Raw genomic sequence first — 51,381 nt, forward strand, 5'->3', positions numbered from 1 at the left:
ACAACATGACTATGAGTTGTATCTAGCGCTCAATGACATTGATCACACGAAGACAAAAGCAGCTTCACCACAAACGAATGGGATCTGTGAACGCTTCCATAAAACAATACTGCAGGAGTTTTATCAAATTACATTTAGGAAAAAGCTTTATAGCACGCTAGAAGAGTTGCAGACGGATCTAGACGACTGGCTGAAATTCTATAATACTGAACGGACTCATCAAGGAAAAATCTGCTGTGGTCGTACACCATTTGAAACTTTACTTGATGGAAAACAAATTTGGGCTGAGAAAAATTTAGCTCAAATTTAACCTGACAGGCACAATAAAAAATGGGTAACTGTCAGATCAGGTTTGAGCTAGTACAATTTATAGCCAGATTTAATTTAATAACTTAACTATACTACAGTATAACTAAATAAATTACGCTCTTATATATGTGTTGGCAATATAATAAAATTTATGAGAACTGTTTTGATCCTGCCTGCCTATGGTCTAACTTATAGAAACAAAGAATAAATATTTAGTAATATTAAATACAGTAGTATGAGAGATGTACTCTACCTTAATGTCAGCTCATCTATGCTCACTTATAATTTAAAAAATTACTTTAAGCTTAATTTAAGGAAATTAATTTTAATTTTAACTATTTTAGCGGTTTCCGCCTTATTTGTTATTTCTCTCCTTATAAGCTATAGCATTCTCAAGCAGGAATTAATAGAAAACTCACTTTCAATTAATTATGAATATGCTTCTAAAATTGCTTTAAACACAGATGGTCAATTTCAGACAGCTTTGGATGAGCTCAAATATAGTGCTGAAGTTATAGGAAAGTCTTTTAACAACGAAACTGTAAGAGCATCAGAAGTTGATCGTCTTAGGAGACAATCACATCACTTCAATACTGTAGTTATATGTAACTCTAAAGGAATTATTGTTGAATATACTCCTGATTATCTAAACCTAAGCAAACAGCAGGTTCAAATGTCACTAGGAACACAAGAATCTCTGAAAAATAAGCAATCCTATGTTTCTCCTCCATATTATTCAGTTAAAAATAATTTAATTGTTTTTATCTCCCAGCCTATCTTTGACCATAACCATGTCTACAAAGGCTATGTAGGCGCAGCAATTTATCTGAAAGAAAAAAATATCATCAATGAGCTACTGACCATTCAATACAGTTATAGAAATAGTTATATGTATGTATTAGACCAGAATAATAAAATTATATTTCACCCTGATATGAAAAGAATAGGTCAAACTATAACCGGGAATACAGGGTTGAGTTATATGAATAAAAAGAAGAACGGTAAAATTCAATTAGTAAACAGTATGGGAGTAAAGAATCTGGTCGGTTTCGCGCATATTCCCACCACTAATTGGATTGTAGTCTCACAACAGCCTACAGATGAATTACTTGAACGCGCGAAATCAATTATTTCTAGAGTGTCTGCAGGAATTTTTCTTTTTTATCTCCTAATTTTTTATCTAGTATGGAAGGCCTCTACCTTTATAGCCTCTCCTCTTCATGACCTCGCCAAAATTGCCAGCTCTTTAAACCAGCCAGAAACTGAAGTGAAAATTAAGGCGATCAAACCATGGTACTACGAAGTGCAAAAATTCAAATTTTCCCTACTTTCCAGTGTAGAGAAGTTTAGTCATAAAATTGATGAAATGAATTTTCATATTAACTCTGACCCACTTACTGGCCTTTTTAATCGCAGAGGACTAGAAATCTTTATTGAGGAAATGACTCGTACCCAGACTCACTTTGCAGTTTTACTGATAGATATTGATTATTTTAAAAAGATTAATGATTCTTATGGTCATGCTCAAGGTGACAGAATTTTAAAGCAAGTGGCTCAACATATTTTAAATAACTTTAGGAAAAATGATTTATGCTGTCGTTATGGTGGTGAAGAATTTGTTGTGCTTATGCCTCAAGCTGATATAGAAAACGCATATAAAAGTGCTGAACGTTTAAGAAAGAAAATGGAAAATACCTTAACCGATGGTATCGGCCCGATAACAATTTCTATCGGTATCGCATTCTGGCCAGAAACTTCGAGAGAAGTAGCAAAAGTTTTTGAAATAGCTGATGCAAAACTTTATCAGGCTAAAATTGCAGGCCGCAATCAGGTTCATTATTAGAAATAGTACTTAGGCTATTTTTTATAAAAGGCTTTTTTAAGTCCAAGGTCTCATAATCAAATAAGATTTTTCTATGTACAGTTTTACTGCCCTATAAAACTTGAAAATAAAAAAGTATTTTTATTTTATAGACCTTGTTAATATTAAAATTTATAAAATACTAATCTTAAAAATATATATTTATTAATCTTTTATATAAATAGAACCTACATAAAAGATTAATTTTTTATAAATTTAGATTGTTTTTGTTTTTAGCGTATTAAATCATTAATTCCAAGCATTTCAGGTAATTGTTCGATAAATTGATTAAAACTTTTATCAGATGAATTCATACACCCCATATAATGGTCTAACTTTGTTTCTACTCCACTTTTATCCGTCCATACAAAACTAACCGTTTGATGATCAGTAGCTTTATTTACACAATTATAATTATTTTCTACTTTTCCTGGTGCGGGCTTATATCTGCTTAATTGACTAGAAAGCTTTTTATAGATTCCAGGGGAAACAATGATATCTTGCTCTCCGACGACTTTTGTAAACCGCTCTCCGTTAAAATGTACAGCTCCACTAGGCTGAATTGTTACAGAATATACCGGACAAGCACCAAAACAACGTGACGTAGAATAACTAATTGTTTCTTCTACAATCCTATTCTGATCTGGATAAGACACAGAAGCGCACCCTGTTAAGCAGAAAAATACAGTAGACAAAAGAAAGAATTTATTCATCATTTTATTTTTTAAAATAAAAAAATATTATTATATACAATATTCATATTTTATTCTGTATTTTTTTTATTATCTAATATAGAAAAGGAATAAATATTTTTAGATTAATAGTTTTTATTTAAAGTTTAATAATGCTTCATTATATATTTTTTTGAAATCTGTTTACCAAAAAAGTAGTCTTCATAGACAAATATTTAATTTTATGCTTTTTAGTATTTAGAATTTTTGTATATCTTTTATTAATTTTTATATTATTGAGAAGATAAAAGCATGAGATATATAAATGTTATTATAGCATTACTTTTATTAAGTTATATATGGAGTAGATCCTATGCTGTTCAAATCTCTCCAAATCAAATAGTAGCTACCCAGATGACATCTAAACAGGTTATAAATATGAATGAAGAGGAACAGGTACTCAAATTCATAGATCCTGATAATATAGTAGTCACTCTCAAAACCACAAATAATTTCGAAAATGCGGAACTTACTGATCAGAGAGGCATTGTTTATTATCTTAAGCGGGTTAAAACAAAAAATGGTATACGACTGGAAAATGGAAACACATCGATTCATTTTAACAGTGGCAGTGGAATCTTGAAAATTGGTCAAGGTCGCCCTATTAAGGTTATAGAAGTTAAATCTTGAGATATAAAGGCTGGTTATATGGGTATTTCATATTCGAAAAACTTTGAGGAAGCAGGCCAGGCTGTTTTACGTTATCTTCATGACCGCTTCGGTTTTAATCTATGGATGATTACACGGGTTGAAGGCGATGACTGGATCGTGCTGCAGAGTGAAGATCATGGCTATAATGTTCAACCTGGACAAGTTTTTCGCTGGGCAGATTCTTTCTGTTCACATATGGTCACAGGTAATGCACCAAGAATTGCACCACGTTCTGATGATATACCCTTATATCTAAACGCTCCTATCAGGAAACAGGTAGAGATTCAGGCTTATATTGGACAGCCCTTAGTAAGTGAAGATGGTCATTTATTTGGTACACTCTGTGCGATTGACCCTCACCCGCAAGCGCCTGAACTGGTTCAAGAAGCAAAACTGATCGAAGTCTTTGGAGAGCTTTTAAGCCGGATTCTACAGGCTGAACTGCGTGAAATTGAACAGGTCAGACAACGTGAGCGTCTTGAAGTAGAAGCAATGATTGATGGTTTGACTGGTTTATATAACCGGCGGGCTTGGGATAAATTAATAAATGCAGAAGAAGAACGTTGCAAGCAATTAGGTCACCCTGCTGCTGTGGTTATGATAGACCTCAACAATCTTAAAACTGTTAATGATCATCTGGGTCATGAGGCTGGTGATGAGTTAATTCGCAAGACAGCTGTCGTATTGCGTGATAATGTACGTAATAATGATATTCTAGCCCGCTTAGGAGGTGACGAGTTCACCATACTAAGTATTGAAAATGATCATTCAGGTGCTGAATCGTTGGTTAATCGCATTACACAGGCCTTTGAAAAGGCAAAGATTAGTGCTTCAATCGGGCTGGCTATGCGTCATCCGACTTTTGGTCTATCAGCTGCTATCAGAGAAGCAGATCAACAGATGTATACACATAAGCGGCTCAGCAAGTCCTGATTTTATTAATCCGGTAAAGTTACAAGCAGATTTTTTATCCTTCAAAATCGCACCAGCTTTTCAAGTCTACCGCTAGCTAATAATTTTTTCATATCTGTTTTTCCTGTTGAATTCACAATTTACGCCATTATCTTTTCTCTTATATGGCGTAAAATTAAGTGTAGTACGGCTAAAAAACTCATATTTTGAATATTATTATATGGCGGAATATGGCTAAATTAATGATTGATCAATCTCTATCTCTCCTATAAATTGAATTAAACTTATATTAGTTAATATATTGTATTCAGAGGAAAAAATAATGTTGAAGTGGTTCGAAAAGCGTGTCGATGCCTATCCCACTGAAGGTCTTTACGAATCATTACCAAGAAGGTTTTTTCCATTTATCTGGCAAGCCACTAAAGGCTTGCGTCCTTATATTTTTTTATTAGTCCTTGTAACTGCGGGCGCCGCAAGCTTTGAGGCTTTACTCTATTCGAAAATAGGACAACTGGTTGACTGGCTAGGTACAAGCCAACCTGATACTTTTTATGTAAATCATGAAACCAATCTGCTGATTCTGGCCAGCTTTCTGTTTGCCAACATCCTCTTTGCCAGTATGCAGTCTATTGTTAAGCATCAGATTTTATATAGCAATTTTCCAATGCGTCTGCGCTGGCGTTTTCACAATTTTCTTTTACAGCAAAGTCTCGATTTTTTTCATAATGATTTTGCCGGGCGCTTATCTGCCAAGGTCATGCAAACAGCGTTAGCAGTACGAGAATTCTGGGTTATTTTAGGCGACATGATGGCCTACGTAGTGGTCTATTTCACTACGATCAGTATTGTGTTTATAGGTATTTCACCTGTTCTAATGATACCCCTACTCGTCTGGTTAGTTCTGTTCATGATCGCAGCTTACTACTTTATTCCACGCCTGGGTAAAGTGTCAAAACAGCAAGCTGATGCCCGTGCTGTCATGACTGGACGTGTTACAGATGCCTATACCAATATTCAGACTGTCAAGCTATTTGCACACGCCGGCCGTGAAAGTCGTTATGCCAAAGAGTCCATGATGGAATTTATGGTGACAGTATATCGGCAAATGCGTCTTGGAGCTAAATTTGAAATCAGTGTAAATATGCTGAGTGCTGTACTTTTTCTAGGTGTATTGGGAACAGCCATTCATCTATGGGTAGAAGGTAAAGCCGGTCTTGGAGTGGTTGCCGCAACCACAGCCATGATTATGAAGCTTAACAGTATGGCATTCTTTATCATGTGGCAAATTTCTGCCCTTTTTGAGAATATCGGAACAATTCAGGATGGAATGGGAACTTTAAGCAGACCGGTAGAAATACAGGATAAAAAAGATGCCAAGCCATTAAAAGTAACTGCGGGTGAAATTCGTTTTGATAATGTATCTTTCGCTTATAATGAAAAAAATGTAATTGATCAGTTGAATCTTACCATTCGGCCAGGTGAAAAAATCGGGATTGTTGGCCGTTCTGGCGCAGGTAAGTCAACCCTTATTCAATTGTTGCTGCGGTTTTATACCATTCAAAATGGCCGTATTTTAATAGATGGCCAAGATATCCAGAATGTAACTCAGGACAGCCTGCGCGCTAATATTGCTTTGGTTACTCAGGATACTTCTCTGCTACACCGTAGCGTATCAGAAAATATTAAATATGGCCGGCCAGATGCAACTGATGAGGAAATGTATGAAGCTGTACGTAAAGCTCAGGCAGAAACCTTTATTCCTCAGTTAACTGATCTGGGGGGGCGTCGGGGCTATGATGCGCAGGTGGGTGAACGTGGTGTCAAGCTCTCAGGTGGACAGCGTCAACGTATTGCAATTGCCCGCGTATTCTTAAAAGATGCACCTATTCTGATTTTAGATGAAGCTACCAGTGCACTGGATTCTGAAGTCGAAGCTGCCATTCAGTCAAGTCTAGACGCTCTTATGACTGGAAAAACAGTCATTGCAATTGCTCACAGGCTTTCGACCATCGCCCAGATGGACCGTTTAATTGTACTGGATCAGGGCCGGATCGCTGAACAGGGTACTCATGAGCAACTGATTCAGCAAAATGGTATTTATGCTCAACTATGGCAACGTCAAACTGGTGGCTTTTTAGTTGAACAGCAAATACCAAAGAAAGTTGAGGACACAGAATAATGCTTTATCTGGAAGATTTGCACATTGGTGATCGTTTTGTCAGCCGTGAATATGAAATGACTGCTGAAGAAATCAAAAAATTTGCCACTCAATATGATCCACAGGTTTTTCATCTGGATGAAGAGCAAGCAAGCCGGCATCCTGTTTTTCAAGGTCTGGCCGCAAGTGGCTGGCACACCTCTGCAATTACCATGCATTTATGGACAGAGTGCTTTCCGGTAGCAGGCGGTTTAATTGGTACCGAAACCAGTTTACGTTGGCCCAAGCCTACCAGACCGGGAGATCTCATTCATGTTGAAGTCGAAATTACAGCAATCATTCCATCCAGAACTAAAAATGATCGGGGTATTGTTACTTATGTCACTCAGGCTTATAACCAATTTCAGGATCTCCTATTAATCTCTACTACAAAAATAGTAGTATTTAAAAAAGCAGCAATTGAAAATTAAGCAACTGATTTGTCCAACAATTCTTCTAGTTTAAAGTTTAATTTCATGCCAAGATGTAAACAGCACGTTGGAAAGCATGAGAGCAATGGATAGCGCATGGAGATAATTTCATCCCGGCAAGATGTGGGTATTCCAGGGGTATATGGCCTGTTATTGCTAGATGTGGTGTCACGCTGGGGCTATAGCGCAGAGACTTTATTTGCCCCCTTTCATTTTAGTAGTGAACAGCTCGCACACCCGGATTACCGTATTCCAACTCCTCTTGCCAACGAACTGATAAAACATGCCTTAAAAATTACAGGCGAGCAATCTTTAGGCTACCATCTTGGTACCCAAATGCGAATTTCAATTCATGGCTTTATTGGCTATGCAATCATGACAGCCAGCAATATATCTGAAGCCCTGGTTCTTGCTGCACGTTTTATTCAACTTCGTATGCCCTTTCTACAGCTTTATTTTTCTACTTTTGGTGATAAGGCAACCCTGCAATTACAGTGTGACATACAACTTGAACCTTTAAGGACCGAAATTATTCTTGCCCTGACTATTGGTATTATCAGTATGGCCAAGGCTATTACTGGCATTAATAACCTTGAAGGAGAAATTGATTTTGATTTTGCCAAACCTGAAGGATTTGACCGCTATTTAGCCAAAATGCCTTCACATCATTTCCGTTTTAATCAGCCACACATACTTTCCAGCTTTGATAAAAAGTTTCTGGGTTTACAGATGGTTAATGCTGACCCGATTGCCAGTCAAATCGCAATTAACCAGTGTGAAGCTGAACTTTCTGCTTTGGGTGAACGCCGACGTCTGGCCATGCGGGTGCGTGATATCCTCACTCATTCAGAACAGCACTATCTTAGTATAGAAAGCGTGGCCGATCGGTTGCATATGTCAGACCGTACCTTAAAACGCCAGCTGGCTGCTGAGGGCACCTCTTTTTCTAGTCTGGTTGATGAAGTGCGCTACCGGCATGCTACATCACTTCTCTCACGGACTGACTATACCCTTGAACAGATTGCCGACGAGCTGGGCTATTCTGACGTTGCCAATTTTAGCCGTGCCTTTAAGCGCTGGAGCGGCCGCAGTCCTAGTAATTGGCGTAAAGATCCGTATTTATAGACTTTAGTTTTTAAACAAAAACCTGTATAACACAAAGCAAAAATGCTTTAAAACTTTTTGAGGAATCGGCATGAATCATCCTTCGGAACTGAAGTATGCAAGTACACATGAATGGGTAAAAATTGTAGGTGATCTTGTGGTTACTGGTATTTCCGACCACGCTCAAGATGCTTTAGGTGACCTGGTCTATGTAGAAATGCCAGAGGTTGGCAGTCAGATTACAGCAGGTGCACAGGCTGGTGTGGTCGAATCCGTAAAAACTGCTTCTGATATTCATGCACCAGTTTCAGGCACAGTTGTAGAAATCAATTCTGCACTTGAAGATGATCCAGACTTTATCAATGAAGATCCGTATGGTAAGGGATGGATCTATAAAATTCGTCCAGATAATATGCAAGATGTAGACACATTACTTTCTAATACAGCTTATGAAGCTGGACTTTAAAAATTAATTTCATCAGCTTCTTTTACATAACTTGAGATTCACTCATACACTGTAGAAGAAGCTGTTTTTGTATTTATATATCATATGTAGCTTAATCGCTATTTCTCATAATCTTGCTTTAGTTCATCGTCTCTATACAATTTACATACTTTCACTTATAATTTACAGGTTATATGACTTTATGACGTATTTACTTTTTATTTATCTCCCTCTTTTCCTATTATAAAAAATATCAATTTCTCTACGTCTCAAGTCATGCTCTCCCGGTTATTATAGGTTTATCATGGCATCCATAGACTCCTCTCAGTTATGGAATAAGTTCTTTATTTTTTGCTTATTCAATAACATGTTTTTGTTCATATTTTATTTCGCACAAACTGCAGTACTACCCGTTTATATTATAAGTGACCTGAATGGTACTGTAGCTCAGGCTGGTTTAGCCATGACTCTATTTATGGTCTCTTCTATTGTAGTGCGACCATTTAGTGGCTTAATCATTGAAAAATTTGGCAAGAAAAAGACCTTTTTAGTTTCTGAGCTGATTTTTTGTCTTTTTTCATTCGCTTATCTTCTGGCAGACAATCTTAGTGTTCTGCTGGTTATCCGTTTTCTGCATGGTATCTGGTTTAGTATTCTTACTACGGTTTGTGTACCGATTGCCAATGACTTCATTCCAGAAAAACGTAAAGGCGAAGGCATGGGCTATTTTATTATGTCAATAAACTTGGGGCTGGTGCTGGGTCCACTTTTAGGGCTTAGCTTGATTCAACCATTAGGCTACACTACCGTCGCGCTGATTTTAGCAACCATTATTTGTCTAGGCTTTGCTTTCTGCCTGCTTATCCCCATTCGCGAAATTAAAAAATCACCTGAAGTTACTGAGAAAAAGAAAATCAGCTTACAGGATTTTGTTGAAAAACGTGCTTTACCCGCTTCCCTGATGGTTATGCTCCTGGCATTTGGTTACTCTAGTATTATGTCTTATATTTCAACTTTTGCTGAAACTAAAGGCTTACTCAGCTCTGCTGGATTGTTTTTTGTAGTATTTGCTGTGGCTATGATGAGTATTCGTCCATTTACTGGCCGACTGTATGATATTAAAGGCCCAAATATCATTATTTATCCATCTATCATTCTTTTTATTATCGGTTTGATACTTCTTAGCCAGATTGAAACTTTAACCGGTCTAATGATCAGTGCAATATTTATCGGTATGGGTTTCGGCTCACTTCAGCCCTGTTTACAAACTTTGGCAATCCAGCGTTCGCCTAGATATCGTATTGGCCATACGACTTCAACCTTCTTTACTTTATATGATACAGGGATAGCATTAGGGGCTGTATTACTAGGCTATGTAGTTGCATTGTACGGCTATACGGTGATGTACCTGCTTTGTGCTTTTATTATCGCTTTAAGCTTGATATTTTATAAGATTGTTGTAGACAGACAGAACCCCCTACAACCCTAAATTTACAGATATAGCCCGTATTCTTTAAGTATACGGGCCCCTGCTCTTATTTATATTTTATACTACACATTCATAGCGCATCTGCTCTGCAACAGAAAGCAACAAGGCAGATGTCTTATCCCATCCCAAGCAACCGTCTGTGACTGACTGACCATATATCATATTACAGGAGATTGCTTGGTTTCCATCTACAAGATGGCTTTCCAGCATTACTCCCCGTACATCAGTTTCACTACGCTCAGCAATAATTTGCTGGAGTACTGAGGTCTGTAATAAAGGATTTTTAGAACTGTTGCCATGACTGCAATCAATAACTAAAGGTGGAAGCACAGCTTTGTGACAGGCACGTATCCGTTCAATTGATGCAAGGTCATAATTAGGGCCTGAATTTGCACCACGTAATATCAAATGTGGTAACTTGTTACCCAGACTGTTTAACATACAAGGTAAGCCATTTTGGCTCATACCCATGAACTGATGGGAGTTTCTGGCTGACTGTATGGCATCTAGTGCGATTTGAATTGAACCATCGGTACCATTTTTAAAACCAATGCTGTACGGCATATGGCTGGATATTTCTCGATGAATTTGTGATTCGCTGGTTCGTGCGCCAATGGCTCCCCAAGCCAATAGGTCATCAAAATATGCCGTAGCCATCGGATTTAAAATTTCGCTCGCAATAGGTAAACCCATACTGATGAGTTGCAGATATAAAGCTCTGGATTGCTCTAAGCCTGACTGCAAGTCTGAAGAACCATTTAAATGTGGATCATATAAAAACCCTTTCCAGCCGACCGTAGTACGAGGTTTCTCAATATAAGCGCGCATGACCAGAAAAATCTGGTCTGAAATTTTAGTTTGGAGCTGTTTTAATTTTTGGGCATATTCGAGTGCAGCAACCGGATCATGAATAGAACAAGGTCCTGTAATTACCATAAGACGAGAGTCTTCGCCTGAAAGAATATTTTGTATAGTTGTACGATGCTCAGCAACTTGCCGGGCTAATGCAGGAGATAAAGAATATTGTGCTTTTAATTGATGAGGCAGGCTTAAAGTTTTTTCTGTTGTAGCCGATTGGTTTAAAGCAGTATTGAGAGCATTCATTGGTTATTCCTCTGGACTGTTTATTTCAGTCCGATGATTTATTTGAGCGTAAGAGATCTAAGCGATTGCATGTGCGGGCCAAAATAAAACCAATAAAAATTGCCAAAATAAGTAAAGTTAAATGTATACATGAGGGAAGCTCCATAATTATCAATCTATAAGACATAAAAAAACCTGATCAGGTTTGCCGATCAGGTTTTAATTTTGATGGGCAACCTTTATTTGCCCGAACGCATTCAGGCAATCATTTAAACTGCCAGAAATAATAATATGCGTTCATAAGTTCAGGTTGCTTTAACATCTTGTACCAATGTTTGAGAAAATATCTATTTTCTAAAATACGCGTACATTGTTTCTTTGACAAGAACTTAAACTAAAAAAATTATTTATTATTAAATAAACTTCTATTTATGATTAAGATTTAATGAATAAAACCTAGATAAAACAATTGATAAACTCTATAAGGAAGAATTTTTAGCCTGTTTTGCCTCAACATGAACTTATATAATTATTGCCCAAATTACAGACTACATAATTTAATTATGTATTGCATAACTTTTTGTTTTGAGTATCATTGAAACAAATGGGATGTAGTCTGTAATTTATCTAGGGCATGGAAATAAGCAATAGAATTAATTATGGGACATTCTGAAAATTTCACTAAAAATTTTAACTCTGTAACAGGCTCGGATGCTTAAGAGTAGAAAAACATATTTGAGTATTTCTATATTTCCAATCCGGATTCATGTTCAGAATTAAAAATAATTTCAGGTAGAAGGCAAAAGCTGAACAGGCTTTTGAACACAACAAGAGGAAGTTGTATGAACGTTTTAGAAAATCCTTTAGAACTCTGCGGATTTGCTTTCATTGAATTCGTATCGAAGGATGGTGAACTAGATCAGGTGTTTCAAACGATTGGTTTTACTAAAGTAGCCCGCCACAAGTCTAAGAATGTTTATTTATGGCGCCAAGGCAATATCAATATTATTTTAAACTATCAGCCAGAATCATACGCATCTTATTTCTTTAATGAGCATGGCCCTTCTGCCTGTGCTATGGGTTTTAAAACTAAAGATGCTGCAAAGGCTTATAAAAAGGCGCTTGAGCTGGGCGCTGAACCAATGCTAAACAAGGTAGGTCCAATGGAACTGAATATCCCGGCGATTAAAGGGATTGGTGGTATGCCAATTTTCCTGATTGATCGGGATATTTACCAGAGTGACTTTGAGTTCCTAGAAGGTGTAGATGCAAATCCGGTTGGAACTGGTCTAAATGAAATTGATCATTTGACCCATAATGTTTATAAAGGCCGTATGGAATACTGGGCTAATTTCTATGAAAAGATTTTCAACTTCCAGGAAATCCGCTATTTCGATATTAAAGGCGAATACACTGGCTTAACATCAAAAGCCCTGACTGCTCCAGATGGCATGATTCGTATTCCATTAAATGAAGACAGTGATAAAGGAAATGGCCAGATTGCCGAATTCCTGGCTGACTTTAATGGTGAAGGTATCCAGCATATTGCATTCATCACAGATGATCTGGTTTCGACTTGGGATAAGCTACATGACTTAGGAGCCAAGTTCATGACGGCGCCACCAGAAACCTATTATGAAATGCTGCCTGAGCGTTTACCAAATCATGGTGAACCAACAGAAGAGCTGAAAAAACGTGGCATTTTACTAGATGGTAATACTAAAGACGGCGAAAAACGTCTTCTACTTCAGATCTTTTCTGAGAATATGATCGGACCAGTCTTCTTTGAATTTATTCAGCGTAAAGATGACGACGGTTTTGGTGAAGGCAACTTCAAAGCCCTGTTTGAATCAATTGAACGCGATCAGATTAAACGTGGTGTACTCAGTGTAACTGATTAATTTATAATCCCTATGTTTAGAGAATGCAGGAGTTTTTCCCTGCATTTTTTGATATTTTTATAAAATCAAGAAGGCGCTCTAATAGCGCCTTCTTGTCTTTAACCAGTTAGTTATCTTTCACGGATGTACTGGTTAATTGATTCGGCCATCTGCTTTAAAAATATAATTTTTTCATGGTTCGCTTGAATGGGCAGCATATCTTCACTATCAATTACCACAATACAAAACTCGATAGCATTGTAAGTATTAAAAATAGGTAAACCAACTGCATTAATCCCGGTCAGAAGATCACCTTGTGCCACCGACATTTTTTGTGCCTGTATCTGATTCTTTAATATTAAGAACTCTTCCCAATTTTTAGGGGAAAGTGTTTTATTTGATGAGGTATGTTTTTTCCACTCTTCTTCCATAAGTGGCCGCACCAGATGTTCAGGCAAGTAAGACGCATAGATCCGGCCCGCAGCAGAGTTGACTAATGGCATGATTGAGCCTACACGCGTCACGATCGATACCGGATGCAACGATTCAATTGACTGGACAACCAGAGGGCCCCGCGGCGACCATTTACTAATCTGAATACTTGAACCGATTTTGCCCTGCATTTCATAAATCTGGCTTTGAACCAGTTGCAAGGTGTCCGTATGCTGGATACAACGTAAACCTAGACGCCATGCTTGTTCACCAAGGCCATACTGGCCATCTTCAAGCTGTCTGGCATAATTCATGCGTATCAGACTGGCCAGATAACGGTGGACTTTAGCAGGATGCATGCCGAGTTTGTGTGAAAGGTCTTTCAGCATGATGGGGTTATTATGTTCTACCAGTGAATTGAATACGTGTAGCCCTATTTCTAGAGACTGAACACCACCAGAGACCTTTTCTTCACTCATGTTTTAACCCTTTTCATCCTTTTTAAATATCCGTCTTCGCTCGTCTATTCCGGTTTTTCATGCTGAGACTTTAGCAAGTTTCAGCCTGCCTGATCATAGAGAGTTCATTATTTTTTAGCAATCACCAAGCCCGACAAAGCTGGAAAAAACTGAAAAATATAGTTTTCTTCTTTAAAGCTGAATGTTTTAGCTCATTACAGACTTGGCCAAAAGAAAAAATTTAGCGTTGAGTAACTTTTCTCATGCCATATAAAGATACAGGCTCAACGGCAATTAGAATAAAATTTATGAATAATTTTTATTTATTAAAACAATAACTTATTTTTATATAATGGCTAACCCAACAATATAACTAGACTTTTCAGTCAAAAATTTAAAAAATCGGCTATGTTCTCAAGGTTTAAATTATGTTATACGTAATTAAGTATAAAATTATTACGAATGCGAAAAACACAAGGAAGAAAGGATCATATGGATAATCCTCAACAAGGTGATTTAAACGCAGGTTTAAAGAATCGTCATATTCAGCTGATTGCTCTTGGAGGAGCAATCGGTACCGGTATATTTCTGGGAATTTCTCAAACAATTAAAATGGCCGGCCCCTCAGTTATTCTGGGCTATGCAATAGCAGGACTGATTGCTTTCCTGATGATGCGCCAGTTAGGTGAAATGATTGTAGAAGAACCGGTAAGCGGTTCATTTAGTCATTTTGCTTACAAGTACTGGGGAAAATTCGCAGGATTTATGTCTGGGTGGAATTACTGGGTACTGAACGTACTGGTGTGTATGGCAGAACTCAGTGCAATTGGTCTTTATATCCACTACTGGTGGCCTGAAATTCCAACCTGGATGACCGCCTTAGGCTTTTTTATTCTGATCAACGGCATTAACCTGCTTCATGTCAAATTTTTTGGTGAAATGGAATTCTGGCTCGCTATTATCAAGGTGGTGGCGATCATTTGTATGATCGGCTTCGGTAGCTATCTGCTCACTACCGGTAGCGCAGGACCACAATCGACCATCAGCAATCTTTGGGCACTAGGTGGGTTTTTTCCGAACGGCATCAGTGGTCTGGTTATGGCCATGGCTGTAATCATGTTTGCTTTTGGTGGTATTGAACTTGTCGGTATTGCTGCAGCAGAAACGCACGAACCCGGGAAAACCTTGCCTAAAGCTATTAACCAGATTGTCTACCGTATCCTAATTTTTTATATCGGTACTCTCGTAGTAATTTTATCGCTATTTCCATGGAACAAAATGGCCGAAGGCGGCAGTCCGTTTGTGCTGATTTTTGATTCTCTTAACAGTCAGGGAGTTGCGACTGTACTGAATTTTGTAGTACTGACAGCAGCAGTTTCTGTTTATAACAGTACCAGTTACTGTACCAGTCGCATGCTGCTCGGTCTGGCCAAACAGGGTAATGCACCTGAGTTTTTGAGTAAAATTAACAAAAATGGTATTCCGGTGCCGGCCGTACTGATTTCTGCTTTTGTTACCCTGCTCTGTGTGCTGCTCAATTACATGTTTCCAGAGAAAGCGTTTAGTCTGCTGATGATGCTGGTTGTTGCTGCGATCGTTATTAACTGGATGGTCATTTTTATCACTCACTTAAAATTCCGCAAACAGATGATACGTGAAAACAAAACCACGCAATTTCCAAGTTTGGCTTATCCATTCACAAACTATCTCTGTATAGTCTTTATGATTGGTATTTTAGGCATTATGATAATGACGCCAGATATGCGTATTGCAGTTATGATGATCCCAGGATGGCTGTTGTGCCTGCTGATCGCCTATCAGATTAAAAAGCGCAAGGCACTTCAACGTCATAATATGGTTCTGGAAACTGACACCTGAGCCAGTAAATCCCCTCCAGAACATGGATGATGGACTGGAGCAGTTTTTAACAGAGTACAGTTAGAAGGCTGTACGACTTAAGGAAGTAATTGAATGTTTGAGCATGTAAATCCTTATCCGGGTGATCCGATTCTGTCTCTAATGGAAGAGTTCAATACGGATGCCCGTACAGACAAGGTAAACCTGAGTATTGGACTTTATTATAATGAAGACAGTATTGTGCCACAGCTCGAAGCCATTAAAACAGCGTACAAGCATATTGCCAAGCTGAACGATACGACCAAACTGTACCTGCCAATGGAAGGCTTCAAACCTTACCGTGAAGCCATTCAAAACTTGCTGTTTACTGAAAACAGTCCGGCTCGAGCTCAGGGACGTGTTGCTACAATTCAAACATTAGGCGGATCAGGTGCTCTTAAAGTAGGTGCAGATTTCCTTAAGAAATACTTTCCTGAGTCTGAAATCTGGGTAAGTAATCCAACTTGGGATAATCATGTAGCCATCTTCAATGGTGCAGGTATCAATACACATTACTATCCATATTTTGATGCTGAAACCCGTGGTGTGGACTTTGCGGGTATGCTAGATACCTTAAAGCAACTGCCAGAACAAAGTATCGTATTATTGCATCCATGCTGTCATAACCCGACTGGCGCCGATCTTGTTCCTGCACAGTGGGATCAGGTGATTGAAGTATTAAAAACAGGAAACCTGATTCCGTTTTTGGACATCGCCTATCAGGGCTTTGGCCACGGCATGCAAGAAGATGCTTATCTGATTCGTGCACTGGATCAGGCAGGAATGAACTTTATTGTCAGCAATTCATTTTCCAAGATTTTCTCGCTATATGGTGAACGCGTTGGCGGACTTTCCTTTGTCTGTGACGACCAAGAAACAGCTCAGCGCGTTCTGGGCCAGCTCAAGGCTACTGTTCGCCGTATTTACTCTAGCCCTCCTACAACTGGTGCATTACTGGTTGAAAATGTGCTCAATGATGAAGAACTGCACTCCCTTTGGCTGACTGAAGTTGAAGGTATGCGTACCCGTATCCAGAAAATGCGTCAGATTCTAAAAGATGAATTAAGTCGTGCATTACCAGATCAAGACTTTAGCTACCTGGTAAACCAGAACGGTATGTTTAGTTATACCGGGTTGACTGCTGAACAAGTCGATCTGCTTAAGGAAAAATACGGTATTTATCTGGTTCGAAGCGGACGTATGTGTGTTGCAGGCCTGAACCAGAAAAATATTTATTATGTGGCTGAAGCAATGGCTGCTGTTTTGAAAAAGAGCTTAGTCACTGTTTAATTTCAAATAAATAAAAAACCGGGAAAGTTCCCGGTTTTTTATTTTTTAGATTATAAAGTTTAGGTTTGCCTAGAACTAAAAATGAATCACTGTACGGATAGATTTACCCTCATGCAGTAAATCAAAAGCTTCATTAATTTTACTCAAAGGTAAATTATGCGTGATGAATGGATCAATTTTAATTTCACCACGCATTGCCTGCTGTACCATACCTGGTAGCTGGGTACGGCCCTTGACGCCACCAAAAGCCGAACCACGCCATACCCGGCCTGTTACCAGCTGGAATGGACGGGTGCGTATTTCCTGACCGGCGCCGGCAACACCAATAATAACTGACTCGCCCCAGCCTTTATGGCAGCATTCCAGTGCAGCACGCATGATGTCTACGTTACCAATACATTCAAAGCTATAGTCAACCCCTCCATCAGTCATCTCAACAATGACTTCTTGGATAGGCTTGCTATAGTCTTTCGGATTGACAACATCAGTCGCGCCCATTTCCTGAGCCAATGCAAACTTGTCCGGATTAATATCAATTGCAATAATACGGCCAGCTTTGGCTTGCACTGCACCCTGAATAGCTGCCAGACCAATTGCACCTAAACCGAAAATCGCGACAGTCGCACCTTCTTCAACTTTTGCCGTATTATGCACTGCACCGATTCCTGTCGTTACACCACATCCGAGCAGGCACATTTTTTCAAGTGGGGCTTCCGGATCAATTTTAGCGAGAGAGATTTCTGCTACTACAGTGTATTCACTGAATGTAGACGTACCCATATAATGATAAATAGGCTCACCATTATAAGAAAAGCGGGTGGTACCATCCGGCATTAAGCCTTTACCTTGAGTTGCACGAACTGCCTGGCACAGGTTAGTTTTGCCTGAAGTACAGAATTTGCACTTGCCACATTCTGCAGTATAGAGCGGAATAACATGATCACCTGGCTTCACCGAAGTAACCCCTTCTCCGACCTCAACTACAATACCACCACCTTCATGCCCTAGAACCGCTGGAAAAACGCCTTCCGGATCTTCACCTGATAAAGTAAAAGCATCAGTATGGCATACACCAGTGTGTGTAATTTTAACCAGTACTTCACCAGCTTTTGGCGGAGCAACATCTATTTCAACAATTTCCAGGGGCTGACCTGGCCCAAATGCGACTGCTGCACGTGATTTCATTACATTTTCATCCTGTAATCTGTAAGGCTGACTGAAAAATTAATACCTAACAGTAACTCTAATACGCTAAAACATTCAAGTATTTACTCAGGCATGATGTTATCTTAAATGTGAAAGAGATACGTGACACATAATTAAAATGCAATTAGATAATCATCTGAAAGGTATAATTATTGGTATGACATTGACGGGTTTAACTGGCTGTGAGCTCCCTCCCAATATCTCGGAATATACGGAGCATAAACATACGCCTTCTCGCCCCTGGATTAATGATGATGCTAAAGACGAAAAAATCCGACAGGGACTCACTGCCTATTTGGCCATGGAAGATGCATTTAGTAGTATAGCATCACGTATCCACCTGATTCGTAATGCAAAAAATACTTTAGAATTACAGTATTATATCTGGAATAATGATTTTATTGGGCACCTGATGTTTGCTGAACTCCTAAGAGCAGCTGATCGTGGTGTAAAAATAAAGCTTTTAATTGATGATCAGAATGGTACACAGCTCGACCCGACCTTAAAAGTACTCAGTCTGCATCCAAATTTTGAAATTAAAATATTTAATCCTTACAAATACCGGCATTTGCGGGTATTGGACTATTTTTTTCGCATGAAATATGTCAATCAGCGTATGCATAATAAACTTATTATTGCTGATGGAGTCATGGCCGTAACAGGTGGACGGAATATTAGCCGCGAATACTTTGATGCGAGTCAGGAATTCCAGTTTACCGACATGGACATTCTGTTTTCTGGTAAAGCTGTTGAGCAGGCTAACCAAGTATTTGCAGAATTTTGGCTGCATGAATTGAGCTACTCATCACAACAGCTGCTCGGTTTCGGTACGGTTGACCAGTTAATTGCATTACGTAAAGAATATGACCTGATTGAAAATTCTCGCAACCCGACGGAAGAACGGATTTCTCAGGCTCAGGAACTGATTAACCAATATTTGCAGGAACGCCCGATCAACTGGGCCAAAGCATATTTTGTAGCAGACTCTCCCAAGAAAATTAAAGGACTAGCAACTGGCAATGAACTGATTTATAACCAGATGATTTCTATATTGGGTGAGCCTAAAAACCATCTTGAACTGGTTTCAGCTTATTTTGTACCTACAGAAATCGGCCAGAAGTACCTTTCTAATATTTCTAAAAATGGAATTAATGTCAGAATTCTAACCAATTCTCTGCCAGCCAATGATGTTGCTTTGGTCCATGCCTTTTACGGAAAGTACCGTAAAAGTCTGCTTGAACATGGTGTACAGCTTTATGAATTTAAGCCTTATCAGGAGCGAAAGCGTCGTACTTGGTATGAAGTCGCCACCGGTAACGTAATACCCTCCAAAGGCAAGAACAGTTCCAGTTTGCATGCTAAATTTTTTGATGTAGACGGCAAGGTTTTTATTGGCTCATTCAATTTTGATCCACGTTCAGTTAATCTGAATACAGAAGTAGGCTTGGTGATTGAATCTGAAGCTTTACAAAAACAGATTACATTAAATCTCGATAAGCACCTTCCCCAGATTGCTTATAAGCTCAAATTAGATCAAAAAGGTAACATTGTCTGGTTAGAACAGAAAAAGGACGGCAAAGTGATAGAACATCAGAATGAACCCGGGACTAGCCGTTTTCAGCGTTTTATGATGGATACTGTTTCGAGACTGCCTATTGAATGGATGATGTAAGTCTGATTTTCAAAATTTGCATTTATATACTGTAAAAGTTGTACCTGACGTCCTGATCTTTTAAGATGGCCACTTTTACAGTTCACATCTCCCCGTAATGCAATTTTTTAATTTAAGCCGGCAATTTAATTTAAACGATATTTTGACGCCCAAAAAAACTCTGGATGACTTAGGTGGACAGGAATGGTTCCTGAGCAAGATCCGTGTGGAATATGACTGCCTGGCTTCCGATAGTAATATTCTTGAAGGTCAGGCTCTTTTAAAATCCAGTGAAAATATTCAGATTAAGCTAGAGTGGGTAATTGTCGATACAGGTTATGAGCTGCAAATACTTTTTAAAGGTATTGAAGACTATCGCAACGAGCACGTTATAGTGACAGTTAAAGGTGCCCAGCTTGTAGAACTTTCTGGAGAACCATTAACCAGTCAGGCTTTGGCATTATGGATTGAGGGGACTTTACTGATAAAGCTCCCTCATATTCGCCGTGAAATTAAAAGCCGGTTAAATCTATGGGGCTATATAGAATATCAGGATTAACCTGATTAATATAAAAGGATAGCTGCATGGGCTATCCTTTTGGATTTTAAAAATATTACTTTAGCCTAAATTATTTAGCTTACCTGGTCTAATGTTTGTGAAGCACTTCCGGACAATACTTCACTCACCAGATTTTCAAATGAGAAAATTTCTTCCAGTTGTTTTTCGGTCAGCAGTTTTTTCTCTAAAACTACGTCCTGAATTGTACGATTCTCAGCAATACACTGCTTACCGATTTCATCACAGGCACCATGACCAAGAATCGGTTCAAGCAAGGTAATTATTCCAACACTGCGCATTACTGCTTCATAGCAGGTCTTTTCATTGGCGTGAATGCCCTGTATACATTTTTCATCGAGTGTTTTTATGCCTTGGGTGAGTAGCCCGATTGATTCATTTAAGGCTTGCGCAATGACAGGCTCCATAACATTAAGCTGTAACTGGCCTGCCTCAGCAGCAAAGGTAATGGTTAAATCATTACCTATAACCTTAAAAGCAATCTGGTTAACCACCTCAGGAATCACAGGATTTACTTTAGCCGGCATAATAGATGAACCTGCCTGCATTTCAGGTAAACTGATTTCAGCTAGCCCGGTACGTGGTCCCGAACTTAATAAACGCAGGTCATTACAAATTTTTGATAGTTTGCAGGCCAGACGTTTTAAACTGCTTGACAGAATAATAAATACACCACAGTCACTGGTTGCTTCTACATAGTCTTCTGCTCCCGAAAGCGGCAGACCAGTAATTTCCTTTAAGCATTCTACCACTTTAGCCGCATAACCCTGTGGCGTATTTACACCGGTACCAATCGCTGTTGCACCCAGGTTAATTTCCAATAATAGCTGGCGCATCTTTTGAATTAAACGTACATCTTCTTTGAGCAGAGTAGCAAAAGCACGAAATTCCTGTCCTAAGGTCATAGGTACTGCATCTTGCAGTTGGGTACGCCCCATCTTTAAGACAAAACGAAATTCAGTTGCCTTATATTCAAGTGAAGTAATTAATTTTTCGACCTGCATAAACAGTTGGTCTAAAGCATAGTAAGTCGCAACTCTTAAGGCGGTCGGATAGACATCATTCGTTGACTGTGATTTATTCACATGGTCATTGGGATGAATAATATAGTATGAGCCCTTGTCATGACCGGTCATTTCTAGCGCCAGATTGGCAATTACCTCATTGGTATTCATATTAATAGAAGTACCAGCGCCGCCTTGATAGACATCTAGCGGGAAATGTTTTTCCCAATTCTCTGGAGTATCAATTAGTTTTTGACATGCTGCCTGAATGGCCTGACTCTGCTGTTCGGTAAGTTTTCCAAAAAACTGGTTAGCTTGTGCTGAAGCTTTTTTTACCTGAGCCAAAGCGCGGATGAAATGGTGCTGTTCACCTATTTTCTGCTGAGAGATCTGAAAGTTTTCTAAGGCTCTTAAAGTATGAATGCCATAGTAACTTGAAGAAAGCACCTCTTTGGTGCCTAATAAGTCCTTTTCGGTGCGAAACCTGTTGTTTTGTCCAATATTCATTCTGTTAACTCTTAAATTGTGCACAATTATAGTGCAATAGAAGTATAATAGGACTTGTTATAATTTTCACTACTTACAATATGAAACATTTGGAAAGTTTTTACTAATTTTTATCAAGTTCTGCAACTAACGTAATTTTATGTAAATTTTGGCAGAAATTTGAATTTTCTATTTGAAGCGCTGTATAAAAGTTAAATTTTTTCACTATTTTACATTAATGCAAAATTGTAGTTATAAGTTTAAAAATTAATCTTTATAAATCACTATAATAAATTTATTGTAACTAAAGTTACACAAAGTAACATTTTGCATGTAAAATTGTATTACAAATGTAACAGTACAAAAAATCACTTTTGTGCTTGAATCACAGCCTTTCCAGGTGAATCAGATATAATGCGCTATTTGCTGGAATGCACATATACAGCATAAGGACAGGCAGGCATGGAACAGTTTAACCCTACCCTCATCACATTTATATTTTATATCATCGCTATGGTAGGTATAGGTTTGTATGCCTATAAAGCCACAAGCGATTTTTCAGATTATATTCTCGGTGGTCGAAGCCTCGGCAGCTTCGTCACCGCTCTTTCAGCCGGTGCTTCAGATATGAGTGGCTGGCTACTCATGGGCCTTCCAGGTGCAATCTACCTGTCTGGACTTTCTGAAGCATGGATTGCCATCGGCCTAATTATTGGTGCTTGGCTAAACTGGCTACTGGTTGCAGGCCGTCTGCGGGTACATACCGAAGTCCAGCATAACGCTTTAACTCTTCCAGATTATTTCACTAGCCGTTTTGCAGACCACAAGAAAATCCTGCGGATTACATCAGCAATGATTATTTTGATTTTCTTCGCAATCTACTGTGCTTCAGGTATGGTTGCAGGGGCACGTCTATTTGAAAGTATTTTCGGAATGTCTTACCAGACTGCTCTATGGATCAGTGCTATTGCAACTATCAGTTATGTATGTATTGGCGGATTTCTGGCTATTAGCTGGACTGATACATTCCAGGCTGGCCTGATGATTTTTGCTTTACTACTAACACCCGTAATTACATTTTTAAGTATTGGCGACACTACTCAAGTTATGACACTGCTGGAAACTGCTCGACCTGCTGCATTCGACATGTTCTCCAATTTGAGTATAGTGGCTATTTTATCTCTCATGGCTTGGGGTCTGGGTTATTTTGGCCAGCCGCATATCCTTGTACGTTTTATGGCAGCAGATTCAGTCAAGTCAATTCCGGCTGCACGTCGTATCGGCATGACCTGGATGATTCTATGTTTAGGCGGTGCAGTTGGAGCAGGTTTTTTTGGTATTCCCTACTTTGCACAGCACCCTGAACTTGCAGGTGCAGTGACTCAGAATCCAGAAACTGTATTTATGGAATTAACCAAGATCCTTTTTAATCCTTGGATAGCAGGTATTATTCTTGCTGCGATTTTAGCAGCTGTGATGAGTACATTAAGCTGCCAGTTATTGGTATGTTCAAGTACTTTGACTGAAGACTTTTATAAGACTTTCCTACGCAAAAATGCTTCCCAGAAGGAACTGGTTTGGGTAGGCCGCCTTATGGTTCTGGCAATTGCAGTGTTGGCGATTATTCTTGCAGGTAATCCAGAGAGCAAGGTTTTAGGTTTAGTTTCTTATGCATGGGCAGGTTTTGGTGCTGCATTTGGTCCACTCATTATTCTGTCCCTGTTCTGGAAGCGCATGACCCTAAATGGTGCTTTAGCCGGAATGATCACAGGTGCAGTGGTAGTAATTTTATGGAAAAACCTGTTTGCTGAAACTGGTATCTATGAAATTATTCCTGGTTTCATTTTGGCATGGGCAGTGATCATGCTGGTCAGCCTGATGGGTAAAGTGCCAGGTCGCGAGGTGACTGATCGTTTTGAAGAAGCTGACCGTCTGTATCATGAGCAGAAATAAACCGGATATCCATATCTAAAACAAAGGGGCTTTTAAGCCCCTTTATTTTTAACTGCTGTTTTACTTTTAAGCTTTAATCGGGTTGTGGTTTTGAGCTCTTCCATCACTGGATAACTGCGTGTTTCCTTTACGCCTGGCAGTTGCCAGAGCACCTGTCCTGCCATTTTACGAAATTCTTCCATATTGGCACTGCGCACCTTAAGCAGAAAGTCGAATCCTCCACTCATTAAATGGCATTCAGAAATTTCCGGATAGTCCAGAATTGCCTCTTCAAACTCTTCAAGAGCATTTGGGGTTGTCTTGTCCAGCATTACCTCGACAAAAACAACAAAGCCGGCATCCAGTTTGTTTGGGTTAAGTTTAGCTTCATAACCAAGTATATATCCTTCCTTGGTAAGCTTTTGTACCCGTGAAATTACAGCTGTGGGAGAGAGGTTAACTAACTCAGCCAGTTTACTGTTGGCAATACGTCCATCACACTGTAATAGTTCAAGTATTTTGAAATCTGTACGATCCAGCATAATTTCCTGTCTTCCATGAATAATTCACTAAATTATGAACTATTTTTAGTGAGTTATTCGCTATTTATTTTGTAATTATAAAATTATCTAAAGTGACTGATCATCACAGTTTTTAATATTGTCATCGGATACTGACATGAATGTAATGGATACATACAGCGCTCGGGAAAATGCCCAGCCACACTTCGGCTACATCACTGCTTTCAAGGAAAAAAGCAATTTTGAAGAACAGATTAATACTGCCTGGCGCCGTGCGGAGCCTGAAGCGGTAGAAGAGCTATTACAGGCAGCTGAGCTTTCTGCAGAGCTGGACCAGAAAATTCATGAACTGGCTTTTAATCTGGCACACAGTTTACGTGACCGTAAATCAGGTTCGGGCAAGGCTGGAATTGTACAGGGACTTTTACAGGAGTTTTCTTTATCTTCGCAGGAAGGTATTGCACTGATGTGTCTGGCTGAAGCTCTTCTTCGTATTCCAGATACAGCTACCCGGGATCTGCTCATCCGTGACAAGATTAATCAGGGCAACTGGAAAGAACATTTGGGCCAAAGCAACCTGATGTTTGTAAATGCGGCAGCTTGGGGGCTAATGCTGACCGGTAAACTGATGGAAACACCAACCCGTACCAGCCTGTCAAGCATCCTGACAGGTATTCTGGCACGTAGCGGGCGTGGCATTATTCGTAAAGCTGTTGATGTTGCCATGCGTATGATGGGCGAGCAGTTTGTAACGGGTGAAACCATTGGTGAAGCACTGAACAATGCAAAATCACTTGAAGATAAAGGTTTCCGCTATTCTTATGACATGCTGGGCGAGGCTGCCCTCACAGCTGAAGATGCTGAACGCTATTATGATGATTACAGCCAGGCCATTCATGCAATCGGTCAGGCTTCTAAAGACAAAGATGTATATGATGGCCCGGGTATCTCAATCAAGCTTTCTGCCCTGCATCCGCGTTATCAACGTGCTCAGGTTACCCGAGTACATGAAGAGCTTTATCCTAAGATTCTCAAATTAGCCGAGCTGGCCAAAGGATATAATATTGGCCTGAATATTGATGCTGAAGAAACTGAACGTCTGGAACTGTCTCTGGAACTATTAGAACGTCTATGTTTCGAGCCATCTCTGGCCCAGTGGAAAGGTATTGGCTTTGTTATTCAGGCTTACCAGAAACGCTGCTTCAATCTGGTCGATTATCTGGTTGATCTGGCAAAACGTTCTGAAAAACGTTTGATGATCCGTCTGGTTAAAGGTGCTTACTGGGATAGTGAGATTAAAAAATCCCAGATTGAAGGTATGTCGGACTATCCGGTATTTACTCAAAAAGTCCATACTGACCTGTCTTATATTGCATGTGCTAAGAAACTTCTCGCCGCGCCTGAACAGATTTATCCGCAGTTTGCCACACACAATGCGCAAACACTGGCAACGATTTACCAACTGGCTAAACCGGAACAATATTATCCGGGTCAGTATGAATTCCAATGTCTGCATGGTATGGGTGAGCCGTTATATGAACAGGTAGTAGGTTCACGTCAGGATAAAAAACTGGGCATTCCATGTCGTATTTATGCGCCTGTCGGCAGCCATGAAACTCTTTTGGCCTATCTGGTACGTCGCCTGCTCGAAAATGGCGCCAACACTTCATTTGTAAACCGTATTGCTGACAAGAATCTGAGCATCGAAAGCCTGATCCGCAATCCTGTTCAGGAAATTAGAGAGACTGCAGCCTTTACCGGAAAACTGGGACAGAAACATCCTTCTATTCCTTTCCCTCAAGATTTGTATGGCAATCTGCGTCACAATTCTAAAGGTCTGGATCTGGCAAATGACCAGGTATTGAAAGCTCTAAATGATGCAGCAACCCGTTTTCATGATCAAACCTGGTCTAGCCAGCCTATGCTGGGACAGGAAATTGATTCCAGCCTGGAACGTAGTCTGGTCACGGTATTAAATCCATCTTCTCATCAGGATATTGTGGGTTATGTACATGAAGCAGAAGCTCAAGATGTAGAACTGGCACTGACTCTGGCACAAAAAGCTGAATCAGACTGGGCAAATACCACACCGGTCCAGCGAGCAGGTATGCTGAAAAAAGCAGCCGACCTGATGGAAAAACGTATTCAGGAGTTACTGGTTCTTCTTTCTCGTGAAAGCGGTAAAACCTATGCAAATGGCCTTGCTGAAGTTCGTGAAGCGGTAGATTTCCTGCGTTATTATGCTACTCAAATGGAATCAATTGCGGCTCAGAGTGTAGTCACACCGCTGGGTACCGTTTTATGTATCAGTCCATGGAACTTCCCGCTGGCAATTTTCAGTGGGCAAATCGCTGCGGCACTGGTGGCCGGTAATTGTGTAGTTGCAAAACCGGCAGAACAAACTCCTCTCATTGCTGCTCTTGCTGTTGAACTGCTATGGGAGGCTGGTGTTCCTCATAGTGTGCTACAGCTTATGCCAGGCCGTGGTGAAATTGTAGGGGCATTACTTAGCCAGGATGCACGTATCCAGGGCATCATGTTTACCGGCTCAACTGAAGTTGCCAAGATTCTGCAAAAAACTGTATCAGGTCGTGTAACCCGTCATGGTCAGCCAGTGGTATTCATTGCTGAAACAGGCGGTCAGAATGCGATGATTGTGGACTCCTCTGCCCTAACTGAACAAGTGGTGCTCGATGTCTTGAGCTCAGCCTTTGATAGTGCCGGCCAACGCTGTTCCGCACTACGTATTTTATGTGTGCAGGAAGATAATGCAAAACCGCTTTTACATATGCTAAAAGGTGGCATGCAGCAGTTACGGGTTGGCAATCCGGTTTATCTGAATACAGATATCGGACCGGTAATTGATCAGGAAGCAAAAACCAATATAGAAAATCACATCCAGAAAATGCAGAAACAAGGTTACCCGGTATACCAGTTTGCGCATAATCCGGAGCAAAACCAGTTCAAAGATGGGACTTTTATTCTTCCAACACTTATTGAGTTACCAAACCTTAATGAACTCAAACGTGAAGTCTTTGGACCGGTATTGCATGTAATTACCTACAAACAGGGCCAGCTTGCACAGTTACTTGATGCCATTCATGCTAAAGGCTATGGCTTGACTATGGGTTTACATACACGCATTGATGAAACAGTTCAAACGGTTATTCAACATGCAGAAGTAGGCAACCTTTACATTAACCGTAATATTGTAGGTGCCGTGGTAGGTGTACAGCCTTTTGGCGGAGAAGGTTTATCTGGTACAGGGCCAAAAGCGGGCGGTCCGCTCTATTTATACCGCTTGATGCAAGATTGTCAGCCTAAAAAACTGGAACAGCCGTTTGCAGTACAGACGGTGAACCATACAAGTGCTAATCCGTTATATGTCGATTTTCTGGCTTGGGTAAAACAGAATCTGCCACAATATACTTTGGGCCAAGAGCAAAGCTTCTTTGCAGGGAAAGTATTTGAATTGCAGGGACCAACCGGGGAATCAAATCAGTATGCTGTGTTACCACGTAAAAGAACTTTAAGTCTGGCAGAGAGTGAGCAGGAACAGATTGCTCAACTTATTGCAATTTTCTCGGTAGGTAGTCAACCAGTTTTACTTAAAGGTAATGACTTCTATCAAAAACATGCAGCCAGGTTACCTGAAGTTATACGTCAGCAATTCCACATCATTGAAAATATTCAAACTGGTGATTTTGATGCTGTGTTACATCATGGTAGTCAGAACCAACTCATGAATCTGCAGAAACAGATCGCACAGCGCGAAGGTGCAATTGTTGGAATTACTCACTTAGAGCCGCAACAGTTACAGATTCCGGTTGAGCGTTTAGTTATTGAACGTGCAATCAGTATTAACACTGCTGCTGCAGGTGGTAATGCCAGCCTGATGACGCTGGTATAAGCTGGCTATAAAAGTCTAACAAAAAGGCGGTCTATATAGGCCGCTTTTTTAATATGGATCCTTTTGAAATGATCATATTCATTAAATCAGGCCAATTTCCTGAAAAAAGTTCCCATATAATTCTGCTTTTTTTTCAAGTGCTAATGGATATGCACGTGATGAAGATGGCATACGGTATAGATTCAGGTCTCTGCCCATAAAATGGGTATGGCTCGGCATGGCAATAGTGGGTTTTTCAGTTCCTTCAGGTAAAAGGGAAATTAGTGTTTCTGTTGCTTTATCTCCTGTGGTCATTAGAGTATGACATTCAGGAATCGGCATAAGCAGCTCTTCAAGCTTGACTGTAGTCACGATTTGCAAGAATTTATCTGAAGCATTGCCCTTTAGACGAATTACTTTTTCCGCAACATCATAAATGGCTATACCTTTATCTACCAGAAACTCACAAATTAAAGTTTCATTAAAGCTTTTTTTATCAATATCAAGAAAATAGTTTTTATTTTCAAAAAAAATAAGACCGAAGATTCGCCACATATCATTTTGAAAGTTCGGATAGTAAAACTCCATTTTCCAGCGCTCACGCGATGGTGGAAAACTTCCTAACATCAACAGCTTTGCATTTTCTGGTAAAAAAGGTGTAAAAGGATGAGTTTCAATCTGGTTTTCAAGCATACTGACTAATTTCCTGAATCACGTGTGCACTTTGATTTTTTGGTTTTCAAAATCTAATCTTTATAAAAATTACTTTAGTTTCAGATATAGTTCCATGCATACTTTGTTCAGGCTGTTAATTTCGGTAAACAGTACCTACATTTCTTTTTAATTCTGTTCAAAAAAAGACTCCGGAGAGTCTTGGTACTAGCTAAGTTTATTCACCAGTTTTAAAGGCAATATCTTCATTGCGATACCCATGGGTAACCATGGCCATTTTGGAACATAAGCTTTAACGGGCTCTCTTTCAATGGCTTCGACGAGTGCTTTGCTACCGGTTTTTTCATCCACTTCAAATGGAAGTTTTTTAGCCCCTTCATTCAGTTCGGTTCGAATATAACCAGGGAAAATTGTTGAAACCTTGATGGGAGTATTTAAAAGTTCAGCACGGATTCCTTCTGCCAGATGCGCTACAGCCGCTTTACTGGCAGCATAGGTAGAAAGGTGCTTTGGCAAGCCACGCATAGCACTCATGGATGAGATTACGACAAGATGACCGGCATTTTGTGCACGGAAAATTTCCACAGCTGCTTCACACTGGGCTAAAGCAGAAATAAAGTTAGTTTCTGCTGTAGCACGGTTAACTTCAAAATTTCCCTTACCAATACGGCGGCCTTCACCCACTCCTGCATTTACAATAATTCGATCAATTTTTCCGAACTCTTGCTTAAACGCCTTAAATACTTCAAAAACTTCATTGTAATGCGTTACATCCAGAGTTTTTGCAATAACTCTAATACCGTATTGAACCTCCAGCTCCTGCTTCAGCTGCTCCAAGCGCTCCATCCGTCGCGCACAAATTGCGAGATTATAGCCTTTTTGTGCAAATTCGCGTGCCATACCCGCGCCTAACCCAGAACTGGCGCCAGTAATTAAGATTGTTTTAGCCATGGTTTATTCCTTTTATATCCATGTAAGTAATTCAGGGTGAGTAGCCTTGATAAAATGATGTTCATTTAGGCTGAGCAATTGTGGCTCATTACCTACCAGACGCATAGTAGTTAGACTGGTATTGGCGATTGCCCAGTTAAGCGCAAAAGTCCGGTCAGGATTAAGCTCCAGAAGTTTGCCGACTGCTACCGATATAACCCCTCCTGAAGTGAAAACAATTGCATAACGTGGTTTAGATTTTTCTAGCTCATTACACAGGTTTACGAGTGCTGTTTCTACACGTTGCTTGAAGTGAGGCCATGATTCATCATATTCATGATGATAATCACCTCCTGTCCAACGCTGAATGGCACCTTCGAAGATTTTAGCCAGGTAAGCGCGTGGATTGCTTTCTTTGGCAACATCCTGCTTGAGCAGTGCAGGCTCATTAAAACGGGGTTCATAGCGAGAGAAAACCTGCTGATGGTTAAACTCATTCCATTCGCTCAATGTCTGGACCGGAACTTCAGGAAAGTATTCTGCAAGTGCCAGTTGAGCGGTCTGCTGATGACGCCGCATGCTTCCTGCTACTACATAAGGTTCATCTTTTAGAATCTTATTGAAGTACTGACCTAGAAGTTTAGCCTGCAGTTCTCCATTAGGAGATAGCTGGTCATAACTAGTGGCGCCAAACGAAGCCTGACCATGTCTAACCAGATATATTGTAGTCATTTTTTCAGGATCTCCTGCAACTTATGTACATATTTCTGGGCCAGCGGGTTTTCATGAATTTTCTGCTGAGCAATCAGTTTCAATGCACGTACATGCAAGGCCTGAATTATGATCCAGAAGTTTTTAAAGGCTGGATTTCGAGTTTGCCTATGAAAATAACGATAATAAATCTGTTGGGCAATGACCGCTAAACGAAAAATACCGAATACCTCATAAAAGGTCCAGTTATCAGGTTTCAGGCCAGTTTTATCCAGATAATATTCAACCACTTGTTTGCGGCTAAACATACCCGGTAAATGAGTTGGTTGACGTCGGGTAGAACGGAAGATCATATTATCAGTTGGTTCTACCCAGTAAGCCAAGGCGCTGCCCAGATCCATTAATGGATCACCCAAGGTGGCCATTTCCCAGTCTAAAACACCAATAACTTGTGTGGGCTGCTGCGGACTCAACACTACATTGTCAAAACGCCAGTCGTTATGAATTAAGCAGGTCTCTGAATCCTCTGGTATGTTATCCAGCAGCCATTTTCGGACATACTTAAAAGAAGGTACATTGATGGTTCTGGCCTTTTCATAGCGTTTGTCCCAACCTTCTACCTGACGCCGGCAATAGCCTTCGCCTTTACCAAGTTTTTCCAGCTCAGTTCCCTGATAAGGTACTTGATGTAATTCAATGAGCTTATCAATGACATTAATACATAGCTCATGTACTTGTGCTTCACCCAACTGAAGCTCTGGCGGCAGTTTGGCACGTGGAATAATTCCCTCTATACGCTTCATCACATAAAAGTCGCAACCGATGACAGACTCATCCTCACAAAGGGCGACCATTTGTGGTACTACCGGATAATAAGGTGCCAGATTTTTCTGTACTGTATATTCACGAACCATATCATGTGCAGATTTGGCTTTAGTCCCTTTAGGTGGACGACGTAGTATCAGATCCAGATTTTCATAGTTCAAGCGGTAAGTCCAATTTGAAGCCCCTCCCGAATACTGAGTTACTTCAACCTTACCCTGCAGATCAATACCCTGCTGTTTTAGCCATTGTTCTACAGCTTCAATATCTAGTTCTTCGCCTTTTTTGATCTGTCCACCAACATCAATTACCGTCATTTATTCTATTCCTGGAATTTTTAAGCTTTTCTTCGGGTACTATAACCACGTTTTGCCAGTTCTAGTTTGGCGATCATACCCTTATGTACTTCATCAGGGCCATCTGCCAGACGCAGACTGCGTGCCTGTGCAAAGAAACCTGTTAATACCGTATCACGTGACATACCAGCGCCACCGTGAATCTGGATAGCCATATCTACAACTTTCTCAAGTACACTAGGCGCCACCACTTTAATTGCAGAAATCTCCGTTAAAGCTGCCATATTTCCTAAAGTATCCATTTTATAGGCAGCATACAAGGTTAAAAGTCGGGCCTGATCAATGGCTACACGTGCTTCTGCAACCCGCTCGAGATTGCCTCCCAGTTTTAGAATTTCCTTACCAAATGCAGTTCTGGACATACCACGCTCAATCATTAAATCTAATGATTTTTCCGCAGCTCCAATACATCGCATGCAATGATGTATACGGCCTGGTCCCAAACGTCCCTGGGCAATTTCAAACCCTTGACCTGCCCCGCCAATAAAATGACTGAGTGGTACTCGTACATTATTAAAGCTGATTTCACCATGTCCATGCGGAGCATCATAATCACCAAAAACAGGTAACATACGCTCAATAGTCACGCCTGCTGTATCAATGGGTACTAAAACCATAGAATGCTGGTGATGCCGGTCTTTACTCTCATCTGGCGTATGGGCCATAAAAATAATAACTTTAGCATTTGGATCCCCTAAACCTGATGACCACCATTTACGGCCATTAAGTACAATCTCATCACCTTCAATGACTGCTGTTGCCTGCATATTGGTAGCATCACTAGAAGCCACAGCAGGTTCAGTCATACAAAATACTGACCGGATTTCGCCTGCCAGCAATGGACTGAGCCACTGCTGCTTTTGCTCTTCACTACCATAACGCCAGAGTAGCTCCATGTTGCCACTATCTGGCGCATTACAGTTAAATACAGTAGGCGCCAGCAGACTACGGCCGGTCAGTTCAGCTATATGAGCATACTCCTGTACAGAAAGCCCTGCACCAAGCTCAGCATCTGGTAAAAACATATTCCACAGGCCAGCAGCCTTAGCTTTTTCTTTTAATACCGTCAACTGTTCAGGCCATTGCCAGCTCTTCCAGTTTCCATCGGGATTAAGTTGATGTACTTCTTCCCAGAACACTTTTTCTACAGGTTCAATTTCTGTTTCTATAAATTTACGGGTACGTTGAACAAAATCTTGTGCACGTGAAGAGAGCTCAAACATTTTTTATCCTTAGAAATCATCTTATTTTCTATTTACATTACCATAGCCCAAACCTTAATATGAACCAAATGATTTTATTCAATACTTAAATATGCATGAAATTCATAAAGAAAACTATCTCGACATTGCCATTTTTCATCATATTGATATCAACTTATATCCTCTTTTCATTGCAGTTTATGAGCAAAAAAGTATCTCCAAGGCAGCCCAAGTTCTATGCATCAGCCAGTCTGCAGCAAGCCATGCGTTGCAACGGTTACGATTACATTTAAAAAATGAACTGTTTATACGTAGCGGAACGAGGATGCGGCCTACTCCTTTTGCCGAGCAAATCTATTTACCTATCAAAAATGCCTTACTGGCGCTTCAGGGAATTTCAGTCCTTCAGTATCAAAATTTTGATGCCGGCATGGTTCACAATTTAAAGATCGCTATTCACGATGAAATCGAGCCTTTAATTTTCCCCAAACTGATTCATCATTTTCAGAAGCTGAACAGCGATATTGAATTTTTGAGCAGTAAACTTGACCGAAAAATGATTATTAGTGATCTTGCTACACAACAAACTGATTTTGTCATTGATCTCGAACAGGATTTTGGACAAAAACTTTGCAATAAAAGGCTGGTTGAAGACCGCTTTGTAGTATGTACACAGCTACCTGAAATGTCTAAAGAGTTATACTTTTCGGCCCAGCATATTGGTGTGTCATCACGGCGTAATGGTGTATTGCTGGAAGATATTTATTTAAACCGTCAGGAACTGGTCCGTAAAATTTTTCTGCGCTGCCAGAATTATTCTACTGCCCTACAGGTTTTGGAACAGAGTGATCAGTTCATATTAACTATTCCAAAAAATATATTAGAAAATCTTCACTACTCAAAACAGGTGCAAGTATATGAGTTACCCTTCGAACTGCCAACCTTAAATCTGGCAATGTATTGGCATAAAGATCTAGATAAAAATATAAGACATCAGTTTTTAAGGAATGAAATTTTTAATCTGTTTTCCTAGGGAACAATAATATTATTCACTCGCTTCAGTTCTGTCGTAATCAGGCCATGCAGTTGCAGCATACATGACTTAATTTCTGTCGGGTTCAGTGAGCTGAACCCCAGTACAAAACCATAGTTCGGATGCTGTGCATAAAACTGACTTAAACGAGTCAAACTAATATTCTTGAGTGCTGCCGCCTGGACAAGACTTTCCTCAAGTTCATCAGGTAAATTTTCTTTAAAGTAACAGGCAACCTGCATTGCAGGCGAATGCTCATGGATAAAACAAAATTCACTTAAATACTGATGAAAATAAAAAATAAAGGCTTCATAACGCTCGTGATAGATCCGCTGCATTTGAGTAAGGTATTCAGCGTAATAACCCCGCTGCATAAATTTCCCAAGAATGGTTTGAAAATACTGGGAAGGTGCACTGCCATCTATATAGTTCCGATAACGAGTAAAGGCATCTACCAGTGCACTGGGCAAAATCATGTAAGACATACGCAGGCTTGGTAATATATATTTGCTAAAAGACCCGATATAAATAGTGCGCTGATAGGAATCCAGACCCAGTATTGCATCATTTTCAGATCTATTTAAAAGTAGGGCATCATAATCATCTTCAATAATAAAACTATTCTGCTGCCGGGCGTATGCCACAATTTCTTTTTTGCGCTGCATACTCATTTGTATTCCAGTGGGATACTGGCTTGCCGGTGTCACATAAATAGCTTTAATATCAGCTAAATGATGGCAGTGCTCAATCATTAAACCTTGGGCATCAATATCACAATAGTGTATATTTAGCCCCAACATTTTAAAAAGATGACTGGCATTGGAATAGTAAGGATTTTCCATGATTACCCGGTCATTAGGGTGAAATAATACTCGTCCGCATAAATATAATGCCTGCTGTGTACTATTTACGATCAGTATATTTTCTGGTTGTACCCGGCTATGACGCTGTGTATTAACCAGATTGGCGATTTCCTGTCTGAGTAATGGAAGACCTTGAGTATTATCTTTTAAAAAGATATTTAATCCGTTCTGCTCTAAAGCCAGTTTTTCGGTGTCATACCATTTTTTAAACGGAAAATTTCGTACCTCTGGCATACCATCTGCGAAAAAATCCAGATTTTGGTCAAAAAATAGAGTCTCCAGTTGAATCAATTGTTCAGGCAAGCTGAAGTTGCTTTCTTCCTGAATAGTACGTGGAATTTGAGAAGGAATACTAAAAGTCCCTTTACCCTTGACCCGATATACCAGCTTTTCGTTTTCTAAAAGTTCGTACGCTTTTTCAATAGTATCCCGTGAAATCCCCAAACTTTCAGAAAGGAAGCGGCTAGAGGGAAACTTAAATTCCTGAATATAATCTGATTCTTGTAAAAAATTCTTAATGACCTGAAAGACTTTAAGAGTAAGCTGCCTTTCGGAGCTATGTTTGAGCCCATTTTTAACGCGCTGGAGAAACTCATTATTATTCATTAGTCACCTGAAACAAGCCCCAGATTTACTGAGGCTACTATTTTATAATGCTATCACTGATTCGCCATTTTTTTCTGATATGAAGGCATATATTCCGGTTCCTGAGTAACAGCCAGATAAAAGAATCCTAAAAACATACAGCCAAGTAAAATACTGATCAGTACTGTAATAATAGGAAACTTGGAGGAGGATTTTTTAGACATAAGAGGCTCTCTTGGTTAATTCGGTTTTATGTTTAAAAATAGTGTCTATAAATTCTTCATAAACAGATATTTTTTCCAGAATATGTTCGCTATATAGTAGGTCTTGAATAAGCTTTAAATTATTATTAATACTTAGGCTATTATTTAAGGTACTAAGTAATTCTGCATTGGTCTCAGCAATGAGCTCACATATTTCTGCCGCCGACTGAGTTTTTTTCTTACCTAATAAGCCAGCTAAGCTTGACCTGGTTATTTGCAGTTTACTACTAGAAAACGGCAGATAGATAATCTTCGCATGCAGAGATTGCTCTAACATTTTCAGATTTTTATCATCGTAATTTTGAAGGTCAATAAAAATCAGCTGTCTAAGTTTCGGATCAAGAAAAGCTCTTAATAGGCTGTATAGCTTGGTTTGCACACTGTTTAACTGCTGTGGTGCTATCTGAATAAAAAGTCCCATTTCATCCAGAGATTTTTCTTGTTTTATAAAATGAAGATTATCTATATTTAAATAATGACCTAACCATAACTCGGAGCTTACAGGTAAATAACAACTTGTCTTGTACTGGAGAACAGCAAGAATAAATGGAGAAAAAAGATAAGCTATATTTTCCTGCTTATTTTCAATTTGGGCTATATGTACATATTCACAAGATTCAGGAAAATTCTGGCGCTGATAGATAGCATAGCCTAAACTCTGCTCCATCATCTGGCCAGAAGTGGTATTAAAAAAAGGAAGTACAGTATCAAGATCGGAAGCTGTAGCTTGAAACGTCTGAAGAATTCGGTCAAGCAAAGGAGTCATACTTATTCCAAAAATATCGGCCTTAAATATTACTGCTTCACTATAGAGAAGACTGCTGGGAAAGTGGTCTGAAGCACTAAATGGAAGTGGTCTGTTTTAAACAGACCACTTTTTAATACCATACTGCCAACTGTACAATTAATAGGCAAGCTGTATTAAGACACGAAATAGACCGGCCACTAAAACCAGACTGAAAAATCCCGCCAGCCATAACACTGCAAACCACTGCTTTTCTGAAAGCTTCATTATAACCTCCTTCTAGTTAGTGGTAGCCTTCATCTCCTACCCGAACTTTATGGCGGAATACCCAATATGCCAAGCCGGTATAAGCCAGAATAATCGGAATAAGAATTACAGCGCCCACCAATGTAAACAGCTGGCTGCTATGTGGGGCTGCTGCCTGCCAGATCGTTACGTCATAAGGAATAATGTAAGGCCATAGACTGATCAGGAAGCCAGTGAAAGCCAGAAAAACCAGCGCTAGAGTAAAAATAAATGGCTTATGTTCATTTTGTTTCTTGACAGCACGTAAAGCAAGAACTGTGAAGATTACTACAAGAATTGGTACCGGACTGAAGTAGGTTAAATACGGCTGAGTAAACCAGCGCTCTGCTATAAGTGGCTGAGCAAAAGGTGTATATAAACTAATAGCTGCAAAGATAACCAGTAAAGCGATTAGCATTTTTGGCATTAAATGAAACATTTTCTGCTGTAGATCATGATCAGTTTTCATAATGAGCCAACCGCAGCCCAGAGTTGCGTACATTACGACCACACCTACTCCAGTGAACAGAGAAAATGGCGTTAGCCAGTCTAATGCACCACCTATATATCGGCCATCTGCAATTTTAATTCCCTGAATGTACGCACCCAAGATCACACCCTGGAAAAAACTTGACAGCAAAGAGCCTAAAATGAATGATTTGTCCCAAAAATGTTTTGTCCGGTTAGCTTTAAAGCGAAACTCGAATGCCACTCCGCGAAAAACCAAAAACACAACCATCAAAATTATGGGCATATATAATGCAGACAGCACGGCGGAATAGACTATTGGAAATGCTGCGAATAACCCGGCACCACCGAGCACCATCCAGGTTTCATTGCCATCCCAAACGGGAGCTACGGTATTCATCATTACATCGCGTTCCTGTTCCCCTTGAATAAAGGGAAACATGATACCAATGCCCAGATCGAATCCATCCATTACTACATACATCAATACACCCAAGCCAATAATGGCTACCCAGATCAGAGATAAATCAATCATGATGTTTCTCCTTTGTATCTTGATCGGTTGTGTCTGTTTTTTCAGTAGCCGCACTAAGTGGGCGCATTGGTGTTTTAAAATGACCCGGTCCGCCATGATCGACAGGATCTGCATGAACAAATTCCGGACCTTTATGCATCAGACGCAGCATATAATAAATGCCGATTCCAAATACCACCGTATAAACCACTACAAAAATGATTAGTGTCAGACCCACTTGACTTGCCGGTACAGGCGACAAGCCATCTGCAGTCCGCATAACGCCATATACTACCCAAGGCTGACGCCCTACTTCTGTTGTAAACCAGCCAGCAAGCAGCGCTATAAATCCCGCCGGTCCCATTACTAAAGCAAAATATTGTAGCCCTCTATTTTCATATAAACGACCACCTTTACGTAGCAGTAGCCCTCCTAAAGCCAGTAACAGCATTAATATGCCCAGACCGACCATAATCCGGAAACTCCAAAATACAATCAGAGAATTTGGACGATCTTCTGGAGCAAAATCCTTGAGGCCTTTTACGGTACCATCCATACTGTGAGTCAGGATTAAGCTACCTAGGTTGGGAATACCGACCGCATATTTGGTTTCTTCTGCTGCCATGTCTGGAATACCGAACAGGTAAAGTGGCATGCCTTCATTATGGTTGGTTTCCCAATGTCCTTCCATTGCGGCAATCTTTGCTGGCTGATGCTTCAAAGTATTCAGACCGTGCATATCGCCAATGAAAATCTGTAATGGGGCAAGCACCAGCAACATCCAGAGTGCCATAGAGAAAGAAGTTTTTACCATAGCATCGCGACGGCCCTTTAACAGATGCCATGCTGCAGTTGCACAGACCAGTAAAGCTGAGACCAGAAAAGCTGCCATTCCCATATGGAATAAACGGTATGGAAATGAGGGGTTAAATATAATCGCTAGCCAGTCTTGCGGTACAATGATGCCATTTTCAATAGCATAGCCCGCAGGTGTCTGCATCCAGCTATTGGAAGACAGAATCCAGAACATTGAGATACAGGTACCTAGAGCGACCATAAGAGTGGCAAAGAAATGGGCTTTAGGACCAACCCTGCCCCAGCCAAACAACATAATACCCAAGAAACCAGCTTCAAGGAAAAATGCGGTTAACACTTCATAGGTCAGCAATGGCCCGGTGACACCACCTGCAAAACGTGAGAATTCACTCCAGTTGGTACCAAATTGATAACTCATTACGATACCGGACACTACGCCCATACCGAATGCTACAGCAAAAATCTTAATCCAGAACTTGTAAAGATCTTGAAAAATTGGATTTCGGGTTCTCAACCATCTCCATTCGAGTACAGCAAGAAAGCTTGCCAGCCCAATGGTAATTGAGGGGAAAATGATATGAAAAGAAACCGTAAAGGCAAATTGTATTCGTGCAAGCTCAAGCGCTGTTAAACCTAAGTCCATTACTTCACCTATATTATTCTACAGAGCACTGTATTGTTATTGTTAAGCACAAGTTGAGGTTGGAGCTTAAAGAAGCTTATCAATTCACAGTACTGAGATTGTTCAAAAGAAGCATGTGGCTTTATGTTTTGTTTTGTACGCAAGATATTGGTAATAATCCATGCGATAGATTTAACTTGCCGTACTGTATCGTCTGAAGATAGTAATAACATAACTATTCTCTTTCTAAATTTAGATAAAACTGGTCTAGAGTAATGATTACCCTAAAGTTTAAGTTAATGATTTAGACAGGAATATATAAAGGAGGCGCTCGTCCCTGCGGAAGCAGGAACAGTCTTTGCAGACTAAAATAGATATGCCGAAATAATTGTTCAAGTGTAATGAGACGAATCTGTATACGAATCAGGATTTCTTTAAAATCTAAATAAGGGGGAAGAACTAGATTTCCATAGACTGTACAGTACTGGCATTGATGATTAGGATCATGGTGACTGCTGTCATGATCATAAACTGAGGAATCAGAGAGAAACCGGTGCTGTGATGTGTCATCCAAAGAAAAATACAGCTCATGCTGGTGCGGAGGCGCAAGTAATACATGAGTAATTTTCTCACAGACTGGCGCAACCTGATATCGCTGCGGTAATAATGGCTGCAAGAATACTGCAATCTGTAAACATACTGTTGCCAAGGCCAGCAACAATCCAGCACGTAATAGCAAAGCTTAATCTCGACCTGAACGGGTTTCCGATTGATAAGCTAAAGCATGAAAAACATTGAAAAATAATTCCAACTTTTTGTGTATGCTTTCACTCTTTCCTTACTATAGTTTATAAAAACATATTTTAAAAGTGGCCTGAGTTAAAAACTTAATGTGGTCTGTTTTTAATACCTTTCCAAACACAACTTATAACAGATATGTAGTAGGACCTTGATTCTTACTGAACTCGGAACTATATTATCAGATTTTAGTTACCCTAGTTAACTATATGTCTAATCTTCCTACTTTTCGTTCTGCACTTTTGGTTTCGGCTAGATTGATGAGTGATCAGATTAATACCATTCTTGAACCTTACAGCTTGAATTATTCATTATGGCAGGTACTACATACCATTCACTTTAAACATTCATGTACCTCAATTGATATTGCTGAATATTTAAATATCTCCAAGCCTGCTGTTGCAAAGCGAATACACATATTGATAGAGCTTGAGCTTCTGGAGCAAATTGATACAGAAGATAAACGGCAAAAAATGCTAACTTTATCTTCAAAAGGCTTGTCCCTGTTTGAACAATGCAGCAGTTGTATTGATCAATTTGAATATTCATTAATTCGGCACATTGAACCAGAACAACTGGCCCTTGTAAGAGCCACGTTGGAATTAGTGTTGAAGCAACTTCAAGACTCCAAAAGAGGTGCAATATGAAAGACAGTGCTCCCTTATGGACCCGAAATTTTATTCTGGCCAGTGCTATTAACTTTCAGCTTATTCTGGTTTTCTATCTTCTAATAGTGGTTATTGTAGGTTATGCAGTCGCTGAACTAGGTGCTTCCACCGCACAGGCAGGTCTGATTTCTGGTCTTTATATTGTAGGAACCTTATTTGGGCGCCTGCTGATTGGAAAATTTTTATCTCGATTTGGACACAGGCTTACTTTGCTTACTGGCCTGAGTGGATTTTTCCTGTTTTCTGGCCTTTATTTTATAGAATATGGTATTGGCTTTTTACTATTTGTACGTGCTATTCATGGTTTCACAATGGGTGTAGCTTCTACTGTTCTAGGAACCCTGATTGCACAGATTTTACCAGTGTCTCGCCGTGGTGAAGGTATTGGTTATTATAGTATGAGCAGCACCTTGGGCACTGCTATCGGACCATTTCTAGGAATCTGGCTTAGTTTAAATTTTGATTATAATGTAATTTTTATATTCTCAAGCATAATTGCATTCTGCTGCCTGTTTACTGCTCTAGGTATAAAAATGCCCAACTTAGTAAGCAGACAGGAAACAGCAACAGCTCCACCTCCAAAATCTAGCTGGATTACACAGTTTATTGAGCCGCGTGCTGTGCCGATTGCCATTATTGTACTATTAACATCAGTCTGCTATTCAGGTGTTCTTTCCTTTATTAATTTTTATGCAAAAAGTTTAGATCTGGCTAAGGCGGCTTCTATTTTTTTCCTGATGTATGCATTAGCGATACTATTTTCTCGTCCTTTTACTGGCCCTTTAATGGACCGAAGAGGTGAAAATATCATCATGTATCCGGCTATTTTAATTTTAGCATTCGGCTTGTTCTTGCTGAGCCAAGTTCAAACTGCAAGTATGCTGCTAATTTGTGCGGTTTTACTAGGATTAGGTTTTGGAAATATTCAGTCAGTGTGTCAGACCATTGCTGTTAAAAGTACCAGTTTAGACCGCATGGGGCTTGCTACCTCAACCTTTTTCATTTTTCTGGATGCAGGGTTGGGATTTGGGCCTTATATACTCGGAAAATTACTGGAATATATAAACTACTCGCAGTTATATTTTATAAGTAGTCTTCTGGCCCTTATTTGTGTTGTCCTATATTATCTGCTGCATGATCGCAAGGTACGCGCACCATTTAAAACAGTAAACTTATAGAATATTTTTCTATTCTGATTTTAAGAATAAATTATCTTTAAATAAGAAGGATAGCTGTTGCTATCCTTTCTCAATCATTTTTAAATTATAGCTTTGCCATTAAAACCCGGTCTGAAACAAGTGATTTCCAGCTATCACGTAAAACAGGTAAATAAAATTTTTCACCCACTTCTACCAATTCGGCATCAATCAAAGCATGGATTTCATGCATAAATAGATAATCTAAATCTATATCTGATAAATCAGGATGCTCTAATGATAAAGCTTTACGTTTTGCTTGGGTCTTTTTAACTAACTGATCTGCAAATTTTTTATCTTTAAATTTGGCAATAGCACCTAAACGCAGCTCAATGATTCCCCAGCCATTCAAAAGTTTCTTGAATAGTTCAAAATCCTGGGTTGTTGATTCCCAAGTCATTTTTTCCAGATCTTCATCATCCGGTAAAACGGGTAAAATCAGCTCCATCACGCTAGGAAAGATCTTTTTAAAATTCAGAATAAATTTAACTGGATGTTCACCTGGATAATCCTTAAATTGCACTTGTTTCTGAACATCTGTTAAATAAATATCGAGCATTAAAAATTTCCACAAATAAGTTACTGTTTTATAATGGCTTAAATTTTACCCAGCAAAACTTTAGCAAAATAATTGCAAAACAGTGTTAAAAAGCAGTTTGCATTTTAGCAATTATGCCAACTAATTCAATGTTATTTGGCCAATGATTGAACTTATAAAAAGCCCTCAGTTGGGGGGGTTACTCTTGCATGTATTACGCTCTAGTGTTTATTAATTAGCTAGACATCTCACATCATTCTCTTTTTATGATCAATGTGCGCAAATTTAGTCATGTTGGGCTTTACAACCTCTGCCGATGAGTGCAGTCAGGATTGTTTCGGATACTATTACGAAGTACTAGAAGTTTTATTAACTGCTGAGGAAATAGAAGAACAACAATTCAAGGTGATTGGCGGGGTTTGGCAAATCTCATCTATAAAGATGGTAGTTAAATTTCGGGTGTTAAATGTTCAAATATTCGGCATAATAAAATTATAATCGACATATAAATAGTCAATAAAACCTGTTAATTGTGAAGCTATACTATTTCAATATTTATGGAGAATAAAAAGAATGACCACCAAATCTGAAATTTGCCATACGGCAAAAGAACAAGTGGCTTTTGAGCTTATGAAGTACATAGCCGAGGTCGAAGCCTCAGAAGACCAGGAAAAGTACCATAAGCCTACTGTACGCGAATATTATTTACGTCTATATGGTAAGTGCCTACATGTGATTGAGTTTCCGGACTCAGACTTTAGAAAGCTGATGGATGATAGAGAATGACGAATATTAGGATAGAAAATAACTAAATAAGAGAGCGTGTTAGACACAGTACTCTAGTAATGCTGCTTAGATTTTCCTAAAAAAGGAATACAAGTCAGTTTTTTATAAGAGTTAAGTATTGATATTTATGAATTAGCAGAGAATTTGATAAATGGCAAAATTGGCTTCAACTTTTTGCTAAAAATATCAATTTGTAAACCAGGTCAAATGGTCTAATAGAACCGCTTGCGGGGGAGTTGCGGCTTTACTTTTTCTCTAATTTTTTCCTCTTTGAAGAATCTTTATATTTTGATAAGTTTAATGCTCTAGATAAGATTAAATATTTCTGTAAATCACACAAATCTACATTTATTGAAAATGGTTATCTAATGGCAGGATTCTCCATTAAACAACTCGACTTTAAAGTTATTGAGTATACTGAACTTCTTAGTAAACTAATTAATTACCAATATAGGTCTAGAAGACTTCAAGCTATAGAGGATATTTTAACTTCTATAAGAGTGGTTTTTTAAAGAAAGTTTTCATCTATTGAAGTTAGTCCTAAACTTATAGGACATTTAGGATAGAAATATGATTTCAACTTTGCTCACCATGCGACATTTATTGATTATATTAAAGCGGATAAAATAAGAAGAATGCTCAATCCAGAAAATGATTGAGACTAAAAACCTTAATAGTGATATTTCATTCAATAAGATTATTGATGATTTAGAGAATGATTAGTCTAAATCAGAATAGATGATTTTTTCTGGTTATAATAAGGTTCAGCCTCTATCTAAATTTCTAGCAAGTTGAATATTCTTAATACTTTCCACCTTCAACGGTAGGTTTTTCTTTTAAATAGAATTCTGAAAAATTAAATAAAAAGATACTTAGCAACATACTCAAGAAACCCGCACCTCTTGCATCCATATGATTTCTGATTTTATTATGCAGGATATGAGGTCCAAAAATCATCTCAGTAAAAGCTTACACATTCAATTCTATATTTTTATTTTAAATCAAAGAATAAATTTTTTTAAAGTTTCTTTTTTACAAACTAAAATTTATAATTAGCAAGCTTTAATTAAAGACAAACCTCGATGAAAACAGAAGTAGTCCTTATCCTTCTTTTCACTTTAACCATTACTGCATGTCAAAAACAACCAGAACAGCCTATGGCTGCTGAGCCTTCGAATGAACCTGCAGTAACAACAGAATTTGATCAGGCAGATAAAAAAATCACAGACTTTCTGGACCAGCTTGATCATCCTAATACATCACAGGAACAGCGCACCCAGATCATCTGTAAAGACTACCCTGCTGTTTATAAAAATGAGTATATACCGGCTTTACTAAAGCTCTCACCAAATGAGTATACTGAGCCTAAACTCCTTCAAGATATGAAGATTGCCTTAAACTATTATGTTCAGAAAGATAAGGTAATCTGTAACGAGTAATACCAGACTCGCTTATTCGTTAATTAGCTGATCTTCTAGCTAGCGTTGAACCAAATCTATTTTATTTACACTTATAAGCACTATTTTAAGGATTATAGAATAAACTGTAATTTATGAGGATGCCACCTCAGCTTTACAAATACAGGTAACTAAGAGCTAATAAACAGTTAATAATTAATCTATTACTTATTAACGAGGGTCAAGCTATAGCGAAGCCTTGGAGCGGTATGAGTCACAGTAAGTCCTAGAGATTTCCAGAAAAAATTTGCGGGTTTAAGCTCATCGGTTTCAAGTTCGACAAGAACGGCGCCAAGACTCTGCCCCCAACTTATTACATTCCGCCATAGCGCTTTTCCAAAACCATGCCGATGGTATTCATCACGGACATAAAACTCTGCAACATTTAGGATAATATCATCATCTTTGCCAAGCCAGGCATTAGCAATGGCAACAGGTTCATCGTTGAGATACATAATAAAAAATCCTCGATCTCCCTGCCTAAATCGTTGCTTCAAATCGGATGAGATCAGTTCTTGAATTTTGGTTTCACTATTATTAGTGTAGACAGTCGGCCAGTGACGCTGAAAATATTCACAGCACAATACAATAAAATCCTGCCACGCTTTCGATTGGGGATCAATACGTTCTATCCTTAGCATTATAAGTATCCAATGGTGGCATGAATAATCTCAACAACCCAGATTGTACATAGCCATTTGACACAGTGTCTATCCGGTTTTAATTAAAAGTAAATTTAGATGAAAAAATAACCCTCACCTTTCTTTTCGTTAAGAGGATAGATAACAGTAAAATTAGGGCTAACTAAACTCAATTATCTTGTTATTATATCCATACTAGTCCTGTGTTTTTATTATTTTTATTCAAGCATATATTGAGTAAGCAATACCCCTTTTACTATTCTCTTATTAGTTTTACTTTAAGGTCCACTTATTATATTCAAAGTAGACGACTTCTACTGGTGCATTTTAAACTAAGCTGCACCAGTTTACACTTGTCGGGACGAGCTGATCACTATTTAAAGTTAGCGATTATGGCATGGGTTATTCTGATTCTTGCAGGTATCTCTGAGATTGTCTGGGTGTATTCAATGAAGCTATCAGCAGTTTTTATTAAACTCACCCCTAGCATTATTACCCTTTTCTTTATGGTTCTTAGTTTTGGTGTGCTTGCCTATTCAATGCGCACCCTTTCCCTTGGTACGGCTTACACCATCTAGACAGGCATTGGTGTAATGATCTGAGTGTAGAAATTGCTGGTAACATTGAGCAGAGTTATCAAGCTTCGAACATAAGTTGGGGATTTTAAGCCTTAAATCTAGCAAGAATTCTGCTTCACACGACACAATATCTATCAAGAACATTTTTAACAGCGATTAAGCAAGTCATTGTATATCTTGGATTAAGTAGTCGGCACTTACCAAGCTTTCATGAAATACCTATACTTCCATTCCCTTGTATAAGAAAGCTGGAAAATTAGTCCAAACTCTCGCAGGCCATACAACCAAAAAAATGACAGAAATATATACTTCAAGGCATAAACTTATCTGAAATGATGCAGATATTGGGATTGATCTTCCCTTTGATATGAATAAAAAAATAAGCCCGCTCTTATTCTTATAGCTTATTTATTGGCTAAAATAACAGGAAAGTAGCCAGCAAAGCCAGATCATAATCATTTATTTTATATAGGTTCCCAAGTAGCGATTTGAGCAAATTTTTAAGTAAAATTAATCATATAAATATTATGAAAAATAGCTGTTATATCTTTCTTGGAAATTAATATATATCCAAAAAAATCATCATTAGCAGTTAATACCTATTGGACGAATTTATTCGCCTGTAAAAACTGCCGATGTTTAATTGGCTAGAAAATAATCCTATCTGGATTACTTAGTATTTGGTGAAACCATTTTTTCCGGTCTGACCACTTCATCAAATTGCTGTTCAGTGACCAGATTAAGTTCTACAGCAACCTGCTTTAGTGTCTTTCCTTGTTTATAAGCTGTTTTAGCTACTTTGGCCGCATTTTCATATCCAATCACTGGATTTAAAGCCGTCACAAGCATAAGCGAGTTATGCAAGAAATAATCTATTTTTTCACGATTTGGCTCTATACCTAGTGCACAGTTATCATTAAAACTATTACATGCATCACCTAGAAGCTGGATTGATTGTAATAAATTGAATGCAATCACTGGCATAAAAACATTTAACTCAAAGTTCCCTGAAGCTCCAGCAATATTAATTGTAGTGTCATTGCCCAATACCTGAGCAACCACCATAGTCATAGCTTCACTTTGGGTCGGGTTCACTTTTCCAGGCATAATACTTGAGCCCGGTTCATTTTCAGGAATATATAACTCTCCCAAGCCACAACGTGGCCCACTTGCCAGCCAGCGAATATCATTAGCAATCTTGTTTAGGCTTGTAGCAAGCGTCTTTAAAGCACCTGATGCAAATACAGCTGCATCACGGCCTGCCAAAGCCTCAAATTTGTTAGGGGCTGTGATAAAAGGCAAGCCGGTGAACTGTGACAGTCGCGTTGCAGCTTTTTCAGCATATTGGGGATGAGCATTTAAACCTGTTCCTACTGCCGTACCCCCTAGTGGCAATTCGTACAATCCTTCAAGAGCCTGATTCAGACGTTTTAATCCATGATCTAACTGTGATACATAGCCACTAAATTCTTGACCTAACGTTAAGGGGGTTGCATCCTGCAAATGGGTACGACCAATCTTAACAATATCTTTAAATTCTTCAGATTTTCGTTCTAAGGTATCTTTTAATCTGGTGACCGCCGGTATAAGAAGTTCATTAATTTGCAAACTGGCTGCTACATGAATTGCAGTCGGAAATGAATCATTAGTAGATTGGGCCCGATTTACATGATCGTTTGGATGAACCGGCTTTTGTGAACCTAAAGCATTTCCCAATTTCTGGTTGGCAATATTGGCAATTACCTCATTACAGTTCATATTACTCTGGGTGCCTGAGCCAGTTTGCCATACAACTAGCGGAAACTGGGCATCCCATTTACCTTCAATCACCTCTTCAGCAGCACCAACGATATAACCAGAAATTTCATCTGTGATCTGGCCAAGTTCGGCATTGGTCATTGCTGCCGCCTTTTTAACCAGCCCCATTGCACGAATCATAGGACGCGGCAGACGTTCCTGTCCAATTTTAAAGTTCTGCAAACTGCGCTGTGTTTGAGCTCCCCATAAAGCTTCATTCGAGACTTCAACCTCACCCATAGTGTCGTGTTCGATTCGAGTTTGCATAAACGTCCTCTATCTTTGTACTGAATTAAGAATATATTGGTTCAATCATTTAAAACTGCTCGTAATCTATTATGCTAAGCAATAATCACCTTTATGTAAATAATAATCATTTTTATTAAATTAATTATTGCCCTTGTAGTGTATTCTGATAAAAACGCCACTCATCCTCAATCATCTGTTTCAAGGTGCGTTTAGGTCCCCACTGAAGCTGAATTCTAGCTTTATTCAAATTAGCACCTAACTGTTCAAGCTCATCGAGTTTATGGGTTGCATCGATGGTACGAATGTCTGATTGAGTATAAGTCGCTACCTGATCTAATAGAGCTTGTATAGAAACTACTTTCTCTCCGGCAATATTAAATGCTTCACAACAATGATATTGATTTTGCAGCCAGAGCAAACTAGAAATTATTGCATCACATGCATCAAGTACATGTAAAAAACTTCGCTCTACAGTCTGATCCTCTGTATTTGCATGACGCTGTAATTCAATATATTCCCGTTGCATTGCTGCGGCCTGCATAGCCATCGGCATAATGTTTTTTGGTAAAGGTGTCACATATTCACCTAAAACTCCGTGTTCAAAAGCTCCCGCCACATTACCCAGCCTTAAAATAGCTATTTTCCATTCATTATCTGTTTTATAAGTATCATAAATAATCTCTTCAACCATCTGTTGAGATTTAACATAAGGATTTGGATAGGTATAGTTAAATGGCTCATCTTCTGTGAGATCCAAACCGGATTTACCATATACGGCCAAAGAAGATAAATGTACTAGAGAGCGGACACCTGTGCGCTGCATTGAACGTAACAGACTCATAATACAACTGACATTATCATTGTAATATTCAAGTGGTTTTAATCTAGATTCTTCAAGAGACTTGAATGCAGCAGCATGAATCACAGCATCAACTGAATACTGTTCAAAAACTTTATTCAGGGCAGGCGTATTACGTACATCAATTTTTACAAATGGCACATACATTCCAAAAATGTATTCAAGTCTTTCCAGAGTTTGCAAATTAGCATTGGCCAGATTATCAACAATAATGACCTCTTGCCCTTGAGCTAGCAAGTTTAAAACTACATGCGAGCCGATAAAGCCTAAACCACCAGTCACTAAAATCATTGTATACTACCCTTAAATGATAATGCGTATTGCTCCGTCATAACCCTGATCGAAACAAATCACTGATCTAAACCGAATGAATATTTAATGAGTACCTTACTACTAATTACCTCTGCTCCGACTTCAATATATGCCTGGCATGCACTTGGTCTTGCTCAGGCCTTAAAAACTAAAGATGAAAACTTTCGTGTATTTTTTTACCAAGATGGTGTAATGGTAGCCAATAGCTTGCAATGGTTACCAGATGATCAGCGCAGTTTGACTCACGAGTGGCAAAAACTAAATATTCGCTTACCGGTATGTGTCAGTGCAGCACTAGCACGTGGCATTACTGATGAGCAGAATGCACAGCGTCATCAGATCAGTCAATACAACCTTGCTCAGGGATTTGAACTGGTTGGATTAGGTGAACTGGCAGATGCCGTACAGTCTGCTCAACGTTTAATTCAATTCTAAGTTGTTATTTTCAATAGATTGTTGCTTTTAAAAGGTGAATTGTGTGAGAACTGTACTTGTTATATTAACCCAGCCTAACCTTGGTAGTTTACAGATACATGAAAGCCTTTCAGCCACAATGGTTTTGGCGACTTTTGGCTGTCAAGTCAAAGTGTTACTGCAAGATGCAGCTCTCACTCTATTACGCTCCAAATTAGAATTTGACCAGTTACGCCATGCCTTCAAGATTGCTTCAAATCTGTTAGATAGTTTTGAATTTTATGATTTAACACCTGTACTTATAGAGGAAGAAGACCAAAACTCTTCTTTTGTAAAAAATACACAGCAGGAAATTCAAATTGTAAAGTTTGATGCGGAATTCATCCGCTCTTTTGATCATGTTCTGTATTGGTAATTTTCACGAGTAATATATATGACAGATAAAACCCTTTTTCTTGTACAGTCAGATTACTCCTCCGCTCCTCAGGCATTAAGCAAATTACAGAAAATTTATAGTCCTGAAGATACCATAGTCCTTATGGGTGAAGCAGTGCTGTATTTTTCTGTCGAGTGGTTAAAAGAGTGTGCCTCCCTTTACATATTAAGAACTGATACAGAACTTTTAATAGAAAAACTCCCTGATTTTATTGATCTAATTGATTATTTAAAATTTGCAGATATTATTTTGCAATTCAATCGTTGTATTCGCTTGAAATAATACTTAGGCTATTTTTATGAATCTTAAACTGGATCAGGACGGCCATCTGGTCGATTATACGTTGTGGAATGAAGAGGTTGCTCAGCAACTGGCAAAATCACTGGAGCTTGAATTAACTCCTTGGCACTTCAGAGTCTTACAAGCCGTACGTCAGTTTTACCATCAGTATGGGCATTCTCCTGCCACCCGCCCGCTAATTAAGTATCTGATCAAGACTCTGGATGATCCATTAATTGATAATGCCCTTTTACAGGAAAAATTTAATACCGGCCTAGTTGCTCGGCACTTGAGCCGTCTTGCTGGTATTCCTAAACCTGCTAACTGCCTTTAAGAGTATTTTAAATAGGAAATGAGCAAGATGAAGCCAATTAAAATAGAATAACTTCTTGTTTCCTCTTCTTTTTGCTCAAGATATAAACAGGAAACTTACTGGTAATTAAGATTTTGCCAATATGACTTGCTGAATATTCAGACTGGGATGAGATCAAGTTCCAGCTAGTATGAACAAAAAGGTCAACTTGCTGTATGATATTTATACTATATATTTTTACTGAAAATTTATTTAGATTAAGTAAATCACCTATTTATTTCATTTAGATCTATTGGCTACTTAATAACTATAAATTCACCTTTAGTAAATTTTTCAATTAAAAATTTTTAAATAGATTCATGAGTAAATGAAGAAAAACCCAACTTTATGTATGCAAACCTGGCAGAGTAAAACTTGAAGTGCGACATAAACCACCTAATTAATTTAAAGGGTTTATGGAGTATATAAAATTGTCATACCATCATCTTAACTTTGAAGATCGTACTGCATTAATGCTTGAGTCAAGAAAAGAAGGCTTTTCAGCCAGAAAATTTGCTGAACTCATTAAAAGACATCCTAGTACGATCTATCGTGAGCTTAAAAGAAATAGCATCAATGACGTTTATCAAGCTCGATATGCTTCTGATAACACCTTCGCTAGACGTAGACGTGGTCACAGAAAACTCAAAATCGATTCAATCCTCTGGAAATTTATTGTTGAAGCGATCCGTTGTTTAT

General features: G+C 39.0%; 48 protein-coding genes and 1 pseudogene. 27 read left to right on the plus strand and 22 right to left on the minus strand.

The features are described 5' to 3' along the window. Both N518_RS16200 and N518_RS0109680 read left to right on the plus strand, forming a co-directional pair. Nucleotides 1-310 (plus strand): integrase core domain-containing protein (locus N518_RS16200; protein WP_034593883.1); only part of this gene is annotated, 310 nt, incomplete at its 5' end. Between the two features lie 270 nt (nucleotides 311-580). Beyond that, nucleotides 581-2,152, plus strand: coding sequence for a sensor domain-containing diguanylate cyclase (locus tag N518_RS0109680; protein ID WP_017401124.1), 1,572 nt, complete (start codon nucleotides 581-583; stop codon nucleotides 2,150-2,152). Nucleotides 2,153-2,403: 251 nt separating this feature from the next. Here the strand turns inward: N518_RS0109680 and N518_RS0109685 are convergent, their stop codons facing one another. Continuing rightward, nucleotides 2,404-2,826 carry a DUF6438 domain-containing protein gene (locus tag N518_RS0109685; protein ID WP_010700138.1) on the minus strand — a complete coding sequence of 141 codons (423 nt, stop codon included), beginning with the start codon at nucleotides 2,824-2,826 and terminating at the stop codon, nucleotides 2,404-2,406. A 453-nt stretch (nucleotides 2,827-3,279) separates the two neighbouring features. On the opposite strand from N518_RS0109685, the gene N518_RS0109690 reads away from it, so the two are divergent. The 7 genes from N518_RS0109690 (at nucleotide 3,280) to N518_RS0109720 (ending at nucleotide 10,130) form a co-directional block, all read left to right on the plus strand. Beyond that, nucleotides 3,280-3,531 carry an NADPH-dependent 7-cyano-7-deazaguanine reductase gene (locus N518_RS0109690; RefSeq protein WP_227548696.1) on the plus strand — a complete coding sequence of 84 codons (252 nt, stop codon included), beginning with the start codon at nucleotides 3,280-3,282 and terminating at the stop codon, nucleotides 3,529-3,531. A gap of 18 nt (nucleotides 3,532-3,549) precedes the next feature. Further along, complete coding sequence (locus N518_RS0109695) at nucleotides 3,550-4,485, plus strand: sensor domain-containing diguanylate cyclase (RefSeq protein ID WP_026444186.1); 936 nt, start codon at nucleotides 3,550-3,552, stop codon at nucleotides 4,483-4,485. A gap of 301 nt (nucleotides 4,486-4,786) precedes the next feature. Next, nucleotides 4,787-6,643: an ABC transporter ATP-binding protein gene (locus tag N518_RS0109700; protein WP_005014384.1), complete on the plus strand. Its 1,857-nt coding sequence runs from the start codon at nucleotides 4,787-4,789 to the stop codon at nucleotides 6,641-6,643. Continuing rightward, nucleotides 6,643-7,092: a MaoC family dehydratase gene (locus N518_RS0109705; protein ID WP_026444187.1), complete on the plus strand. Its 450-nt coding sequence runs from the start codon at nucleotides 6,643-6,645 to the stop codon at nucleotides 7,090-7,092. The genes N518_RS0109700 and N518_RS0109705 overlap by 1 nt, the downstream gene beginning before the upstream one ends. A gap of 96 nt (nucleotides 7,093-7,188) precedes the next feature. Then, complete coding sequence (locus N518_RS0109710) at nucleotides 7,189-8,217, plus strand: AraC family transcriptional regulator (protein WP_005014389.1); 1,029 nt, start codon at nucleotides 7,189-7,191, stop codon at nucleotides 8,215-8,217. 70 nt (nucleotides 8,218-8,287) lie between these two features. Continuing rightward, nucleotides 8,288-8,662 carry a glycine cleavage system protein GcvH gene (gene gcvH / locus N518_RS0109715; RefSeq protein ID WP_005014391.1) on the plus strand — a complete coding sequence of 125 codons (375 nt, stop codon included), beginning with the start codon at nucleotides 8,288-8,290 and terminating at the stop codon, nucleotides 8,660-8,662. Between the two features lie 283 nt (nucleotides 8,663-8,945). Further along, complete coding sequence (locus N518_RS0109720) at nucleotides 8,946-10,130, plus strand: MFS transporter (RefSeq protein WP_005025815.1); 1,185 nt, start codon at nucleotides 8,946-8,948, stop codon at nucleotides 10,128-10,130. Between the two features lie 57 nt (nucleotides 10,131-10,187). On the opposite strand, the gene N518_RS0109725 is transcribed toward N518_RS0109720, so the two are convergent. Further along, nucleotides 10,188-11,234, minus strand: a complete 1,047-nt coding sequence (locus N518_RS0109725) for a 3-deoxy-7-phosphoheptulonate synthase (protein ID WP_005025814.1) — start codon at nucleotides 11,232-11,234, stop codon at nucleotides 10,188-10,190. Between the two features lie 821 nt (nucleotides 11,235-12,055). Here N518_RS0109725 and hppD point away from each other — a divergent pair. Further along, nucleotides 12,056-13,114: a 4-hydroxyphenylpyruvate dioxygenase gene (gene hppD, locus N518_RS0109730; RefSeq protein ID WP_005014397.1), complete on the plus strand. Its 1,059-nt coding sequence runs from the start codon at nucleotides 12,056-12,058 to the stop codon at nucleotides 13,112-13,114. A gap of 110 nt (nucleotides 13,115-13,224) precedes the next feature. Here the strand turns inward: hppD and N518_RS0109735 are convergent, their stop codons facing one another. Beyond that, the gene (locus N518_RS0109735; RefSeq protein ID WP_005014399.1) at nucleotides 13,225-14,004 is read right to left on the minus strand and encodes an IclR family transcriptional regulator; all 780 of its coding nucleotides are present in this window, start codon (nucleotides 14,002-14,004) and stop codon (nucleotides 13,225-13,227) included. A 471-nt stretch (nucleotides 14,005-14,475) separates the two neighbouring features. On the opposite strand from N518_RS0109735, the gene N518_RS0109740 reads away from it, so the two are divergent. Together N518_RS0109740 and N518_RS0109745 are read left to right on the plus strand one after the other, a co-directional pair. Further along, complete coding sequence (locus N518_RS0109740; RefSeq protein ID WP_026444188.1) at nucleotides 14,476-15,861, plus strand: amino acid permease; 1,386 nt, start codon at nucleotides 14,476-14,478, stop codon at nucleotides 15,859-15,861. Nucleotides 15,862-15,954: 93 nt separating this feature from the next. Further along, nucleotides 15,955-17,169, plus strand: a complete 1,215-nt coding sequence (locus N518_RS0109745) for an aromatic amino acid transaminase (RefSeq protein ID WP_005405003.1) — start codon at nucleotides 15,955-15,957, stop codon at nucleotides 17,167-17,169. A 75-nt stretch (nucleotides 17,170-17,244) separates the two neighbouring features. Here N518_RS0109745 and N518_RS0109750 read toward each other — a convergent pair whose 3' ends face one another. Then, entirely contained in the window at nucleotides 17,245-18,354 is a 1,110-nt protein-coding gene (locus N518_RS0109750) for an S-(hydroxymethyl)glutathione dehydrogenase/class III alcohol dehydrogenase (protein WP_005014406.1), read from the minus strand. A 139-nt stretch (nucleotides 18,355-18,493) separates the two neighbouring features. Between N518_RS0109750 and N518_RS0109755 the strand changes: the two genes are divergently transcribed. Further along, nucleotides 18,494-20,047, plus strand: a complete 1,554-nt coding sequence (locus N518_RS0109755; RefSeq protein WP_005405002.1) for a phospholipase D family protein — start codon at nucleotides 18,494-18,496, stop codon at nucleotides 20,045-20,047. 97 nt (nucleotides 20,048-20,144) lie between these two features. Then, nucleotides 20,145-20,585: a hypothetical protein gene (locus tag N518_RS0109760; protein WP_026444189.1), complete on the plus strand. Its 441-nt coding sequence runs from the start codon at nucleotides 20,145-20,147 to the stop codon at nucleotides 20,583-20,585. A 74-nt stretch (nucleotides 20,586-20,659) separates the two neighbouring features. Here the strand turns inward: N518_RS0109760 and aspA are convergent, their stop codons facing one another. Continuing rightward, nucleotides 20,660-22,114, minus strand: a complete 1,455-nt coding sequence (aspA, locus tag N518_RS0109765) for an aspartate ammonia-lyase (RefSeq protein ID WP_026444190.1) — start codon at nucleotides 22,112-22,114, stop codon at nucleotides 20,660-20,662. A gap of 441 nt (nucleotides 22,115-22,555) precedes the next feature. On the opposite strand from aspA, the gene putP reads away from it, so the two are divergent. Then, entirely contained in the window at nucleotides 22,556-24,046 is a 1,491-nt protein-coding gene (gene putP / locus N518_RS0109770; protein ID WP_005014416.1) for a sodium/proline symporter PutP, read from the plus strand. 32 nt (nucleotides 24,047-24,078) lie between these two features. Here the strand turns inward: putP and N518_RS0109775 are convergent, their stop codons facing one another. After that, nucleotides 24,079-24,567, minus strand: coding sequence for an Lrp/AsnC ligand binding domain-containing protein (locus tag N518_RS0109775; RefSeq protein WP_005014418.1), 489 nt, complete (start codon nucleotides 24,565-24,567; stop codon nucleotides 24,079-24,081). A 136-nt stretch (nucleotides 24,568-24,703) separates the two neighbouring features. Between N518_RS0109775 and putA the strand changes: the two genes are divergently transcribed. After that, entirely contained in the window at nucleotides 24,704-28,456 is a 3,753-nt protein-coding gene (putA, locus tag N518_RS0109780) for a trifunctional transcriptional regulator/proline dehydrogenase/L-glutamate gamma-semialdehyde dehydrogenase (RefSeq protein WP_005014421.1), read from the plus strand. Between the two features lie 81 nt (nucleotides 28,457-28,537). On the opposite strand, the gene N518_RS0109785 is transcribed toward putA, so the two are convergent. From N518_RS0109785 to N518_RS0109805, 5 genes are all read right to left on the minus strand, one after another. After that, on the minus strand, nucleotides 28,538-29,128 hold the full coding sequence (locus N518_RS0109785) for a uracil-DNA glycosylase family protein (protein ID WP_005014423.1): 591 nt from the start codon (nucleotides 29,126-29,128) through the stop codon (nucleotides 28,538-28,540). A 186-nt stretch (nucleotides 29,129-29,314) separates the two neighbouring features. Then, on the minus strand, nucleotides 29,315-30,058 hold the full coding sequence (locus N518_RS0109790; protein ID WP_005025800.1) for an SDR family oxidoreductase: 744 nt from the start codon (nucleotides 30,056-30,058) through the stop codon (nucleotides 29,315-29,317). A gap of 12 nt (nucleotides 30,059-30,070) precedes the next feature. Beyond that, nucleotides 30,071-30,769 carry a histidine phosphatase family protein gene (locus N518_RS0109795; RefSeq protein WP_005014429.1) on the minus strand — a complete coding sequence of 233 codons (699 nt, stop codon included), beginning with the start codon at nucleotides 30,767-30,769 and terminating at the stop codon, nucleotides 30,071-30,073. Beyond that, nucleotides 30,766-31,887 carry a phosphotransferase family protein gene (locus tag N518_RS0109800; RefSeq protein ID WP_005014431.1) on the minus strand — a complete coding sequence of 374 codons (1,122 nt, stop codon included), beginning with the start codon at nucleotides 31,885-31,887 and terminating at the stop codon, nucleotides 30,766-30,768. The genes N518_RS0109795 and N518_RS0109800 overlap by 4 nt, the downstream gene beginning before the upstream one ends. A 20-nt stretch (nucleotides 31,888-31,907) precedes the next feature. Continuing rightward, nucleotides 31,908-33,149 carry an acyl-CoA dehydrogenase family protein gene (locus N518_RS0109805; protein ID WP_005014434.1) on the minus strand — a complete coding sequence of 414 codons (1,242 nt, stop codon included), beginning with the start codon at nucleotides 33,147-33,149 and terminating at the stop codon, nucleotides 31,908-31,910. A 91-nt stretch (nucleotides 33,150-33,240) separates the two neighbouring features. On the opposite strand from N518_RS0109805, the gene N518_RS0109810 reads away from it, so the two are divergent. Beyond that, the gene (locus tag N518_RS0109810; protein WP_026444191.1) at nucleotides 33,241-34,161 is read left to right on the plus strand and encodes a LysR family transcriptional regulator; all 921 of its coding nucleotides are present in this window, start codon (nucleotides 33,241-33,243) and stop codon (nucleotides 34,159-34,161) included. Here the strand turns inward: N518_RS0109810 and N518_RS0109815 are convergent. From N518_RS0109815 to N518_RS0109845, 7 genes are all read right to left on the minus strand, one after another. Further along, the gene (locus N518_RS0109815) at nucleotides 34,158-35,630 is read right to left on the minus strand and encodes a PLP-dependent aminotransferase family protein (RefSeq protein WP_026444192.1); all 1,473 of its coding nucleotides are present in this window, start codon (nucleotides 35,628-35,630) and stop codon (nucleotides 34,158-34,160) included. The genes N518_RS0109810 and N518_RS0109815 overlap by 4 nt on opposite strands. Before the next feature lie 53 nt (nucleotides 35,631-35,683). Continuing rightward, nucleotides 35,684-35,833, minus strand: coding sequence for a hypothetical protein (locus N518_RS17225; RefSeq protein ID WP_005014443.1), 150 nt, complete (start codon nucleotides 35,831-35,833; stop codon nucleotides 35,684-35,686). Further along, nucleotides 35,826-36,638: a hypothetical protein gene (locus N518_RS0109825; protein ID WP_005025792.1), complete on the minus strand. Its 813-nt coding sequence runs from the start codon at nucleotides 36,636-36,638 to the stop codon at nucleotides 35,826-35,828. Before N518_RS0109825 ends, N518_RS17225 begins: the two co-directional genes overlap by 8 nt. Nucleotides 36,639-36,776: 138 nt before the next feature. Next, nucleotides 36,777-36,884: a hypothetical protein gene (locus N518_RS17100; RefSeq protein WP_005014449.1), complete on the minus strand. Its 108-nt coding sequence runs from the start codon at nucleotides 36,882-36,884 to the stop codon at nucleotides 36,777-36,779. A 16-nt stretch (nucleotides 36,885-36,900) separates the two neighbouring features. After that, nucleotides 36,901-37,905, minus strand: coding sequence for a cytochrome d ubiquinol oxidase subunit II (cydB, locus tag N518_RS0109835; RefSeq protein ID WP_005025790.1), 1,005 nt, complete (start codon nucleotides 37,903-37,905; stop codon nucleotides 36,901-36,903). Further along, nucleotides 37,898-39,343 (minus strand): cytochrome ubiquinol oxidase subunit I, encoded by a 1,446-nt coding sequence (locus tag N518_RS0109840; RefSeq protein ID WP_005014452.1) that lies wholly within the window; start codon nucleotides 39,341-39,343, stop codon nucleotides 37,898-37,900. Before N518_RS0109840 ends, cydB begins: the two co-directional genes overlap by 8 nt. Nucleotides 39,344-39,626: 283 nt before the next feature. Continuing rightward, nucleotides 39,627-40,061, minus strand: coding sequence for a hypothetical protein (locus N518_RS0109845; protein WP_005025787.1), 435 nt, complete (start codon nucleotides 40,059-40,061; stop codon nucleotides 39,627-39,629). A gap of 268 nt (nucleotides 40,062-40,329) precedes the next feature. Here N518_RS0109845 and N518_RS0109850 point away from each other — a divergent pair, with 268 nt between their 5' ends. Next, nucleotides 40,330-40,767 (plus strand): MarR family winged helix-turn-helix transcriptional regulator, encoded by a 438-nt coding sequence (locus tag N518_RS0109850; protein ID WP_005025784.1) that lies wholly within the window; start codon nucleotides 40,330-40,332, stop codon nucleotides 40,765-40,767. Continuing rightward, on the plus strand, nucleotides 40,764-41,966 hold the full coding sequence (locus N518_RS0109855) for an MFS transporter (RefSeq protein ID WP_005025782.1): 1,203 nt from the start codon (nucleotides 40,764-40,766) through the stop codon (nucleotides 41,964-41,966). Before N518_RS0109850 ends, N518_RS0109855 begins: the two co-directional genes overlap by 4 nt. 85 nt (nucleotides 41,967-42,051) lie before the next feature. On the opposite strand, the gene N518_RS0109860 is transcribed toward N518_RS0109855, so the two are convergent. Continuing rightward, nucleotides 42,052-42,543, minus strand: a complete 492-nt coding sequence (locus N518_RS0109860) for a hypothetical protein (RefSeq protein ID WP_005025778.1) — start codon at nucleotides 42,541-42,543, stop codon at nucleotides 42,052-42,054. Nucleotides 42,544-43,095: 552 nt separating this feature from the next. Between N518_RS0109860 and N518_RS0109870 the strand changes: the two genes are divergently transcribed. Then, nucleotides 43,096-43,308, plus strand: coding sequence for a hypothetical protein (locus N518_RS0109870; RefSeq protein ID WP_005014460.1), 213 nt, complete (start codon nucleotides 43,096-43,098; stop codon nucleotides 43,306-43,308). 1,082 nt (nucleotides 43,309-44,390) lie between these two features. Beyond that, nucleotides 44,391-44,747 (plus strand): hypothetical protein, encoded by a 357-nt coding sequence (locus tag N518_RS0109880; protein ID WP_005025774.1) that lies wholly within the window; start codon nucleotides 44,391-44,393, stop codon nucleotides 44,745-44,747. Nucleotides 44,748-44,929: 182 nt separating this feature from the next. Here the strand turns inward: N518_RS0109880 and N518_RS0109885 are convergent, their stop codons facing one another. Then, the gene (locus N518_RS0109885) at nucleotides 44,930-45,406 is read right to left on the minus strand and encodes a GNAT family N-acetyltransferase (RefSeq protein WP_005025772.1); all 477 of its coding nucleotides are present in this window, start codon (nucleotides 45,404-45,406) and stop codon (nucleotides 44,930-44,932) included. Between the two features lie 392 nt (nucleotides 45,407-45,798). Between N518_RS0109885 and N518_RS16210 the strand changes: the two are divergent. Next, a pseudogene (locus tag N518_RS16210) lies at nucleotides 45,799-45,981 on the plus strand (DMT family transporter); the annotation flags it as partial. A 672-nt stretch (nucleotides 45,982-46,653) separates the two neighbouring features. Here the strand turns inward: N518_RS16210 and fumC are convergent. Further along, a complete protein-coding gene (gene fumC / locus N518_RS0109895) occupies nucleotides 46,654-48,048 on the minus strand; it encodes a class II fumarate hydratase (protein ID WP_005025770.1) in 1,395 nt (464 codons plus the stop codon). A gap of 124 nt (nucleotides 48,049-48,172) precedes the next feature. Then, the gene (locus tag N518_RS0109900; protein ID WP_005025768.1) at nucleotides 48,173-49,180 is read right to left on the minus strand and encodes an NAD-dependent epimerase/dehydratase family protein; all 1,008 of its coding nucleotides are present in this window, start codon (nucleotides 49,178-49,180) and stop codon (nucleotides 48,173-48,175) included. 87 nt (nucleotides 49,181-49,267) lie between these two features. On the opposite strand from N518_RS0109900, the gene tusD reads away from it, so the two are divergent. From tusD to N518_RS16770, 5 genes are all read left to right on the plus strand, one after another. Continuing rightward, nucleotides 49,268-49,636: a sulfurtransferase complex subunit TusD gene (gene tusD, locus N518_RS0109905; RefSeq protein ID WP_005014468.1), complete on the plus strand. Its 369-nt coding sequence runs from the start codon at nucleotides 49,268-49,270 to the stop codon at nucleotides 49,634-49,636. Between the two features lie 43 nt (nucleotides 49,637-49,679). Then, nucleotides 49,680-50,030, plus strand: coding sequence for a hypothetical protein (locus N518_RS0109910; protein WP_005025766.1), 351 nt, complete (start codon nucleotides 49,680-49,682; stop codon nucleotides 50,028-50,030). An 18-nt stretch (nucleotides 50,031-50,048) separates the two neighbouring features. Then, nucleotides 50,049-50,333, plus strand: a complete 285-nt coding sequence (locus tag N518_RS0109915) for a hypothetical protein (RefSeq protein WP_005025764.1) — start codon at nucleotides 50,049-50,051, stop codon at nucleotides 50,331-50,333. A gap of 16 nt (nucleotides 50,334-50,349) precedes the next feature. Beyond that, nucleotides 50,350-50,664 (plus strand): TusE/DsrC/DsvC family sulfur relay protein, encoded by a 315-nt coding sequence (locus N518_RS0109920; protein WP_005025762.1) that lies wholly within the window; start codon nucleotides 50,350-50,352, stop codon nucleotides 50,662-50,664. A 491-nt stretch (nucleotides 50,665-51,155) separates the two neighbouring features. Then, the coding region (locus N518_RS16770) for a helix-turn-helix domain-containing protein (protein ID WP_240489316.1) at nucleotides 51,156-51,381 on the plus strand (226 nt) is incomplete at its 3' end.

Source organism: Acinetobacter sp. UNC436CL71CviS28, from assembly GCF_000620525.1.
Taxonomy (GTDB): domain Bacteria; phylum Pseudomonadota; class Gammaproteobacteria; order Pseudomonadales; family Moraxellaceae; genus Acinetobacter; species Acinetobacter radioresistens.

Coding starts and splice junctions, on each gene's coding strand:
- N518_RS0109680 (WP_017401124.1), top strand. CDS start 581: ATGCTCACTTATAATTTAAAAAATTACTTTAAGCTTAATTTAAGGAAA.
- N518_RS0109690 (WP_227548696.1), top strand. CDS start 3,280: ATGAATGAAGAGGAACAGGTACTCAAATTCATAGATCCTGATAATATA.
- N518_RS0109695 (WP_026444186.1), top strand. CDS start 3,550: ATGGGTATTTCATATTCGAAAAACTTTGAGGAAGCAGGCCAGGCTGTT.
- N518_RS0109700 (WP_005014384.1), top strand. CDS start 4,787: ATGTTGAAGTGGTTCGAAAAGCGTGTCGATGCCTATCCCACTGAAGGT.
- N518_RS0109705 (WP_026444187.1), top strand. CDS start 6,643: ATGCTTTATCTGGAAGATTTGCACATTGGTGATCGTTTTGTCAGCCGT.
- N518_RS0109710 (WP_005014389.1), top strand. CDS start 7,189: ATGGAGATAATTTCATCCCGGCAAGATGTGGGTATTCCAGGGGTATAT.
- gcvH (WP_005014391.1), top strand. CDS start 8,288: ATGAATCATCCTTCGGAACTGAAGTATGCAAGTACACATGAATGGGTA.
- N518_RS0109720 (WP_005025815.1), top strand. CDS start 8,946: ATGGCATCCATAGACTCCTCTCAGTTATGGAATAAGTTCTTTATTTTT.
- N518_RS0109725 (WP_005025814.1), bottom strand. CDS start 11,234: ATGAATGCTCTCAATACTGCTTTAAACCAATCGGCTACAACAGAAAAA.
- hppD (WP_005014397.1), top strand. CDS start 12,056: ATGAACGTTTTAGAAAATCCTTTAGAACTCTGCGGATTTGCTTTCATT.
- N518_RS0109735 (WP_005014399.1), bottom strand. CDS start 14,004: ATGAGTGAAGAAAAGGTCTCTGGTGGTGTTCAGTCTCTAGAAATAGGG.
- N518_RS0109740 (WP_026444188.1), top strand. CDS start 14,476: ATGGATAATCCTCAACAAGGTGATTTAAACGCAGGTTTAAAGAATCGT.
- N518_RS0109745 (WP_005405003.1), top strand. CDS start 15,955: ATGTTTGAGCATGTAAATCCTTATCCGGGTGATCCGATTCTGTCTCTA.
- N518_RS0109750 (WP_005014406.1), bottom strand. CDS start 18,354: ATGAAATCACGTGCAGCAGTCGCATTTGGGCCAGGTCAGCCCCTGGAA.
- N518_RS0109755 (WP_005405002.1), top strand. CDS start 18,494: ATGCAATTAGATAATCATCTGAAAGGTATAATTATTGGTATGACATTG.
- N518_RS0109760 (WP_026444189.1), top strand. CDS start 20,145: ATGCAATTTTTTAATTTAAGCCGGCAATTTAATTTAAACGATATTTTG.
- aspA (WP_026444190.1), bottom strand. CDS start 22,114: ATGAATATTGGACAAAACAACAGGTTTCGCACCGAAAAGGACTTATTA.
- putP (WP_005014416.1), top strand. CDS start 22,556: ATGGAACAGTTTAACCCTACCCTCATCACATTTATATTTTATATCATC.
- N518_RS0109775 (WP_005014418.1), bottom strand. CDS start 24,567: ATGCTGGATCGTACAGATTTCAAAATACTTGAACTATTACAGTGTGAT.
- putA (WP_005014421.1), top strand. CDS start 24,704: ATGAATGTAATGGATACATACAGCGCTCGGGAAAATGCCCAGCCACAC.
- N518_RS0109785 (WP_005014423.1), bottom strand. CDS start 29,128: ATGCTTGAAAACCAGATTGAAACTCATCCTTTTACACCTTTTTTACCA.
- N518_RS0109790 (WP_005025800.1), bottom strand. CDS start 30,058: ATGGCTAAAACAATCTTAATTACTGGCGCCAGTTCTGGGTTAGGCGCG.
- N518_RS0109795 (WP_005014429.1), bottom strand. CDS start 30,769: ATGACTACAATATATCTGGTTAGACATGGTCAGGCTTCGTTTGGCGCC.
- N518_RS0109800 (WP_005014431.1), bottom strand. CDS start 31,887: ATGACGGTAATTGATGTTGGTGGACAGATCAAAAAAGGCGAAGAACTA.
- N518_RS0109805 (WP_005014434.1), bottom strand. CDS start 33,149: ATGTTTGAGCTCTCTTCACGTGCACAAGATTTTGTTCAACGTACCCGT.
- N518_RS0109810 (WP_026444191.1), top strand. CDS start 33,241: ATGCATGAAATTCATAAAGAAAACTATCTCGACATTGCCATTTTTCAT.
- N518_RS0109815 (WP_026444192.1), bottom strand. CDS start 35,630: ATGAATAATAATGAGTTTCTCCAGCGCGTTAAAAATGGGCTCAAACAT.
- N518_RS17225 (WP_005014443.1), bottom strand. CDS start 35,833: ATGTCTAAAAAATCCTCCTCCAAGTTTCCTATTATTACAGTACTGATC.
- N518_RS0109825 (WP_005025792.1), bottom strand. CDS start 36,638: ATGACTCCTTTGCTTGACCGAATTCTTCAGACGTTTCAAGCTACAGCT.
- N518_RS17100 (WP_005014449.1), bottom strand. CDS start 36,884: ATGAAGCTTTCAGAAAAGCAGTGGTTTGCAGTGTTATGGCTGGCGGGA.
- cydB (WP_005025790.1), bottom strand. CDS start 37,905: ATGATTGATTTATCTCTGATCTGGGTAGCCATTATTGGCTTGGGTGTA.
- N518_RS0109840 (WP_005014452.1), bottom strand. CDS start 39,343: ATGGACTTAGGTTTAACAGCGCTTGAGCTTGCACGAATACAATTTGCC.
- N518_RS0109850 (WP_005025784.1), top strand. CDS start 40,330: ATGTCTAATCTTCCTACTTTTCGTTCTGCACTTTTGGTTTCGGCTAGA.
- N518_RS0109855 (WP_005025782.1), top strand. CDS start 40,764: ATGAAAGACAGTGCTCCCTTATGGACCCGAAATTTTATTCTGGCCAGT.
- N518_RS0109860 (WP_005025778.1), bottom strand. CDS start 42,543: ATGCTCGATATTTATTTAACAGATGTTCAGAAACAAGTGCAATTTAAG.
- N518_RS0109870 (WP_005014460.1), top strand. CDS start 43,096: ATGACCACCAAATCTGAAATTTGCCATACGGCAAAAGAACAAGTGGCT.
- N518_RS0109880 (WP_005025774.1), top strand. CDS start 44,391: ATGAAAACAGAAGTAGTCCTTATCCTTCTTTTCACTTTAACCATTACT.
- N518_RS0109885 (WP_005025772.1), bottom strand. CDS start 45,406: ATGCTAAGGATAGAACGTATTGATCCCCAATCGAAAGCGTGGCAGGAT.
- fumC (WP_005025770.1), bottom strand. CDS start 48,048: ATGCAAACTCGAATCGAACACGACACTATGGGTGAGGTTGAAGTCTCG.
- N518_RS0109900 (WP_005025768.1), bottom strand. CDS start 49,180: ATGATTTTAGTGACTGGTGGTTTAGGCTTTATCGGCTCGCATGTAGTT.
- tusD (WP_005014468.1), top strand. CDS start 49,268: ATGAGTACCTTACTACTAATTACCTCTGCTCCGACTTCAATATATGCC.
- N518_RS0109915 (WP_005025764.1), top strand. CDS start 50,049: ATGACAGATAAAACCCTTTTTCTTGTACAGTCAGATTACTCCTCCGCT.
- N518_RS0109920 (WP_005025762.1), top strand. CDS start 50,350: ATGAATCTTAAACTGGATCAGGACGGCCATCTGGTCGATTATACGTTG.